General features: G+C 37.4%; 62 protein-coding genes and 5 pseudogenes (1 of these 67 running past the window's edge). 51 read left to right on the top strand and 16 right to left on the bottom strand.

The window, feature by feature from the left end:
• Positions 1-283: AraC family ligand binding domain-containing protein (locus HX13_RS19045; RefSeq protein ID WP_185113623.1), on the bottom strand; the 283-nt coding region annotated here is incomplete at its 3' end.
• Positions 284-599: 316 nt separating this feature from the next.
• Between HX13_RS19045 and HX13_RS22655 the strand changes: the two genes are divergently transcribed.
• The 24 genes and pseudogenes from HX13_RS22655 to HX13_RS18940 all read left to right on the top strand — a co-directional run bounded on the left by HX13_RS22655 (position 600) and on the right by HX13_RS18940 (position 21,482).
• A complete protein-coding gene (locus HX13_RS22655) occupies positions 600-746 on the top strand; it encodes a hypothetical protein (RefSeq protein ID WP_157837473.1) in 147 nt (48 codons plus the stop codon).
• A gap of 13 nt (positions 747-759) precedes the next feature.
• Entirely contained in the window at positions 760-1,875 is a 1,116-nt protein-coding gene (locus HX13_RS19040; RefSeq protein ID WP_128572512.1) for an amidohydrolase family protein, read from the top strand.
• Positions 1,876-1,899: 24 nt separating this feature from the next.
• Positions 1,900-2,184: a putative quinol monooxygenase gene (locus tag HX13_RS19035; RefSeq protein WP_050022359.1), complete on the top strand. Its 285-nt coding sequence runs from the start codon at positions 1,900-1,902 to the stop codon at positions 2,182-2,184.
• Between the two features lie 23 nt (positions 2,185-2,207).
• Positions 2,208-2,795 carry a cupin domain-containing protein gene (locus tag HX13_RS19030; protein ID WP_050022358.1) on the top strand — a complete coding sequence of 196 codons (588 nt, stop codon included), beginning with the start codon at positions 2,208-2,210 and terminating at the stop codon, positions 2,793-2,795.
• A complete protein-coding gene (locus HX13_RS19025; RefSeq protein WP_050022357.1) occupies positions 2,792-3,661 on the top strand; it encodes an L-dopachrome tautomerase-related protein in 870 nt (289 codons plus the stop codon). The genes HX13_RS19030 and HX13_RS19025 overlap by 4 nt, the downstream gene beginning before the upstream one ends.
• Positions 3,662-3,794: 133 nt before the next feature.
• Positions 3,795-3,923, top strand: coding sequence for a hypothetical protein (locus HX13_RS25760; RefSeq protein ID WP_262483580.1), 129 nt, complete (start codon positions 3,795-3,797; stop codon positions 3,921-3,923).
• A gap of 14 nt (positions 3,924-3,937) precedes the next feature.
• On the top strand, positions 3,938-4,399 hold the full coding sequence (locus tag HX13_RS19020; RefSeq protein ID WP_128572511.1) for a VOC family protein: 462 nt from the start codon (positions 3,938-3,940) through the stop codon (positions 4,397-4,399).
• A 259-nt stretch (positions 4,400-4,658) separates the two neighbouring features.
• Entirely contained in the window at positions 4,659-5,123 is a 465-nt protein-coding gene (locus tag HX13_RS19015; RefSeq protein ID WP_050022356.1) for a PPC domain-containing DNA-binding protein, read from the top strand.
• A gap of 108 nt (positions 5,124-5,231) precedes the next feature.
• Positions 5,232-5,756, top strand: coding sequence for a VOC family protein (locus tag HX13_RS19010; protein WP_050022355.1), 525 nt, complete (start codon positions 5,232-5,234; stop codon positions 5,754-5,756).
• A 33-nt stretch (positions 5,757-5,789) separates the two neighbouring features.
• Positions 5,790-6,143: an EthD domain-containing protein gene (locus tag HX13_RS19005; protein ID WP_157837472.1), complete on the top strand. Its 354-nt coding sequence runs from the start codon at positions 5,790-5,792 to the stop codon at positions 6,141-6,143.
• Positions 6,144-6,210: 67 nt separating this feature from the next.
• Positions 6,211-6,531, top strand: a complete 321-nt coding sequence (locus tag HX13_RS19000; RefSeq protein WP_050022353.1) for a putative quinol monooxygenase — start codon at positions 6,211-6,213, stop codon at positions 6,529-6,531.
• Positions 6,531-7,388 carry a shikimate dehydrogenase gene (aroE, locus tag HX13_RS18995; protein WP_050022352.1) on the top strand — a complete coding sequence of 286 codons (858 nt, stop codon included), beginning with the start codon at positions 6,531-6,533 and terminating at the stop codon, positions 7,386-7,388. The genes HX13_RS19000 and aroE overlap by 1 nt, the downstream gene beginning before the upstream one ends.
• 137 nt (positions 7,389-7,525) lie before the next feature.
• Entirely contained in the window at positions 7,526-7,984 is a 459-nt protein-coding gene (locus HX13_RS23020; RefSeq protein WP_202962936.1) for an L-dopachrome tautomerase-related protein, read from the top strand.
• On the top strand, positions 7,920-8,645 hold the full coding sequence (locus HX13_RS23015) for an SMP-30/gluconolactonase/LRE family protein (RefSeq protein ID WP_202962935.1): 726 nt from the start codon (positions 7,920-7,922) through the stop codon (positions 8,643-8,645). Before HX13_RS23020 ends, HX13_RS23015 begins: the two co-directional genes overlap by 65 nt.
• 972 nt (positions 8,646-9,617) lie before the next feature.
• Positions 9,618-9,878 (top strand): hypothetical protein, encoded by a 261-nt coding sequence (locus tag HX13_RS18985; RefSeq protein ID WP_050022351.1) that lies wholly within the window; start codon positions 9,618-9,620, stop codon positions 9,876-9,878.
• Between the two features lie 168 nt (positions 9,879-10,046).
• Positions 10,047-14,392 (top strand): annotated as a pseudogene (locus tag HX13_RS18980) (CusA/CzcA family heavy metal efflux RND transporter).
• Between the two features lie 50 nt (positions 14,393-14,442).
• Positions 14,443-15,550: pseudogene (locus tag HX13_RS18975) on the top strand (efflux RND transporter periplasmic adaptor subunit).
• An 18-nt stretch (positions 15,551-15,568) separates the two neighbouring features.
• Positions 15,569-16,018: a thioredoxin family protein gene (locus tag HX13_RS18970; RefSeq protein ID WP_050022350.1), complete on the top strand. Its 450-nt coding sequence runs from the start codon at positions 15,569-15,571 to the stop codon at positions 16,016-16,018.
• A complete protein-coding gene (locus HX13_RS18965; protein WP_050022349.1) occupies positions 16,019-16,945 on the top strand; it encodes an FAD:protein FMN transferase in 927 nt (308 codons plus the stop codon).
• A complete protein-coding gene (locus HX13_RS18960) occupies positions 16,942-17,172 on the top strand; it encodes a DUF4266 domain-containing protein (protein WP_050022348.1) in 231 nt (76 codons plus the stop codon). The genes HX13_RS18965 and HX13_RS18960 overlap by 4 nt, the downstream gene beginning before the upstream one ends.
• 39 nt (positions 17,173-17,211) lie before the next feature.
• Positions 17,212-18,411, top strand: a complete 1,200-nt coding sequence (locus tag HX13_RS18955; protein ID WP_050022347.1) for a DUF3570 domain-containing protein — start codon at positions 17,212-17,214, stop codon at positions 18,409-18,411.
• Positions 18,412-18,443: 32 nt separating this feature from the next.
• Positions 18,444-18,920: a heme-binding domain-containing protein gene (locus HX13_RS18950; RefSeq protein ID WP_050022346.1), complete on the top strand. Its 477-nt coding sequence runs from the start codon at positions 18,444-18,446 to the stop codon at positions 18,918-18,920.
• Entirely contained in the window at positions 18,917-19,678 is a 762-nt protein-coding gene (locus HX13_RS18945; protein ID WP_050022345.1) for a phosphatase PAP2 family protein, read from the top strand. The genes HX13_RS18950 and HX13_RS18945 overlap by 4 nt, the downstream gene beginning before the upstream one ends.
• Positions 19,679-19,688: 10 nt before the next feature.
• Complete coding sequence (locus HX13_RS18940) at positions 19,689-21,482, top strand: heavy metal translocating P-type ATPase (protein WP_050022344.1); 1,794 nt, start codon at positions 19,689-19,691, stop codon at positions 21,480-21,482.
• A 506-nt stretch (positions 21,483-21,988) separates the two neighbouring features.
• Here HX13_RS18940 and HX13_RS18935 read toward each other — a convergent pair.
• The gene (locus HX13_RS18935; protein ID WP_128572509.1) at positions 21,989-22,540 is read right to left on the bottom strand and encodes a hypothetical protein; all 552 of its coding nucleotides are present in this window, start codon (positions 22,538-22,540) and stop codon (positions 21,989-21,991) included.
• A 463-nt stretch (positions 22,541-23,003) separates the two neighbouring features.
• Between HX13_RS18935 and HX13_RS18930 the strand changes: the two genes are divergently transcribed.
• From HX13_RS18930 to HX13_RS25755, 8 genes are all read left to right on the top strand, one after another.
• A complete protein-coding gene (locus HX13_RS18930) occupies positions 23,004-23,366 on the top strand; it encodes a hypothetical protein (RefSeq protein WP_050022342.1) in 363 nt (120 codons plus the stop codon).
• Between the two features lie 64 nt (positions 23,367-23,430).
• Positions 23,431-23,685 carry a YHS domain-containing protein gene (locus tag HX13_RS18925; RefSeq protein WP_238555511.1) on the top strand — a complete coding sequence of 85 codons (255 nt, stop codon included), beginning with the start codon at positions 23,431-23,433 and terminating at the stop codon, positions 23,683-23,685.
• Positions 23,669-24,193 (top strand): SCO family protein, encoded by a 525-nt coding sequence (locus HX13_RS18920; protein WP_238555510.1) that lies wholly within the window; start codon positions 23,669-23,671, stop codon positions 24,191-24,193. The genes HX13_RS18925 and HX13_RS18920 overlap by 17 nt, the downstream gene beginning before the upstream one ends.
• The gene (locus HX13_RS24905; RefSeq protein ID WP_238555509.1) at positions 24,174-24,359 is read left to right on the top strand and encodes a hypothetical protein; all 186 of its coding nucleotides are present in this window, start codon (positions 24,174-24,176) and stop codon (positions 24,357-24,359) included. The genes HX13_RS18920 and HX13_RS24905 overlap by 20 nt, the downstream gene beginning before the upstream one ends.
• A gap of 636 nt (positions 24,360-24,995) precedes the next feature.
• Complete coding sequence (locus HX13_RS18910; RefSeq protein ID WP_050022339.1) at positions 24,996-25,628, top strand: DJ-1/PfpI family protein; 633 nt, start codon at positions 24,996-24,998, stop codon at positions 25,626-25,628.
• Positions 25,629-25,776: 148 nt separating this feature from the next.
• Positions 25,777-26,340 (top strand): TonB-dependent siderophore receptor, encoded by a 564-nt coding sequence (locus tag HX13_RS18905; protein ID WP_050022338.1) that lies wholly within the window; start codon positions 25,777-25,779, stop codon positions 26,338-26,340.
• Between the two features lie 4 nt (positions 26,341-26,344).
• Positions 26,345-27,817: a TonB-dependent siderophore receptor gene (locus tag HX13_RS18900; RefSeq protein WP_157837471.1), complete on the top strand. Its 1,473-nt coding sequence runs from the start codon at positions 26,345-26,347 to the stop codon at positions 27,815-27,817.
• A 596-nt stretch (positions 27,818-28,413) separates the two neighbouring features.
• Entirely contained in the window at positions 28,414-28,536 is a 123-nt protein-coding gene (locus HX13_RS25755) for a hypothetical protein (RefSeq protein WP_262483579.1), read from the top strand.
• Positions 28,537-28,612: 76 nt separating this feature from the next.
• Here HX13_RS25755 and HX13_RS18895 read toward each other — a convergent pair whose 3' ends face one another.
• The 3 genes from HX13_RS18895 to HX13_RS18885 form a co-directional block, all read right to left on the bottom strand.
• Positions 28,613-28,825: a hypothetical protein gene (locus HX13_RS18895; RefSeq protein ID WP_050022336.1), complete on the bottom strand. Its 213-nt coding sequence runs from the start codon at positions 28,823-28,825 to the stop codon at positions 28,613-28,615.
• Between the two features lie 11 nt (positions 28,826-28,836).
• The gene (locus HX13_RS18890) at positions 28,837-29,613 is read right to left on the bottom strand and encodes a hypothetical protein (protein WP_050022335.1); all 777 of its coding nucleotides are present in this window, start codon (positions 29,611-29,613) and stop codon (positions 28,837-28,839) included.
• A 406-nt stretch (positions 29,614-30,019) separates the two neighbouring features.
• Positions 30,020-30,724 carry a toprim domain-containing protein gene (locus HX13_RS18885; protein WP_050022334.1) on the bottom strand — a complete coding sequence of 235 codons (705 nt, stop codon included), beginning with the start codon at positions 30,722-30,724 and terminating at the stop codon, positions 30,020-30,022.
• A gap of 319 nt (positions 30,725-31,043) precedes the next feature.
• Between HX13_RS18885 and HX13_RS18880 the strand changes: the two genes are divergently transcribed.
• Entirely contained in the window at positions 31,044-31,967 is a 924-nt protein-coding gene (locus tag HX13_RS18880; protein ID WP_202962934.1) for an IS5 family transposase, read from the top strand.
• 7 nt (positions 31,968-31,974) lie between these two features.
• Positions 31,975-32,268 (top strand): hypothetical protein, encoded by a 294-nt coding sequence (locus HX13_RS23010; protein ID WP_202962933.1) that lies wholly within the window; start codon positions 31,975-31,977, stop codon positions 32,266-32,268.
• Between the two features lie 129 nt (positions 32,269-32,397).
• Here the strand turns inward: HX13_RS23010 and HX13_RS18875 are convergent, their stop codons facing one another.
• The 8 genes and pseudogenes from HX13_RS18875 to HX13_RS18850 all read right to left on the bottom strand — a co-directional run bounded on the left by HX13_RS18875 (position 32,398) and on the right by HX13_RS18850 (position 37,419).
• Entirely contained in the window at positions 32,398-32,991 is a 594-nt protein-coding gene (locus HX13_RS18875) for a nucleosidase (RefSeq protein ID WP_050022333.1), read from the bottom strand.
• Between the two features lies 1 nt (position 32,992).
• Entirely contained in the window at positions 32,993-33,586 is a 594-nt protein-coding gene (locus HX13_RS18870; RefSeq protein ID WP_050022332.1) for a lactate utilization protein C, read from the bottom strand.
• A complete protein-coding gene (locus tag HX13_RS18865) occupies positions 33,579-34,964 on the bottom strand; it encodes a lactate utilization protein B (protein ID WP_050022331.1) in 1,386 nt (461 codons plus the stop codon). The genes HX13_RS18870 and HX13_RS18865 overlap by 8 nt, the downstream gene beginning before the upstream one ends.
• A gap of 11 nt (positions 34,965-34,975) precedes the next feature.
• Positions 34,976-35,179, bottom strand: coding sequence for a hypothetical protein (locus HX13_RS26150; protein ID WP_316931361.1), 204 nt, complete (start codon positions 35,177-35,179; stop codon positions 34,976-34,978).
• Entirely contained in the window at positions 35,154-35,726 is a 573-nt protein-coding gene (locus HX13_RS18860; protein ID WP_316931360.1) for a (Fe-S)-binding protein, read from the bottom strand. Before HX13_RS18860 ends, HX13_RS26150 begins: the two co-directional genes overlap by 26 nt.
• Before the next feature lie 180 nt (positions 35,727-35,906).
• A pseudogene (fabG, locus tag HX13_RS18855) lies at positions 35,907-36,649 on the bottom strand (3-oxoacyl-[acyl-carrier-protein] reductase).
• Positions 36,650-36,779: 130 nt separating this feature from the next.
• On the bottom strand, positions 36,780-37,043 hold the full coding sequence (locus tag HX13_RS24895) for a DUF308 domain-containing protein (protein ID WP_238555507.1): 264 nt from the start codon (positions 37,041-37,043) through the stop codon (positions 36,780-36,782).
• Positions 36,967-37,419 (bottom strand): HdeD family acid-resistance protein, encoded by a 453-nt coding sequence (locus HX13_RS18850; protein ID WP_238555506.1) that lies wholly within the window; start codon positions 37,417-37,419, stop codon positions 36,967-36,969. Before HX13_RS18850 ends, HX13_RS24895 begins: the two co-directional genes overlap by 77 nt.
• Positions 37,420-37,554: 135 nt before the next feature.
• Between HX13_RS18850 and HX13_RS18845 the strand changes: the two are divergent.
• From HX13_RS18845 to HX13_RS18795, 14 genes and pseudogenes are all read left to right on the top strand, one after another.
• Positions 37,555-38,407, top strand: a pseudogene (locus HX13_RS18845) (IS982 family transposase).
• Positions 38,408-38,409: 2 nt separating this feature from the next.
• On the top strand, positions 38,410-38,685 hold the full coding sequence (locus HX13_RS18840) for a Crp/Fnr family transcriptional regulator (RefSeq protein ID WP_050022330.1): 276 nt from the start codon (positions 38,410-38,412) through the stop codon (positions 38,683-38,685).
• 70 nt (positions 38,686-38,755) lie between these two features.
• On the top strand, positions 38,756-38,995 hold the full coding sequence (locus HX13_RS26500; protein WP_410493162.1) for a helix-turn-helix domain-containing protein: 240 nt from the start codon (positions 38,756-38,758) through the stop codon (positions 38,993-38,995).
• Positions 38,996-39,087: 92 nt separating this feature from the next.
• Positions 39,088-39,480, top strand: coding sequence for a hypothetical protein (locus HX13_RS24890; RefSeq protein ID WP_238555505.1), 393 nt, complete (start codon positions 39,088-39,090; stop codon positions 39,478-39,480).
• Positions 39,374-39,688 (top strand): cbb3-type cytochrome c oxidase subunit I, encoded by a 315-nt coding sequence (locus tag HX13_RS26145; protein ID WP_316931359.1) that lies wholly within the window; start codon positions 39,374-39,376, stop codon positions 39,686-39,688. The genes HX13_RS24890 and HX13_RS26145 overlap by 107 nt, the downstream gene beginning before the upstream one ends.
• Positions 39,651-40,382 (top strand): cbb3-type cytochrome c oxidase subunit I, encoded by a 732-nt coding sequence (locus HX13_RS25745; protein ID WP_262483577.1) that lies wholly within the window; start codon positions 39,651-39,653, stop codon positions 40,380-40,382. Before HX13_RS26145 ends, HX13_RS25745 begins: the two co-directional genes overlap by 38 nt.
• A gap of 10 nt (positions 40,383-40,392) precedes the next feature.
• Positions 40,393-40,824 carry a cbb3-type cytochrome c oxidase subunit I gene (locus HX13_RS25740; RefSeq protein WP_410493158.1) on the top strand — a complete coding sequence of 144 codons (432 nt, stop codon included), beginning with the start codon at positions 40,393-40,395 and terminating at the stop codon, positions 40,822-40,824.
• The gene (locus HX13_RS18825) at positions 40,824-41,819 is read left to right on the top strand and encodes a cbb3-type cytochrome c oxidase subunit II (protein ID WP_050022328.1); all 996 of its coding nucleotides are present in this window, start codon (positions 40,824-40,826) and stop codon (positions 41,817-41,819) included. Before HX13_RS25740 ends, HX13_RS18825 begins: the two co-directional genes overlap by 1 nt.
• Before the next feature lie 6 nt (positions 41,820-41,825).
• Positions 41,826-42,086, top strand: a complete 261-nt coding sequence (locus HX13_RS18820; protein ID WP_050022327.1) for a hypothetical protein — start codon at positions 41,826-41,828, stop codon at positions 42,084-42,086.
• Positions 42,087-42,096: 10 nt separating this feature from the next.
• Positions 42,097-42,243, top strand: coding sequence for a hypothetical protein (locus HX13_RS24885; RefSeq protein ID WP_238555504.1), 147 nt, complete (start codon positions 42,097-42,099; stop codon positions 42,241-42,243).
• Positions 42,244-42,585: 342 nt separating this feature from the next.
• Positions 42,586-42,957: pseudogene (locus HX13_RS18810) on the top strand (DUF488 domain-containing protein).
• Positions 42,958-43,295: 338 nt separating this feature from the next.
• The gene (locus HX13_RS25735; RefSeq protein WP_316931364.1) at positions 43,296-43,727 is read left to right on the top strand and encodes a chloride channel protein; all 432 of its coding nucleotides are present in this window, start codon (positions 43,296-43,298) and stop codon (positions 43,725-43,727) included.
• On the top strand, positions 43,724-44,098 hold the full coding sequence (locus HX13_RS25730; RefSeq protein WP_316931358.1) for a chloride channel protein: 375 nt from the start codon (positions 43,724-43,726) through the stop codon (positions 44,096-44,098). Before HX13_RS25735 ends, HX13_RS25730 begins: the two co-directional genes overlap by 4 nt.
• A 1,056-nt stretch (positions 44,099-45,154) precedes the next feature.
• A complete protein-coding gene (locus tag HX13_RS18795; RefSeq protein ID WP_128572506.1) occupies positions 45,155-45,406 on the top strand; it encodes a hypothetical protein in 252 nt (83 codons plus the stop codon).
• Between the two features lie 157 nt (positions 45,407-45,563).
• Here the strand turns inward: HX13_RS18795 and HX13_RS18790 are convergent, their stop codons facing one another.
• Positions 45,564-45,791 carry a hypothetical protein gene (locus HX13_RS18790; RefSeq protein ID WP_128572505.1) on the bottom strand — a complete coding sequence of 76 codons (228 nt, stop codon included), beginning with the start codon at positions 45,789-45,791 and terminating at the stop codon, positions 45,564-45,566.
• Positions 45,792-46,548: 757 nt separating this feature from the next.
• On the opposite strand from HX13_RS18790, the gene HX13_RS18785 reads away from it, so the two are divergent.
• From HX13_RS18785 to HX13_RS18775, 3 genes are all read left to right on the top strand, one after another.
• Positions 46,549-49,416 (top strand): SusC/RagA family TonB-linked outer membrane protein, encoded by a 2,868-nt coding sequence (locus tag HX13_RS18785; RefSeq protein WP_050022323.1) that lies wholly within the window; start codon positions 46,549-46,551, stop codon positions 49,414-49,416.
• A gap of 114 nt (positions 49,417-49,530) precedes the next feature.
• Positions 49,531-50,916: a RagB/SusD family nutrient uptake outer membrane protein gene (locus HX13_RS18780; RefSeq protein WP_050022322.1), complete on the top strand. Its 1,386-nt coding sequence runs from the start codon at positions 49,531-49,533 to the stop codon at positions 50,914-50,916.
• Positions 50,903-53,464, top strand: a complete 2,562-nt coding sequence (locus HX13_RS18775; protein WP_050022321.1) for an alpha/beta hydrolase family protein — start codon at positions 50,903-50,905, stop codon at positions 53,462-53,464. The genes HX13_RS18780 and HX13_RS18775 overlap by 14 nt, the downstream gene beginning before the upstream one ends.
• A gap of 38 nt (positions 53,465-53,502) precedes the next feature.
• Here the strand turns inward: HX13_RS18775 and HX13_RS18770 are convergent, their stop codons facing one another.
• Together HX13_RS18770 and HX13_RS18765 are read right to left on the bottom strand one after the other, a co-directional pair.
• Positions 53,503-53,763, bottom strand: a complete 261-nt coding sequence (locus tag HX13_RS18770) for a DUF6520 family protein (RefSeq protein ID WP_128572504.1) — start codon at positions 53,761-53,763, stop codon at positions 53,503-53,505.
• A 32-nt stretch (positions 53,764-53,795) separates the two neighbouring features.
• Positions 53,796-54,155 carry the 3' end of a hypothetical protein gene (locus tag HX13_RS18765; protein WP_050022319.1) on the bottom strand. It continues 825 nt past the right edge of the window, so 360 of the gene's 1,185 nt are visible here — the last part of the coding sequence; its start codon lies off the right edge, out of view — the gene reads right to left on this strand; the stop codon is at positions 53,796-53,798.

Raw genomic sequence — 54,155 nt, 5'->3', positions numbered from 1 at the left:
CATCTGCTTGACAATAGATGTTATTCCCGGCGAAATAATCATCAGTAAATTTTATAAATGTAAAATGGGTATTTCGGGCAATTTCAAAATAATGCTCATCTTCTGGACCAATTATAAATAAGTCTCCTTTTTGGTAGGGTAGACGGCTATTATTCAAAAGATGTATGCCACTTCCGTTACGGATATAAACCAGTTCATAATAGGTATGACCATGCATAGGTAAATGAAAGGTTTTCTCTTTAAAATCATGAATTACAAGCTGTTCGAACTGAACTTTTTTCATTGCCAAATTTCTATTACCATAAATGTACAAAAACAACGGAATATTATACCATACTAAATGCAATTTGTATGACGAGATTTGTAAAACATTTTTACCAAACGCAAATATCAATTATGGGGTAATAAAGGTCTATTGACGGATATGCATCAAAAAAAGGGAAATATCACTTTTGTTGCATCTAAATATATCTCAGGAAAAAAAATAAATCAAAGAATAGAATTATGAATATGAAACAAATTTTTCAACTCTCATTTTTTGGTATATCATTAGCACTGATTGTTTCTTGCAATAATAAAAAAAAAGCAAACAGCATCAGATGCTGTCGTTCTTAAAAAATGTTACACTAATTGATGGCAATGGTGGACAGCCACAGGAAAATACCGATATATTGATACAGGGTGACAGTATTGCCGCTATTGGACAAAACCTCAATGCAAACGATGTAAAAAATACTCGACCTTGAAGGCAAAACCGTTATGCCAGCGCTAATCAGCGACCACGTACATATTGGCTCTTTAAAAGGAACAGCAAATAAAGCTGAATTTTATACCGAAGAGAACATTAAAGCCCAATTGCAGAAATATCAGGACTATGGAGTGCTGAATATTATGGTGATGGGAAGCGACCGGCCCCTTATTTTTGAAAAAGGTATTCGCGACGCTTCTCTGGCGGGCAATTATCCGGGCGCAAGGCTTCATTCTGCTGCTTATGGCTTTGGTGTTCCAAATGGTGCGCCGCCAATTGAATTTGCGATGGATTATGTTTATCGTCCGAATAAAACTGAATTAATTGCTGCCCAGATGGACAGCCTTGTCAAACTAAAACCTGAATTTGTGAAAATATGGGTGGATGACTTCGGTGGAAAATACAAAAAAATGGATCCTGCAATTTATAAGGAAATTATCCAAGAGGCACACAAACGCGGTCTTCGGGTAGCCGCTCATGCCTATTATCTTTCTGATGCACGCCAGCTTTTAAATGACGGTGTGGATGTTATTGGGCACAGCATAAGAGACAGTGTTATTGATAATGCCCTCATACAGCAGATAAAATCTAGGGGTATTGCCTATATACCAACTCTTTCACTGGACGAGTTTGCTTACATCTATGCTCGTAAACCGGAATGGATCAATGATCCTTTTTTCAAAGCATCCCTTGAACCCGGCGTTTATCAGATGATCACTTCCGAAAAATATCAGAATGACCTCAAAAGCTCTCCAGTCTATGCGAAAAACGTACAGGCATTTGATACAGCGTTGAAAAACCTGAAAAAACTATATGATGCGGATGTTTTGATTGCACTCGGTACCGACAGCGGTGCAATGCCTTTGCGTGCACAGGGTTTTAGCGAGCATCTGGAACTGGAACTGATGGTACAGGCTGGCTTGACACCTTTACAGTCTATTACAGTAGGAACTAAAAATGCAGCAAAGTTACTGAAAATTGATAAACGTTACGGAACTATCGAAAAAGGCAAAATTGCAGATCTTCTTATCCTGAAAGGAGATCCTGCGAAAGATATTAAGCAAACCAGAAGTATTTATGCCATTTATAAAGCAGGTAAAGAAGTGAGTAAAGGTCCTTTAAAATAAAAATTACCCCAAAAAAGTATTGTTATGTTAACTGTAATAGCAAAAATAACCGCCAAAAAATCGAAAGTAAAAGAAACAAAAGCATTGTTGCAATCATTGGTAAATCCTACATTGAAAGAAGAAGGCTGTAACCAATATGACCTGTATCAGGGAAAGCCGGAAGAATATATTTTCTTTTTCTATGAAAATTGGGAAAGCCGTGATGCATTGGAAAAGCATCTAGTCAATACCCATCTGGTTGATTTCCGGGAAAAAGCACAAGACCTGTTGGAAAAACCGATGGAAGTCTTCCTCTTGGACAAACTTTGACACACATTTAAAACATTATTGCTATGGAAAGAAGAAAATTTATCAAAAGTGGGACGCTCGCCATCGCAGGATTGTTACTACACACTCGAGTATCCGCTATGACCACAGTAACGCCGCAAATATTTTATTTTAAAGATGACGGCAGTATTCCCAACAGTAAATTTCCGCTGCTGATATACAAAAACGCTTTTTCACAACGTGGCAGCAAGGGCGGTGATTGGCTGGAAGAACGTTTTGCCACTAATGGCTGGACCAATACATGGCGGTGGGGTATTTATCCGTTCCATCATTACCATAGCAACACACATGAAGTATTAGGCGTATTCAGCGGAGGTGCTTTGCTACAAATGGGCGGTGAAAAAGGTGAAAAAATACAGGTAAAGGCCGGGGATATTCTTATAATACCTGCTGGTGTCGGACACAAGTGTATTACCCATAGTGATGACTTTACTGTTTTGGGAGCCTATCCATCTGGCTTAAGCCCCGATTTGATGAAAGGTGAAAAAAGTGAACGTCCGGCTGCCGACCAACGAATTGCAAAAGTAAAGCTTCCGTCAGCAGACCCTTTAACAGGTAAAAATTCCGGTCTTATCAAAATCTGGTCAAAATGAAAATGATAATTTTAAAAATATTAGCAATGGTAATGGTATTGGAAATGCAACATACATTAGCGCAAATGCCAGAGTCTTATCCTGAAGGTATCAGCATACCTGTGAGTCTTCCCGATGTTGAGTCAGCAGGTATTGCGGTTACTGAGAGCGGTAGGATATTTCTGGCATTGCCGCGTGGAGGAGTAAACCATAAATATCCATCCGTGGTAGAAATTATCGATGGCAAGCCGATAGCATTTCCTGATGAAAAAATAAATAAAAATGTGAATAATGATCTGCCCAGCCATTTGGTTTCTGTGCTTGGTATCACACTTTACAAAAATACCCTTTGGATATTGGATCAAGGGAAAAGGGCTGGAATAGAAGGTATTCCGGAAGGCAGTACCAAAATTATGGCTGTGGACATTAATACAAGGAAAGTTATTAAGAGCATTCTCATAACTAAACCTTTTTTTAGAGAGGCAATGCAGCTGAACGATCTTCGTTTTGATCCACTGCATGGTAAAGAAGGTACTGTTTATATTTCAAATAATGGTTTCGCTAAGCCGGATCAGTCCATCATTGTGGCAGATGTTGCCACCGGGAAATTACGGGAACTGTTCCGTGATGCACCTGAAGTTTCACCTCAAAAGGGCTTTATCTATTTTGTGGAAGGTAAACCTCATCTCTTAGATTATGAAAAGCCAACAATGCCACAAGGTGGTGTAAATGGAATTGAACTTAGTCCTGATTTTAAAACACTCTACTGGACAATTCCTACTAATCCGAATTATTATAGTATACCAACAGAAGTGATCGGCAATTTTGCTAAGACAGAAGATGAGCTAAAAAAAAGCTATCCGATGGGAAGGACAGATTGTTTCTAATGGCGGAATAGCCATTGATCAGACTGGTACCCTGTATTTTGGTGATGCATCGCGATATAGTATTATCCAGAGAGATAATGCAGGAGCAGTTTCGCTTACGGCGTATGATTCCCGGTTGATATGGCCGGATGGTATGGCTTTCAGTAATGGATTTATATATGTAACCATCGGTCAATGGCACCGTGCACCGGGACTCAACGGAGGCATAGATCTGCGTAATGGCCCTTATGAAGTATTGAAAATTCCTGTAAAGCAACCCTAAAATAAATAGTCATTATGAATTATCAGAAAACAGAGGTACGCGCTATTGATAATATTGGAATTACAGTTCCTGAAATCGAAACTGCAGCAAAGTTTCTGGAAGAAGCTTTCGGGGCTACGGCTATTTACGATAATGTGATCCCTTCCGATCCGCCACAAAGTGGAGCGGAAGCAGAAGCCACGCTAGGCTTTGCCAAAGGGTCTGCAATTGTGCATATGCGTATGATGCGTATTGGTGATGGCGCCTGCATAGAATTGTTCGAGATGAAAGTACAAGGTAACGTCAAGAAAGATATCATTCCCTCGGACATCGGATTACAGCATTTTGCGGTTTATACGGAAGACATTATGGTAACAAAGGATAAGTTTGAAAAAGCAGGCGGACGGCTGCTTAAAGGTCCCAATGAAATGCTGGGACGTGAGGGAGGCGAGGGCAACCAATTTATGTATGGGTTACTACTTGGGGGACTTTTGTAGAATTGATCACTTATCCTTCAGAACTCGCCATCGAAAAGAAAACGCCCTTGCGACGCTGGAAACTTAAACCGGGAAAGAACGAATAAGTCTATGGTGAGTATCAAAAGCCAAAAAATACCACGGAATTGTTTATGTAGCGGAAGGTGAGAATTATATTCTCCCATCCTGTAAAAGTAAGAAGTTATGTAATCAAATAAAAAATAAAAAGATGAAACGGATATTATTGTTAATATTGATCAGTTCTTTAATTTCTATAAAAATGGATGCACAAAATTTAAAAGGAAAAAACTGGACCGCCCGAAAAGCAGATAGTGTTTACATTGTCAGTATAGCCGATAAGAGCAGTATTGTGGATGCACTAAACGATTTTGTCATATCACAGAAAATTCCTGCCGGACAAATTACCGGTATCGGAGCTACTAATGAGGCTACTCTCCGGTTTTTTGATCCGTCCACAAAAAAGTATGTTGACAAAACCTTCAGGGAGCAGATGGAGATCAGCAGCATCGCGGGGAATATATCTGTAGCGGATGAGAAGCCGCTATTGCATCTGCACATTACATTGGGTAAAAGTGATTACACGGCATTGGCCGGACACCTGCTTGACGCAAAAATACGTGGTGCAGGAGAATTTTTCATTTATCCTGTCAATAGCCAAGTGATAAAGGTGAAAAACGATGAGGTTGGATTGAATTTCTATGATTTTGAAAAAAGTCAACCATAAAAAAAAGAATATGAAAATATCCAAAAGCAATAGTGTTATAGCTTTTATAATATTGGTATTTGTTGTTATTTTCAGTAACAATATAACCCTCAAAAAAAGAAAAATAGTATGAGTAGTACAAACAGTAATTTTCGTGGTATCGACCATATAGGTATAACCGTTCCGGATATAGATGAAGCTTCTGCTTTCCTTGAAAAAGCGCTGGATGCGAAGAATCTGTATGATGTACTGCCAAAAGGAGGTAAGCCCTTTGAAGGCGAAGAGACCGAAAAAGAACTTGGCATCCCTAAGGCTAGTAAAATTGTCCATATGCGGCTTATACAGATTGGTAACGGACCTACTGTTGAGTTGTTTCAATTTGCAGATGCACCTCAGGAAAATGCATCAGGTCTTAACGATTACGGATTACAGCACATCGCTGTATACGTGGACGATATTAATGCTGCATGCAGACAGTTTGAAGCAGCGGGTGGCAAACTGCTTTCGCCACCACATCCTCTGGCGAATGTGGAAGAGGGTACGCGCAATAAAGGCGTGTACGGGAGGGCTCCCTGGGGAACACTGATTGAATTGCTAACCTATCCTGATAGGTTAAAAGATAAATCCCTACACCGCTGGACTCCAAACAGATAATCTTCAGCAATAAAAAATAACATTATGATTAAAATGACAATGTTACTAAAACGCAATGCGCAATTGACACATGAGGAGTTCGTAAAACACCATATTGAAAAACACGGACCATTGTTCAGACAGATCCCGGAAGCGAAAGTACACGTGATCCGGTACCTTCAGACTCATCCTATCAAAGAAAGGTCTTCGGTCATTAAAGTGGACGATTTTGATGGTACTGCAGAACTTTGGTTCGATAGTGTGGAAGGCCTTGACAAAGTGCTTACTTCAGATTTTTATAAGATGCATGTATGGCCCGATGAGCTTACTTTTCTTGACCATGCCAATACAAAAGTGACCTTAGGATATCAGGATGATATTATAGGTAATGAAACTGAGTTGAAATAATATAATTATGACTGTATTAAGGATAATTACAATAACAGCACTACTCATTTTTGGTAAAACCACAATTATGGCACAATCGACAATAAGTGACAGTATTGCAGCCATTACAGAAATCATACCCAAAAAAGGTAAAGAAAAAGATGTGAAAATGGCCGTGAAATTCATTCAGGCAGAAACATCTAAAGAAACCGGATGTCTGTTGTTTTCGCTTTCAAGCAAACAGGATGAGCCGGACACTTTCGTTATGTTCGAAATATTCAAAAGCCAGGAGGCATTAGATGCGCATAAGAAGCAGGCACATACCATTCGCTTCGGAAAATTACTGGAAGGGAAATACGAAAAGAATAATGTGACCTTTTTAAATACCATTAATACTTATTATCACTAATGTCTAAAGCAATTGATTTCCTGCCTGCCATTACAGGCTCCTTTGCGCAGCCTGCTGCGGAAAACCCAACTGTGGCCATGATAGAAGCTGCTTACCAGCATCATGGATTGCATTTGCGTTACCTGAATTGCGAAGTAAGTCACGAAAACTTAAAAGCTGCTATTGAAGGGGCTAAGGCAATGGGCTGGACCGGTTTTAACTGTTCCATTCCACATAAAATTGCTGTTATTCCACATTTGGATGGCTTGGGAGAGTCTGCCCAGCTGATTGGCGCTGTAAATACCGTTGTTAAAAGCGGCGAAAAATGGATAGGCGAAAATACGGACGGGAAGGGATTTTTAAAAGCTTTACGTACAGTTACAGACCCTAAAGGAAAAAAAATCACATTATTCGGTGCTGGTGGTGCAGCCCGAGCTATTGGTGTAGAACTTGCTTTAGCGGGTGCAGGGAATATTACCATTGTAAATATTACCAAAGAAAAAGGCAATGAACTTGTAGATCTTTTAAATCAAAATACAGAAACGAAAGCTGTTTTTCATCATTGGAACCGTACCTATGTTATTGATCCTGCCACAGAAATTGTCATCAATGCAACCAGTGTTGGCCTTTTCCCAAAGGTCGAGGAACACCTTAACATTAATTTCGATAGCCTTGGTCCTGATATGATCATTACTGATGTCATTCCCAATCCTCCGGAAACACACTTCATTAAAATAGCCAGATCAAAGGGATGTCAGTTTATAAATGGTTTACAGATGCTTGTTAACCAGGGCGTCATTGCCATTAAATATTGGACTGGCGAGGATGTAGATCAGGAAGTGATGCTCAGCACATTAAAAGAAGTTTTAAATATTTAAGAAGGATTGATGTCAAATGTCTTGATCATTTATTATTCAACTGTATATCCGAGCATTACGGATCAAAGGTTCACAACAATACTTTTTCAGTGATCCGTTTGGCAACTGTTTTGAATTGATTATAAAAATATGTAATTATGAAGAATTTAATGAAAATAGCAGGCTTAATTCTACTATTGACACAAAATACTATTACAATGGCACAGCAAAGTTATGAAGTGATTGCCCGAATCACACCACCGGATCCAGATATGTCTGGTATTGCTGTGAGTTCTGATAACAGAGTGTTTTTAGGTTTTCCACGGCATGCTGATAACCACAAGGAATTTGCCTTGGCAGAGCTTGTTAATGGTAAGCTCTTTCCTTTTCCAAATAAAGAGATTGTTTATCCTTTAGAAAAACCTTATAATGAATGGTTAGTTTCGCCTCATGGAATGTATATTGATAAAAATGATGTACTATGGATATTGGATGACGGTAAACGTGCCGGGCAAAAAAAAATACCGGAAGGTGCGGCTAAAGTAGTAGCTGTTGATATACATTCTAAAAAAAATACTGCATACTCTTCTTATCTCAAAGTCCGTTCTTTCAGATGAAGCGCATTACAATGATCTGCGGATTGATCTCACGCATGGCAAAAAAGGAACCGTTTACATTGCCAACTCCGGTTTTGGAGAGCGTTATTCACATGTGGTTATCGATGTGGATTCCGGTAGATGTCGCGAAGTTTTGTTAAACCATTATTCTACTGCTCCGGAACCTGGTTTTATGGGGTTTCTTGAGGGTAAGCCACATATTTATGATTTTAAAAATCAAACCTTTCCAAATGGTGGTGTCGATGGCATTGCATTGAGCCCTGACAGCAAAAAAGTTTATTGGACAACCATTACGGGAAGAAGATTATACAGCCTGAATACGGATTTGTTAAGTGATTTCAATGTACCTGACAGGCAACTCGCAGATTCTATAAAATATGAGGGGGAACATCCTGCCTGTGATGGATTGGCTGAAGATGAGAACGGGAATATATTTTTTGGTGCTTTTGAGCATCAGTCCATCATCCAGCGCTCATCAGATGGGAAATATAAATTACTTGCACACGATGCTGAAAATTTTGTCTGGCCCGATGGTTTAGCTTATCGAAACGGTTTTGTATATGTTACCCTTGGACAATGGAACCGTCTTCCAGGATTTAATTATGGAAAGGATTTAAGAAAACCGCCATTTCTGGTCGTAAGGATACCTATTCAGAAGTGATTGTTTGTTCAAACACTTTTATAAGATTTGATCTATTGTAAAACTCACAACTATTTCAGAGATAAAATTTATATAGTTTTTTGCTACATATAATATTTTGATACTCTTTTATGGTTAATTTTTCCCAAAGCCAAATACTTTCATGAACTCAGAATTCTTGCTGTTTTTAATATCACAGTTTTGATTCACAATACGATATCGATGAAAAGAAATATAAAAGTGGTTGGGCGTAGCAATTGGTAGCCGACAAAAAGCTTTTTATCATGTTCTTTGATCAATTATTTTTACGATTGCTTTTGGTTTAAAGGTGAAATTCAAAACTCTGTTTAGGTTGTAGGTGCAGCTATTACTTTTTTCGATGCATTTTTTATGTCCTTTAAATATAAATGGAAGCATTGCTAATCAATATTTCTATAAAGGTAATTTACAGATAATGTTTTCTTTTGGTCTGGTCGGGATATAATACCAAAACTATTGGTCGATTAAATACTTTATTGTACTCTAGCATTACCATTTTGATGTTTTCTCATCCATTAGGAAATTCTGAGTTTCATAATCAGAATGGAATACAAAACTATTACTTTTGGTATTGTTTGTTGGAACAGTTTCTACTGTTTTTTAATATCAGCATAAAAAAATTATGTGTAACTGAATCTAGGACCACCATCAATTTCAAAATGATATTCGGTCTATTTACCTCCATAATCTTCCTCTATGGGAGAACAGTTTATTGGAATGAAATCAGTAATACTTTTAACAATATTTTACTTGTTTGGAAATATTATAAATAAAGAAGGTATTATAAAAAAATACCTGATTATTAATACCTTTGTAAAGTGAAAAAGTTTTTGGCGGTCATATTAATTTCCTTATATCTCTGTGCTACAACAGAGCTTTACCAGTTGCTGAAATTTCCCGTTTTGGTAGAACACTTTTTTTGAACATAAAGCTAAAAATTCCAATATATCTGTTTTGGATTTTCTGAAGCTTCACTATGCAGGGAATCATTTGCAAAATCATCCGCATGATGATGATTACGAACAGGATCAGAAATTGCCTTTTATTAGCCATCATGATTTTTTAACCATTGTTTTTACCCCGGGTTCTGCGGTATGGTTTGAAATTGAAAATCATAATTTACCCGTCGTTAAACGGAAAATTGCTTCATACAATGATGCATATTTGAGCGGGGAGATCATCAATGCCATCTGGCAGCCTCCGAAATTCTGTTAATCTTTTTTGATTTTTTTCAGGTGTGTTCATTCATCTGATATTACTGTTTTTGAAAAAATTCGGAAAGCAGCATCTATACATTTTTTTAGGTGTCGGGTTTTCTGTCAATAATTCATTGGCAGTTATAAAATCACATTCAATTATTTTTTACGATTAACAGAATTAAATATGCTTACAAAAATCATTGAGTTTTCTGTAAAGAACAAACTCATTATAGCATTACTGATTCTTGGTTTGATTGGTGTAGGCTCTTATCAGGTAACAAAGTTGCCGATAGATGCCGTGCCGGATATTACCAACAATCAGGTGCAGGTTATTACCATTGCGCCGTCTTTTGGCGCAACAGATATAGAACGGTTGGTTACGTTTCCCATCGAGCAGGCCAATTCCAATATTGCCGGACTGAAAGAAATTCGTAGTTTTTCCCGATTTGGACTTTCGCTTGTGACCATTGTTTTTGACGATGGCGTAGATGTCTATTGGGCAAGACAACAGGTTGCAGAACGATTGCAGCAGGTACAGTCAGAAATTCCCCAAGGGATCGGAAATCCACAATTGGGACCTATTTCCACAGGTTTGGGTGAAATTTACCAATATGTTGTCCGTCCTAAAAAAGGTTACGAACAAAAATATAACATTACAGAACTCAGAACCATTCAGGACTGGATTGTCCGCAGGCAATTGCTTCAGGTAAAAGGCGTGGCGGAAGTCAGCAGTTTCGGAGGAAAGCTCAAACAATATGAAATTGCTGTAAACCCTGATAAACTTAACGCTTATGGAATTACCATCAACGATGTTTTTGATGCGCTCAATGCCAACAATCAAAATACAGGCGGCGCTTATATCGAAAAAGGACCCACTGTTTTGTATATCCGAAGCGAAGGTTTGGTTGGTAATATAGAAGACATTCAAAATATTTCCATTACCAATAAAAATAATGATGTTCCGCTTTTTATACGGGATGTCGCAGATGTAAAAACAGGTTACGCCACCCGTTACGGTGCGATGACTTATAACGATAATGGTGAAGTTTCCGGAGCGGTGGTGATGATGCTGAAAGGTGCTAACAGCAGCCAGGTGATCAAAGATGTCAAAACTAAGGTAGCGGAAATCCAGAAAACGCTTCCCGAAGGTGTGGTCCTTGAGCCATTCCTAGACCGTACCAAAATGGTAAACAACGCCATCAGCACCGTAGAAAGAAATCTTTTGGAAGGCGCTTTAATTGTTGTTTTTGTGCTGGTTTTATTTCTTGGAAATTTCCGAGCCGGGCTTTTAGTGGCATCAGTTATTCCGTTGGCGATGCTTTTTGCTATTTGTATGATGAATCTTTTCGGCGTAAGTGGAAATCTGATGAGCTTGGGAGCACTGGATTTTGGATTGATTATCGATGGAGCGGTCATCATTGTAGAATCGGTTTTACATCAGTTGATGCTCAATAAAAAATTCAGGAATCTGGCAAAAATTCCCACAGAAGAAATGGATGGTATGGTTACAGAATCTGCCGGAAGAATGATGAACAGTGCCGTTTTCGGACAAATTATCATTTTTATCGTGTACATTCCTATTCTCACATTACAGGGAATCGAAGGGAAAATGTTTCGCCCAATGGCAGAAACCGTCGCTTTTGCTTTGCTTGGAGCGTTCCTGCTTTCGCTTACTTATATTCCGATGATGAGTTCGGTTTTATTGAAAAAACGAAGCTTAAAACCTTCCTTTTCGGACAGGATGATGAAAAAAATTGAAGGGGTTTATGTAAAAACATTGCTGAAAGTCATCAAAATTCCGAAAACGATTTTTGCCGTTATCTCTGTTCTTTTCATTGCGGCCATTATTTTAATGAGCAGAATGGGAGGCGAATTTATCCCGTCCCTGGAAGAAGGTGATTTTGCAGTAGATACAAGGGTTTTACCGGGAAGTAATCTGACGACTACGATTGAAAGCACCCAAAAAGCCGCTCATATCCTGAAAACCCGCTTTCCGGAAGTGGAAAAAGTGGTGACCAAAATCGGAAGTGGAGAAGTCCCTACCGACCCAATGCCGATGGATGCTTCGGATATGATGGTCATTCTGAAAGACAAAAAAGAATGGACTTCTGCCAAAACTTTCCCTGAATTGTCGGAAAAAATGTCCAAAGCCCTGGAAGATGTTCCCGGTATTACGGTTGGTTTCCAATATCCGGTAGCCATGCGGTTTAATGAGCTGATGACAGGAGCCAGACAAGATGTGGTCATCAAAATTTTCGGTGATAACCTGGATTCTTTGGTACAAAATGCCAATAAACTCGGTAAAATCATCGAAACTGTAAAAGGAACGCAAAACCTTTATATAGAGCCGGTTTCCGGGCTTCCACAAGTGGTGGTGGAATACAATCGCCCTGCCATTGCCCAGTATCATCTTTCTGTGGCGGATGTCAATCGTATCATCAATACGGCTTTTGCAGGACAAAGCACAGGTTTGGTTTTTGAAGGTGAAAAAACGTTTTTGATATGGTGGTTCGGCTTAATTCCAATGACCGGAAAAACATCAATGATATTAGAAATCTTCTTGTCCCAACGCCCGCAGGCAATCAGATTCCTTTGAACCAGCTTGCCAAGGTTGATGTTGTACAAGGTCCGAACCAGATTCAGCGGGAAAATGCACAACGCAGAATTGTGGTCGGGTTTAACATCAAAAACCGGGATGTGCAAAGCATTGTGGAAGAATTGCAACAAAAAGTGGACAAACAAATTAAATTACCTGCAGGTTATTCTATGACCTATGGTGGTTCGTTTGAAAATCTCAACAATGCCAAACAACGGCTGATGGTCGCAGTCCCGCTGGCTTTAGCATTGATTTTCGTGCTGCTGTTTCTGGCTTTTAAATCCATCAAAGAAAGCCTGCTGATTTATACCGCTATTCCGCTTTCCATTATTGGCGGCGTTTTTCTGCTGAATGCGAGAGGAATGCCTTTCAGTATCAGTGCAGCAGTCGGATTTATCGCCCTGTTCGGTGTTGCGGTTCTCAATGGGATTGTCCTGATTTCAGAATTTAACCGGCTTCACAAATCAGGAATCAGAAATATCGTAAGAATTGTGGTAGATGGTGGCGAAAGCCGTTTGCGCCCGGTTCTGATGACGGCTTGTGTGGCATCGCTTGGCTTTATCCCGATGGCAGTCAGCAATGGGGCAGGAGCAGAAGTACAAAGGCCTTTGGCAACGGTAGTCATTGGCGGACTAATCCTCGCAACCTTTCTCACACTGTTTGTTTTGCCGCTTTTGTACATCAATATCGAAAATGGATTCAAGATGAAAAAACCAAAAACTAAAACTATCACGCCGATTTTAATATTCATCCTAATGATTGGAAGCGTGAAACTCAATGCGCAAACTACGATTTCTCTGGATGAAGCTATTAATCTTGCGGTTCAGAATAACCGGAATCTGAAAAACGAAAAGCTGCGTTCGGATTTTGCCAAAGCACTGATAAAAACATCCACTGCCGATATTCCGCAAACCTCGGTTAGCGCGGATTACGGACAAATCAACAGTGCCTATAAGGATATGAAATTCGGGGTTTCGCAAAGCATTGCTTTTCCGACGGTCTATAAAAAACAGAAAAATCTGTATACCGAAGAATGGAAAAAAAGCCAGTTAAATGTTTCTCTGAAAGAATTTGAATTGAAAAAATTGGTAAGCCAGACTTATTTTCAATTGGTGTATTGGAAAGAAAAGGAAAAATTGCTGAATGAAGCCTTACAATTATATTCTAATTTTCTGGAGAAGGCAAGCCTTCGTTTAAAAGCCGGAGAAAGCAACGTTCTGGAAAAAGCAACAGCGTCCAACCAGAAATCGGCGATTGATATTCAGTTAAAACAAATTCAGCAGGAAGTCAAAACGCTTCAATTGCAGTTGCAGTGGTTGCTTAATTCTGATGTTGAATATCTTCCTTTGGAAACATCCAAAACTAATCTTTCAAATCCAGAAATTTCTTCACATCCTTTACTGAAAATGTTGGAACAGCAGAAAACGGTTGCTGAAAAACAAACGGAAGTCGAAAAGTCCAGATTGCTTCCCGGGCTTCAATTGGCGTACAATCTTAATTCATTCAAAGGAACCGGAGCAGACGATAAACTCTACAATGCGACACCACAATTTCATTCGGTTATGTTAGGTATTTCTGTTCCGATTTTTTCGGGCGGGCAAAAAGCCAGAATTGAAGCTTCTAAAATGGCGGAAAATATTGCCGAAAATGATAGGATAAATACCGAATTTTCTTTGAATAAAAAAGTAGCGCAACTCCGGCAAATTTATCAAACCAACCTGGAAATTGTAAACCGTTACGAGTCTTCGGAGCTGAAAAATGCAGAAATCATTACCGAAACAGCTCAGAAACAATTCTTGAATGGGGAAATCAATTATCTGGAATTTGTCATGCTCATCAACCAAACGCTTGCCCTCAAAAGCAATTACACGGATGCTCTTTTGAAACTGAACGAAAGCGCAATCGAGCTTCAATACCTCACTTTAAATCAATAAAAATGAAGACTTTAAAAATAAAATATCAATGGATTTTGGTTTTGTTGTCGATGTTTTCGGCAATCCAATGCCAGCAGAAAGAGGAAACAGCTACAAAAACCGGAACACCGAAAGACGAAAATACCGTTAGCTTAACCGATGCCCAACTCCGGAATGCGCCGATAGAAACCACAGAACTTTCGATGCAATCCATCTCGACCGTTCTTAAATTAAACGGAAAAATTGACGTTCCGCCACAAAATCTCGTTTCCGTAAGCATACCTTTGGGCGGTTACCTGAAAAGTACCGGACTACTCCCGGGAATGAAAGTTTCCAAGGGACAAGTGATTGCCGTGATTGAAAACCCCCAGTTTGTACAGCTGCAGCAGGATTACCTGATGGCAAAATCCAAATATCATTTTGCACAGCTGGATTATAACCGCCAAAAAAAGCTCAACCAAAGCCAGGCAAGCAGCGATAAGGTGATGCAGATGGCACAATCGGAGATGAACAGCCAGCAAATTATTATGAATGCCATTGCGCAGCAACTGCAGCTGGTGAACATCAATGCAGGAAGCGTAACAGCCGGAAATATCCGTAAAAGTGTGCCAGTTTACAGCAGCATCAATGGTTTTGTAAGCAAAGTGAATGTGAATATTGGGAAATACGTCAATCCTTCCGATGTTTTGTTTGAACTCATCAATCCTGCGGATATTCATCTCAATCTCAAAGTCTATGAAAAAGACCTTGCGATGCTGAAAACAGGACAGCGGATTGTGGCTTACAGCAATATCAATCCGGACAAAAAATATGATGGCGAAATTCTCCTCACAGGCAAAGATCTGGACGGAAACGGAATTGCTGATGTCCATTGTCATTTTGAAAAATACCATCCCGAACTGATTCCGGGAATGTATATGAATGCGGAAGTCGAGACCGAAACCTCTTTTTCGAATGCTGTCCCAGAGGAAAGTGTGGTAGATTTTGAAGGTAAAAGCTATGTTTTTGTTGAAGAGAAAAAACAAACCTACAAAATGGTTCCGGTTACCACCAACGAATCCGAAAACGGTTTTATACAGATTCTGAATTTTCAGGATTTTAAAGGGAAGAAAATCGTGACCAAAAAACGCGTACACGCTTCTGATGAAGCTGAAAAATACCAGTGAGGATGAAGAATAACAATTAAAATCAAATCGTATGAAAACAATATTTGCCACACTGCTGATCGCTTTATTTTCGCTCACAGCAAACGCACAAACCCGATTGGAAACGGCTCAACAACAAGCCAAAGAAAACCATCAACTCATTATCCTGAATTTTTCAGGTTCGGATTGGTGTATTCCGTGTATCAAACTGCACAAAAATATCATCGAGACGGAAACTTTTCAAAAATTAATTACGGAGCACGTTGTGGTCTATCTGAATGCGGATTTCCCGAGAAATAAGAAAAATCAGCCCACTGCTGCCATTAAAAAAGAGAATGCTGCTTTGGCTGACAAGTATAATCCAAACGGCGCATTTCCGTACACCCTTTTATTGGATGAAAACGGAAAGATATTGAAAACTTGGGATGGGCTTCCTTCAGAAAATGCAGCTTCTTTTACGAGTGAAATTCGGACGGAATATCAAAAAATATTTAAGAATTAAATGATGAAAGAGTTCCGAAAAACTCAAAGACTGATGGGCAACCAATTTGAAATTACGGTGGTAGATACCAATGAAACTGTGGCCAAAGAACATCTGGAGGCTGCCGTTTTGGAGATCCAACGTATCGAAAATTTGCTCACCACGTTTCGGGAAGAAAGCCAGACCAACCAAATCAACCAAAATGCAGGAATGAAACCTGTAAAAGTAGATCCGGAAGTTTTTAATCTTATTGAACGCAGCTTGCGCATCAGTAAAATTACCGATGGTTATTTTGATATTTCCTACGGAAGTATTGACAGGAAGTTTTGGAATTTCGACCGCGAAATGAAGGAACTTCCTGATCCGGAAATGATAAAGGAACATTTAAAACTCGTCAATTACCACAATATTTTGCTGAATCGGGAAGATTCTACGGTTTTTCTGAAAGAAAAAGGAATGCGTATTGGTTTTGGCGGCATTGGGAAAGGATATGCTGCAGAAATGGGGAAACGATTGTTGCTAAATAGAGGTGTAAAATCTGGCGTCGTGAATGCTTCGGGAGATTTAACAACCTGGGGAAATCAGGCCGACGGGAAACCCTGGACGATAGGGATTGCCAATCCTGATAATGCCAGATTACCGTTTTCTTATATGAACATTGCAGATATGGCGGTAGCAACTTCGGGGAATTACGAAAAATTTGTAAGTATTGGCGGGAAAAAATATTCGCACACCATCAATCCCAAAACAGGAATGCCGGTTACCGGGATTAAAAGCGTGACCATTATTTGTCCGAATGCAGAAATTGCCGATGCTTTGGCAACGCCCGTTACCATTATGGGGATTGAAAAAGGAATCGGAATGATTAACCAAATTCAGCAGGTGGAATGCATCATTATTGATGACGAAAACCACATTTATTCATCTAAAAACATCAACTTCAAATGAAACATCAATTTCAAAAAATATACCTCGGAATAGCAACGATTGTTTTGCTTTCCAGCATTTTTTCTTGTACAACGGTAAAAGAATACGAAAAGAATAAACTGAACGACGCCGAAATGGTTTTAGGAAACCGACCGATTGAAAAAACAGAACTCAACTTCCAGTCTTACCGCGAAGGTTCTTCCGGTGCCAATGCCGGAAAAGTAGGTGGTGGTTGTGGTTGCAATTGATTTTATAAAATCTTTTAGTATCATCTATTCTTTTAAAACATGAAAAAAGTATTAATAAGCATCGCCGCATTATTCGGATTGTGGTATGCCAAAGCACAAGATAAAGCAATTAATGAAAAATCCAGAACATTAAGTTTTGAAGAAGCCAATCTGGTCTCGAGCTATTACAACCAAAACGGGAATAATTCAGCGGTAACAGGCGGGATCGGGACAGAAAAGCTTTCTGATATTTCCAATTCCATCGATGTGGTTTTGGTAAAATACGACAAAAAAGGACGCAAAAATAAGTTCAGCTTAGATGTCGGTATCGACCATTATACATCCGCTTCTTCGGATATGATCGACCTGAAAGCCAATTCTTCCGCTTCCCACGCCGATACAAGAGTTTATCCTTCCATCGGCTGGAGCCGGGAAAATGAAGAAAAAGGGAGTACACTTTTGGGTGGGATTTCTTATTCCGCAGAATTTGATTACCAATCCATTGGAGCTAATATAGGATTTGCCCAGAAAACCAAAAATAAGATGGGAGAATTTACGGCAAGATTTCAGGCGTATCTGGATCAGGTAAAGCTGATTGCCCCAATCGAATTGCGAACCAATTATAATCCTGCCAATACTGGCAAAGAACACGACAATTACGGTTCAAGCGGAAGAAATACCTATGCACTTTCTCTGGCGTATTCTCAGATCATCAATCCGAATTTTCAGATTGAATTTTTGGCAGATGCAGTGCAGCAGACAGGCTATTTGAGTTTGCCATTCCATCGGGTTTATTTGTCGGATGGCTCTGTTCATCAGGAAAATTTGCCGGATAAAAGATTTAAGCTTCCTTTAGGATTTCGGGCCAATTATTTTTTTGGGGATAAAGTTATTCTCAGATCGTATTACCGATATTATACGGATGATTGGGGACTGAAATCACATACTATTAATGTAGAAACGCCGGTGAAAATTTCACCCTTTGTTTCCGTAAGTCCGTTTTACCGCTATTATACGCAAACAGGAACGAAATATTTTGCACCTTATGAAAAACATACTGCGTTTGACGATTTCTATACGAGCAATTATGATTTATCCACCTTCCATAGTAATTTTTATGGTGCTGGAGTCCGGTTTAACCTTCCCAACGGTCTTTTCGGTATCGAATGGTTCAATATGCTGGAACTGAGGTATGGTCATTACACCAAATCGGTCGGAATGAAATCAGATATTATATCACTCAACATCCGTTTCAAATAAAAAAAATTAGAAATTAATTAAAATCAAAAATTATGAAATCCATAAAAAAAATAAGCATTCCAATCATATTGATCATCTTTATTGCGATACAGTTTTTTGACGTAAATCCCAATAAGACAGCTGAAACTTCTGAAAATTCCATAGAAAAAAAATATTCTGTGCCTCAAAATGTGCGGCAGATTTTAAAAACCAGTTGCTATGACTGCCATTCCAACAATACCGTTTATCCTTGGTACAGTAAGGTTCAGCCGGTAAAATGGTGGCTGGCCAATCATATCAATGACGGGAAAAGACATTTGAATTTTGATGAATTTGGTACGTATCCGAATGATAAAAAACTGAAGAAATTAGATGAAGTTGCAGAAACGGTAAATGCTGATGAAATGCCGTTAAGCAGTTATACCGTCATTCACACCAACGCGAAATTGTCCGCAGAGCAAAAGTCTATCATCCAAGTCTGGGTAAAATCGATGAAAGGTCAGGTCAATAAAGAAATTTCGTTACAATGAAAAGAATCATTTTATTGACAATGCTTTGCTTTTTCCAATGGAGTGAAGCACAAAAATCCGTTTTTCAGGAGGATAAGAAGCCCATTGCAGATTCATTATCGGTCTATCAATTTGGATATAAAAAACTGATTGTTCCTTCGGTTTTTATCGGTTACGGAATTTTAAGCTTAACTTCTGATGATTTGAAGCAACTGAATAAATCGACACAATATGAGATCAGTGAGCATAAACCCGACCATATAAAGCTGGACAATTATACCCAGTTTGTGCCGGCTGTTTTGGTGTACGGACTTAATTTTTCCGGAATCAAGGGGAAGCATAACCTGAAAGACCGGAGCATCATTCTGGGAACCTCGCTTCTGATCTCCAGTGCGGTTGTGCTCCCCACCAAACATCTGGTAAAAGAAGAACGGCCGGATGGTTCTAACAGTCTTTCCTTTCCTTCCGGGCATACCGCTTTTGCTTTTGCAACTGCGCAGTTTATGTTTCGGGAATATCAGGAAGATCATTTTTGGTTGAGTTTAATCGGTTATCCTTTTGCTTTGTTTACCGGCGTTTACAGAACTCTGAACGACAAACATTGGGTAGGTGATGTGGTTGCCGGAGCCGGCATAGGTATTCTCTCCACCGAAGCCGCTTATTGGTTGTTTCCGAAGGTAAGCAAAATATTTTCAAAAAATGAATCTGGAAATACCGTTCTTGTTTATCCTTATTATCAAAGTAAAACACTGGGTGTAGGTCTTTCTTTAAACTTTTAAAAAAAAATCAATGAAAAGCATTAATAAATTTATTATCGTTCTCAGTATCGCATTGGTGGCTCTTTTTCTCGAATTTATCCTGAAGGAGTCCTATTGTGCAAAAACTCTAATTACTGCTACCGGAATTATTATGTCTGTCATCCTTCTGAAAGGGATGATTGACGTGCTTCGTTCCGGGAATTTCGGGGTTGATATTTTGGCTATTTCTGCTATTGCCGCAACATTGGCTGTCGGAAATTACTGGGCAGCACTTATCATTCTCATTATGATTACCGGCGGTGATTCTCTGGAAGATTATGCCCAGAAAAAAGCCAGGAAAGATTTAAAATCACTGCTTGATAACACACCGAGAATTGCCCATAAAAAAATTGGAGATGATCTGACTGATATTTCTGTGGATGATATAAAAATCGGTGATATCATCATCGTAAAACCAAAGGAAATTGTGCCGGTTGATGGTATTCTTCTCAGCGATAATGTGCTGTTGGATGAGTCTTCACTTACGGGGGAATCAAAACCCGCTGCCAAATTGAAAGGGGAAGGTCTATGGTCAGGTTCGGTAAACGGCTCAGGGGCGGTCCTTATTCAGGTATCAAAACTCGCCAAAGACAGCCAGTATCAGCAGCTTGTGCTGTTGGTTCATAATTCTGAAAAAGAGCCCGCACATTTTGTGAGAATGGCAGACCGCTATGCCCTTCCATTTACCATTGTAGCGTTTCTTATAGCCGGAATTTCCTATATGATTACCAAGGATCCCAATCGTATAGCCGAAGTTTTAGTGGTGGCTTCGCCCTGTCCGCTCATTCTCGCTGCACCTATCGCCCTGATTTCAGGAATGAGCAGGTCCAGCAGGAATGGTGTTGTGATTAAGTCCGGAACAGTCATCGAAAAGTTGGACAAGATGAGAGCCATTGCGTTTGATAAAACAGGTACTTTAACCAAAGGAGATCTCGCCGTTGATGAAATAATACCTGAAAATCTTTATTGCAAAGAAGAACTGATAGATTTGGTAGCCAGCGTGGAACAGCAATCCTCTCACGTTCTGGCAGTGTCTGTAATGAAACATATTGGCTCCAAAAATATTCCTCTGGCAACAGATTTAAAAGAAGTTGAAGGAAAAGGCATTGAGGGAAAGGTAAACGACCAATGGGTAAAAGTAGGGAAACTGGATTTTGTTACAGATCAGCAGATTCAGCTAAAATCAGAACAGACCTCTTTGTTTGTTTCGGTTGAAGGCAGATATGCCGGAGAAATAACGTTTTCCGATGAAGTCCGTCCGGAAGCCCGGCAGACCATTGCTCAATTAATGAAAATGGGTATTCGTAAAATCATGATGATTACCGGTGATAAACAAAATATTTCTGAAACAATAGCTAAAGAAATAGGCATTCCGGAAGTGCATTTCGGATGTTTGCCGGAAGATAAACTGAAAATCCTAAAAAATGCAAGTGATGAATTTCGCCCGATTGTAATGGTAGGAGATGGCGTTAATGATGCGCCATCTTTAACTGTTGCTGATGTGGGAATTGCAATGGGAGCCAAAGGATCCAGCGCTGCCAGTGATTCTGCGGATGTGGTGATTTTGAAAGACAATCTGGAAAAAGTAAGTGACACTGTCATCATATCTAGGGAAACAATGAAGATTGCCCGCCAGTCCGTGTTTATTGGTATTGCAGTTTGCACCGTATTGATGCTGATTGCCGCTTTCGGTGTTTTACCGGCATTGATTGGAGCCGGATTACAGGAAGTGGTGGATGTGATTTCCATTACTTCGGCATTAAGGGCTTTGAAGGACAGGACTTAGTTTTTGATAAATATTATAAAGAAATATCTGAAATTTTTTCAGGAGATCAATTGTATAATTTTAAAGGAGTAAAATTTTTGAATTAGGAATCAGAAGTACATTGTGTATAAAAATCCACTTGGGTGAGGGATGCTGTTCTCTGGTCAAACGAAGGACTTCTTAGATTCCTCATATTGATAACTATCTCCATATATTTAATTGCAATTTTCATGAAACAACCTATAAATCCCATTGCAATATAAGCGTGAAATTTGTAGTATTCCAGCGAATACTCGGTAAACCGCGGATAAATAGTCGCCTCTGCCCGATAAGATCCTCTTCAAAATGAGAAATCATATTTAGGACGTTATTACTACCTGAATACGCAATTTCGAAAAGTTGTTTGTATAGCTCGTTTGTACCATTGTTAATTAAATACATTATTTATGTTAGGTGTTTTCTGCTCTAATTTAGTAATCTCTTTTTTCTCAAGCTCAACTACAGCTTTACTGCTGGTAGTTTGATTATTATGCTGTTCTTATAAGTGAGATCTGGTACCAGTAAAAGAAGGCTTCCGGATTCCCCTTTTTCAGTTTATTGAGCTTGGAATCAAACTCCTGATCGATTACCAGTTCTTTTATACTTTCCAAACCTTGATATTTTTCAAGTTTCTCTACTTTATACTTCAGCACAGTTGCTAAATAGGCGGCTTTTGCCGCATCGGTAATGGCTCTGTCAATATGATAACTTTCAGAAAATATAAATCTTTTCACCTGCTTGATACCTGCTGAAAGTGCTTTAAAATCTCCCTTCCCTTTTTCCCCACGTGAGCAAATATGAAGTGCCGTATCGTAAATATCGTCAAGGACCCCATTTGCATCGGTTTCACATTTTCTGTAACCAATCTCTGTTTTAGCAAAAACATCGAAAGTCTTGCCAATAATGCTTATATCATTAACAGGTTCCAAAAGACTTCCAATATCGAAAAGCTGCTTCATGATCTCCATCGTTCTGGAATCCCCGCTTTTCTCATATGGTATTCCCGTCGTATTTGGTGCGAAGGCTGTGAGCTTATACACGCTTGCATTTTTTAATTTCAAAAAATAGATAATATATACACTATTACTAGTTACAATAAAAAAAATCACACCTAATAATCTTATGGGACAAGCTGAAATAATCACAGACGATATAAGATTATTACAAAGATTTATATACACGTTAGTACGAAACTTTAAAGAAAGATAATTATAGATTTTTATAAAAATTTTGACAGTTGCCAGGGAAGTGTTATTGATTCTCTGAAAATGCTTCTTTATCAAAGACATGAAAATATTTTTGAAAGAATTGATTTTGAAGATGACAGAATATCTCTGCAAAAACCACTGTAAGTGATTCATTTACAGTGGTTTATATTTATAAGTACTAATATAGGTGCTAATATTTTTTAATTGAACAAAGCACTCTACTGTAAAATTATTGTCCAACATATTAAATAAAATTTTTCAATTATTTTTTTTAAATTTGTTACTTCAAAATTAAATGAGACATTTCTTAAGTATATTTTTTGTATTCTTTATGGTACTAAAACCTTTAGTGCCAATGATTGATTATGCAATTAGGTATGATTATATTTCTAAAGAATTATGTGAAAATAAAAGCAAACCTGAATTATTATGTAACGGGAAATGTTATCTCACAAAAGAAATAGCTAAAAACACGGATAACACATCCAAATCAGAAACTCCAAAATCAACAATTCATATAGACACTTTTTTAATAAAAGATGTTTTGGTAATTGTAAATTCACAAGTGAAATCAACAAGACAGGTTGTAAAACATTACATTCCTTCTTTTTATTTCTTTGATTTAAATTCTTCTATTTTTCACCCACCTTTAGTCTAATTAATAATACAGATTTTTCACTTCATTATTAATTAAATTATCTCATAAAATGAAAAAACATTTTATGTTGGTGCTACTTGCATCAACAATTTCGTGCGCACAAGAAACACCAAAAGTAAAACAGGTAAAACAGATGACTCCTAAAACAGATCTGAAAGGTATAAAAGTCGTAAATGCTTTGGACCCGATTTGTCAGATGAAAACAGCAGAATATCTTAAAGACACAGCTGTTTTCAAAGGAAAAACATACGGATTCTGTAGTGATCATTGTAAAAAAGAATTTAAAAAAAATCCTGCAAAATATGCCCAAAATAAATAAGAAGAAGCAGAATTATTCGAAAAACAAAATCATTGTTCCTATCGTCATTTTCGCATTACTTTTTGTATCAATCGGTTTTGGATTTTCTTATTTTAAGAAGAGTTTATTCACAGTAATGAAAGTTCCCGATTTTGAACTTACCGACCAAAATGATATAAAAATATCCAATAAAGATATGTTAGGAAAAGTGTATCTCGTTGAGTTTTTCTATAGCCGTTGTCCAACGATTTGCCCGATAATGAATCAGAATATGAAATACATTCAGGACGAAATCAACAACCCTAATTTTGGAATTATTTCTATTTCTATTGATCCGGAAAACGACACCTCACAAGTATTAAAACAACATGCAAAACTTGTTGGAGCAACTTCTCCCAATTGGCATTTTCTTACAGGAAACAGAGACTATATTGGAAAAATTGCAGATAAGTTCAATATTTATGTCGGCGATAAAAAAAGACGAAGCAGAAAGTCTCAATCACAGCGGAATGATTGCTTTGGTAGATAAAGAAGGTAATATTCGTTGCAGGTATAACGAGAACAATGCTCCGATACTCTACTATTCTGGACTTAATTATTCTGATTCCAAAGGTAAAAATACAGACCTAAGAGGAAAATACCATCCTGATAGAGAAAAACTGATGAAAGATATACAAAAACTTCTGAAAAAGTAGTGTGAAACATATCCTCAACATATTTCTCGCTTTATATGTGGTGCTAAAACCTTTAGTGCCCTTGATGGATTATGCTGTAAATTATGAATACATTTCAACCACTCTTTGTATTAACAAAACCAAACCTGAATTGCATTGTAACGGGAAGTGTTATTTGAGTAAAGAACTTGCAAAATCTTCACAGGAAGATTCCTCTCCTTTATCGAAAACAAAAAATCAAACACAAAAAGTTCTCGATTTTTATCTTCCTTCCATAGTTTCGGAAGTGAAAATGATAACAAAAGAATTTACAGGCAATTCATTATACATTTACACAAGAGAATACTCTTATCTCTTTCTGAAACACATTTTCAGACCACCAATTATTTAAGTTTTTTATACGGTTATTATGTATTTCTGTTGAGCACAATGCTCTGCAGAAACTACACGTATTAATTCATCATTTAAACAAAAACTTAAATATTAAAAAAATGAAAATATATAAATTCTTATCGCTACTATTTGCAGCAATCCTTTTATTCTCCGTTTCATCTTGTCGTAACATTGGACTGATGAATTATGCTCAAGTTTCAAAATCAAATCATCAGCAAAAAATGAACACTCTTTCCCAAACGGTACAACAAGATACAGTATCGATTGCGGTTCTTTTTATATGATAACATTGTTCTTGAAGATTTTGCAGGCCCCATGGAAGTGTTTTCCAAAGCGCAAAGCTTAACCAAGGGGAAATACAAAACTTTCACAGTTAGTTTGAAGTCCAAGGACATTCTTACCGAAAACGATCTGTTGAAAATCACTACAGATTATTCATTGAATAATTTCCCGAAAGCTGATTATATTCTTATTCCTGGAGCAAGCATGCCTGTTATCAAAAACTTGATGAAGGATAACACACTTAAAACTTTCCTTCAACAGGAAAATGCAGATCCGAAAACCAAGATCGTTTCCGTATGTACAGCCTCCTATCTTTTGGCAAATGCAGAAATACTCAACGGGAAAAAGGCCACCACTCATTTTTTTGTGGCGGACGATTTTGAGGAGCAATATCCAAAAATTCAACTGATACGGAATGTAAGGTATGTGGATCAAGGAAAAGTCATCACCTCTTCCGGTGTTACTTCCGGTATCGATGCTGCATTGTATATTGTAGGACTGCACAGCGGAAAAATGATTCAGGGAATGATTAACCGTGCCTTGCAATACAACTACTCAGAAAATGAAAAATGGCCTGTTGCTCCTAACGGAATGCGGTACAAAAGCGAAAAATAAATTTTTAATTTTTAAACAACCAAAATGAATAAAATCATATTATCCATAGCAGCGCTTGCTGTTACTACTCATATAAAACGCCCAACACAAAGATTCTATTAACACTCAAAATCTGCAGGAAGTTGTCATTACTGCCGAAAGAAAAGCATTGGACACGTCCAGCGAAACCGCATCCAAACTCCCTTTAAAGAATATTGAAAATCCTCAGGTTATCAACACTGTCAACCATTTGGTAATCGAGCAGCAAGGGATTACCAACTTTCCGGATATTCTGAGAAATATTCCGGGAATTGCAAGAAACTGGGCTTCGGTTTCGCCTTATTATACTTCAAGAGGATTTACGGTAAGAAATTACATTAGAAACGGTATGGTAAGTTATGCCGCTTCGGATATGGATCCCGTAAACATAGAACAGGTGGATGTAGTGAAAGGACCTGTAGGAACACTTTTCGGCTCAACTTCTGTTTCATTTGGCGGAATGATTAACCGTGTTACCAAAAAACCGTTTGCTGAAAGACAGATTACTGTCGGCTATCAATTCGGAAGTTATGATTTGAGCCGTTTTACGGCAGATGTCAATCTTCCTTTAAACAAAGAGAAAACAGCACTTTTCAGATTGAACGCTTCTCATACCAACGATGGCTCTTTCCAGGATGCTGGTTTTTTTAAAAAGCACTTTTATTGCTCCAGGCTTTCAGTATCAAGTAAATGATAGAATGACGATTTCTTTAGAAGCAGAAATTTATGAAAGAGAAGGAACTTCACAATCTCAGTTTTCACCAGTAGGCCCAATACAAAGCGGAACATCTGGCTGGGCCTCAACTCCGGAAGAATTGAATATAGATTATAAAAAATCATATTCCAACAATTCCATCAAGCTCAAAGATCCGGCAAGGAATTTCTATGGGAAAATCAATTATCAACTTTCTGACAAGTGGAAAATGGAAACCAACGTTGTAAATGGTTATACTTCCAACACAGGAAATTATCTAACTTTTGGAATTAAATCAGGGGATGCCGTTATTCAGCGGAAGGTATTCAATTATCCGACATCGAAAACTAACACTATTCAGATTCAGCAAAATTTCATCGGCGATTTTAAAATAGGTTCGGTTAGAAACCGTTTGGTTACAGGAATCGACTATTACAGAATTGTCAATAATTCAGAAAGCAATACATTGAGCGGACGTGGCGGAAGACCTGTATTTGACGAACTGAATATTTTGGGAACGAACACAAACTACAATACCATCAATCCTTTTTTAATTGACCAGATGCTTTCCGGATATCGTTCAACATCCACAAAATCTGTTCAGAATACCGTCGGCATATATGTTTCGGATGTTATCAATCCTATTGAACGACTTTCTGTAATGTTAAGTGCAAGATTGGAGCGTTACTTCAATGATGGTTCTACAAATATTGCGACTGGTGTAACCAGCGGAAATTATAATCAAAATTCTTTTTCTCCAAAATTAGGTGTAGTGTACGAAATTTCACCTAAACAATTGTCGGTATTTGCCAACTATAACAATGGCTTTCAAAATGTAGCACCGGTTACACAACCGGATGGCTCCGTTTCGGTTTTCAAACCACAATATGCCAATCAGTCTGAGTTTGGAATCAAAACAGATTTGTTTAAAAATAAACTTACCGCCACTTTGAGCTATTATGACATTCGTGTAAAAAACACACTTCGTGCAGATGTCGATCAGCCAACATACACTGTACAGGAAGGCAACCAGTACAGCAAAGGAGTGGAACTTGATTTGGTTTCCAGCCCGATAGGCGGACTTTTTCTGAAAGCAGGATGGGCATACAACGACAGCAAATATACCGATGCAGCGGAAACGGTTAATGGACGTCGTCCAGTCAATTCGGGAGCTAAAAATGCAGTAAACTGGTATACTTCCTACACCTTTGTAACAACAATACTGAAAGGACTGGGAATTGGTTTTGGCGGAAATTTCAACGGTAAAAATTATCTGATTAACAACACAACTAACGGACAATTTTATACCAACGAATATACGCTGTTCAATGCCAATATTTTTTACGACCAGCCTCATTATCGCTTCAGCGTTAATGCTGAAAACCTCGGAAATAAAAAATACTATTACGGCGGTTACGGTACGTTTACACCTGGAATATTGAGAAGAGTGATGGCGAGTATTACTGTGAAAATATAAATTAATTATAGGTTTTGTATTAAATAATAAATAGAATAAAATGATTGTCCTTTTAATAGCCTAAAGCTTACTTATAGCTAAAAATTGCAAAACTAAATTCTGAAATGACAATGGTAATAATTTAGTTTGGGTAATTTCAACACAACATAAAATTTTCTTGAATGACTTTAGGTCTTTAAACGGACAATCATATATATTAACATAAATTAAAAAATGTCAGAATTCAAATTTGCAAACTAGCCTTTTATACAAAATTAATGTTAAGTAAAAATGTTTTTCTTAATCTACAAACCAGATTAAAATATTTTGAAATACAACTGAATATACTAAAAAATGATTTTCATTGTCACTATTAATTGAAATTAGATACGAATACCTCTTACTTATAACAGTTTATCAATGACACTAAAAAGATGAATTTTAATAAGTATATTTCTACATTGCGTACTAATTACATTATAAAACAGCTGTTTGTAAATCCTGATTATCTTCAATGAAATTACAGAGATTAGCAGATGGATCTGGTATAGATTATCGTCAGAATTTCTCAGACCTTTTCAAGAAATCAACAGCATCCACCCAACAGATTTTATAAAGTGAAGAAAAAAAAGTTGGAAGAGATTATCGCCTTAACCTATTTCGGTTGTTTTCTTCCTTATCAATATCTTCAGATAGGCTTTTTAAATTTTGTCGCTGTTCTTCAAACCTCATTAATGTAAAAAAGCGAGCCGTATTATTCGCATCCTTAAAAACCTCTTCAAAAGCAGAAAAAGGAATATTATTTTCTTTTGATACTTATTCACAAATATTTCCAATTTCATCAGTAATTTTAAAATCTTTAGATTTTAATCGATCATAAAAAGACACTTTCAAACGTTCATTCCTAATGGTTTTCTCAATGACATTGATTACAGAATCCAGATATTTTTTCTTTTCAACAGCAAAAACGTTCAGATTGGTCAGTAGTGTGGCGTTTTTGATTCCGGCTGTTTGGATTTCCTTTCTCAAACCTTCATTCTTCAGTATGAGTTCTGAAATTTGTTTTGCCTGAGATTCCAGCTCTGTTTTGTTTTTAAGAAGTTTAATGCTGTTGGCTTTGAGTGCTTTTTGAAGTTTTCAATGGTTTTATCCGTTTTGATTCTATGAATGCCTAAGAAATCAGACTCTTTTACAAGAAGCTTTTCAGACTCGTTGGATTCAATGGCTGCTATTATTTCAGTTCCTCTTTCTTCCAGAATTCTTAGATCTTCTTTTTTCATTTTAATTTTATATTCAATAGCTTCTAGCCTCGCCTGAGATCCTGATCTCCCTCTTTCCATTTCCAAAGATTCAGCTGCCAAATCCTGCATTTTGGAATAATGAAAAGATTGATGTTTTAAGGTTTTCCCTGTTTTCAAATCCTGCCAGTCTGCTACCAAGTGGGCGTGATGATTGGGTTTCCATTCTTTGGTATCTTTGTCATAATGTCCTTCATCTTTGTGAATGGCAATCTGGAAAATTCTTATTTTCAATTCTTCTTCCAACCGCTTTGATAAATTATGCAAATCCTGCATTGTTGTATTTTCTTTAATCACCACAACAGCTTCTCTTACTGGCATTGCATTCTTTTGAAGTTTACGCCCGGATTTTTCCTTGCAGTAGGCTTCAATCTTTTGAAGACGATCTGCTATCTTTTGCTCCTGCCAATATTCATTGTTAGGTGTTAAATCCTTACGGATATAATCAAAAGATTTCTTCCTGAAGTTATGGATTTCAGAATCGGATTTTGCTGCCTTGAAATTAATAGAAGTCTTCATATCAATATGGATTTGTGCTTTTGAATTTTTATGTTTTTACATCCATGTATTTTTGTAGAATTATATAATGCGCTACTTATTGAAACCTGTAGTTTATTTACTCACCTCTGTGAGCAACCTGTATCACGTTGATACAGGTTTTGGAAGAACCTGTATTAAAGACATACATGTTTTTGATTTAGTTGTAGTATTCCAATACATGTCAAAGAATTAACTGAGTGTAGAAATTGGTTTTAGAAATATTGATGTAATTTCAATCGGATTTTATTTCCATCTGTATCAATTTTACTCAGTTTAAAGCCTCGCAGAGCGAAGAAGCAACTTTGTTGGGTGAGCATCGACCTTCAAAGTTGCGAATGAGCTCCTAACTTCTGCGGGTAGTTGGTAAAAATATGAGCACGCACCATCAGCGTTTCCTTTGGTAAATCGGATTGGGTTTCCGTTCTTCTTCCTGAATAATTTTTTGTTCCCGTTGATGGTTTTGTTCCTCTTTTTCTGTTTGAATTCCATGTTGTAGATACTCATTCAAATCTTTGTGTTTCGCATAAATACTGGAAAGATCTCTCGCAGCCGGAAAACTTTTAAGAATTATATCTCGGCATTTTTCACCAGCTTTATCATTATCCAAAAACAAATTGATTTCTGAGTAATTTTTCAACTTTTCTTTTGTAGTATTTAATAAGGCAATGGAATTCATTATTAAAATATCTCCCGTATAAAATCGCTTCATTTCAACAAAAGACAGATCATCCATGAATCCTTCAAAAACCACAACATTTCTCTTTTTCAATGAGGGATTGTCATTGCTAAGATTGATGACTGAAATATCCTTTTTCAGAAGAGAACCTTTATAAAACGAATTTCGCAGTTCCCAACCTCGAGAAAGGTTTTCAAATCCGATGGCATAAAGCTTTTTTTCTCCCAGTCTGAAATACACTTCCTTAACCAACGGATAAATAATTTGCGAAAGCCCTCTGCTATGCAGATACTCTTTCAGATTTTCATTTTCGAGTTCCCTGATTTCTTCGATTTCATAATTATGCTGAGCTTTCTTTTCTAATTTGTTTTGCGGTTGAAAAGAAGAAAAATTCTGCTTTTCTGCCCATTCCAAAACTTTTTTTTACGGAAGCATTCAGATATTTTTGCATAAAATCGGTATTGTTACCTCCAACTCCACAAAAAACCCTGCAAGTTATTAATTTACAGGGTTTTGTTTTTATGGGTGCTGATTTAGGTGCTTTTTTGTTTATATATTCTAACTTTTTTTATTAATAATTTTAAAATTTTAGTTTTTTTGTTATCTGTTAACTTAAAGACAGCAATTTTGTAACCTTTATTTATTAGACTATCTAGTCTCTCCTTAAACCACCTATAATTTACTGATTATTAGTATTTTGGGTTTAAAATAGCTTGTTTTTTATTTCAAGAATTTGTATCTTAGAGCTTTAAAACCTTGCAAATATGTTGGGGAAAAATCCAGAAAAGAAGCCAGAATTATTCCGCCCAATGTTGGTGGATTTTTTGACCACGAGCATGAACTTGTTCTACTTTCAGAAAAAATAGATTGGAATTATTTTGAGAAAGAATTTTCGCCCTTGTATTCCAAAGTGGGCAATCCGAGCCATCCGATTCGGTTTATGGTGGGTTGTTTGCTACTGAAACATTTGTATAATTTGGGTGATGAGACGTTGGAAAAAGCCTGGATCATGAATCCTTATATGCAGTATTTTTGTGGCAGGGTTTTCTTTGAACACGAATTTCCTTGTGACCCGAGTAATTTTGTTCATTTCCGAAAAAGAATTGGCGAAAAAGGTATCGAAAAAATCTTTGCCTACAGCGTAAGAATGCACGATGCCAAGACGAACACCTCAAATTTTGTTTTGTCCGATACTACCGTTCAGGAGAATAATACCTCTTTTCCTACCGATGCAAAATTGTGCAAAAAAGTGATCGATTATTGCAACAAAATAGCCGGAAATGAAGGCATAAAACAAAGACAACGCTACACAAAAGTCAGCGAACAAATGGTGCGCAACACCTACAACGGAAAACATCCCAAGCGGGCAAAAGCGGCAAGGAAATTTCAAAGACAGCTCAAAACCATCGCCATGAGACTGATTCGTGAATTGCAACGGAATTTTAATGCAGAACAGCAAGAATTTTATAAAGATTTAATGACATTGTACACCAAGGTTGTCACACAAAAAAGAAACGATGCCGATAAAATTTACAGCATTCACAAGCCTTTTACCCGATGTATTGCCAAAGGAAAAGCGCATAGCCAGTATGAATTTGGGAATAAGGTAGGTTTGATAACCACCGCCAACAAAGGCAAGAAAATCATTCGGGATTAAAGCATTTTTGCAAACTCCTTACGATGGTCACACCATAGAACCACTTTTGGAACAGATGGAAACCGGTGGTCAAAAGCTCCCAAAAGAACTCGTTTACGATAGAGGTGGCAGAGGAAAATCAGAAATAAAGGGCGTGAAAATCTCCATCCCAAGCACTCCAAGAAAAAAAGACACTGCTTATCAAAAGCAGACAAAGCGCAAAAAATTTAGAACCAGAGCGGCAATAGAACCTATCATCGGACATTTAAAAACCGATTTTAGGCTGGCAAAAAATTACTTCATCGGAGAAACGGGACCATAAATCAATGCATTACTAGCTGCAACCGCTTGGAACATGAAGAAAATGATGGAACTACTGAAACAGAAAATTATTTTCTTATTTTGTAAGATACAAATTATGCTGTTTTCTAATCCTGTTTTTAAAAATAAATTAAATAGTGGGTTTTGTTAAGGAACGACTATCTAGTTCTCTTTTTAATGCGATTGAAGCTTTTTTGACTTCTTGTGTCCAATCATCAGCAGCATTTCCGTCTGCTCCATCAGAAATATATTTCAAACATAGAAAATCGATTTGTTCCTGCTCGGCGACTTTCGCAAGTGCAAAGGCTTCCATATCAATAACGTTGTATTCGGGGTTATTATGTTCCATTTCGAATTGGTCGCCGGAACCGCAGATCCCGTTCGGGAGATGCCTTGTTTTAATTCCATATTCCAAAAGAATTGGTTCATCAGAAAATGGCGTCTCAAATTTCTTAAAACCCAATGCTCTCACATCCATATCTCTCTGAATAAAACGACTGCAATTAACAACACTTCCTCGGTCAAAAGTTGTACTTCTAGCTGTTCCTAGATTGATAATCAAATCCGGATTCACTTTTTGAATTGCTTTCGTCAAATTATAAGTTGCTTTAATCTTTCCAATTCCAACAAAGACTTTATTGTAATTTTCAAATTCTTTTCCGGCTTCTGATTCCAGAGCAAAAACCAAAAGGATGTTGCTGTAAAGCTTTCCGTTAATTGTCATTTTAGGGCACAGGTTTTTTCAGAAAGAACAAAGTCAATGTCCGTGCGCCCTGTGCACCGTGTACCAAAACGGCGCTGATGTCCGCTGTTGCAGATGGCCCCATCACAAAACAGCCATAATGTGCGTGTGGAAAATCTACTCTTTTGTAGGCGGTATGCATATTTTCGGTCAAATCTTCAGGATCCAGCAAAACAGCGAGGTGTTGAGATAAATAACCTAATGAATTGGTAACCAGAGATTTTTCGGTGACCCAGACCATTCCCATCTCCGCCACACCAAACTCTGCACGGAAAATACCCAAATCCACATCATTAAGATCCGCGGGCTTTTGCACGTGTATATCTTTATTCCCTCTCCATTCAGGCGTTGCAGAGCAAGTGACCTTAGCATCAGGAAGCTTTTTTCGCATAATTTCCTGCGCTTCTTCTACCGATGCGACATCATAAAAATCGACGGCAGCAATTTTGGCGTTAATTTCAAAAACAGCTTTAAGATCTGTCCCTGGCTTTTTATAATCCGGGATGGCGGGATAATCCACTTTTTCGCGGTTAGCAAGATTGGTTCTTACCGAACTCAGTAATTCTTCTTTAGTCATTGTTTTTTCGGTTTTTTTTGTACCAGTCTCTGAAGGTTTCTTTTTTCACGTCAGGCAATTCACGGTCTTCTACCCAAGGATCCAACGTGCTGTTTTCCAATAGAGATTTTGGGAGAATATTCAGCATATTGTAAGTGGTCTTTTCAATCATTTTAAAAGCAGTTGCACTGCCCAGCATTCTGTCAGCAGCAGCAAATGCCAGCCTTCTGCCAAAAGGTGTTTTCTTTTTCTCCATCATCACTTTTCGCCACTCGATAATCTGGTCCGAAATATTAATATGAACGGGGCAGATCTCTGTACAGGAGCCGCAAAGCGATGAATGGAAAGGTAATTCTGAATAGGTGTCTTCATCAAAAGTAGGATCCAGAATAATCCCAATCGGGCCGGAATAAGTAGCACCATAAGACAATCCGCCACTCCTTCTGTACACCGGGCAGGTATTCATACAGGCACCACAACGGATACATTTGAGAGAATGCCAGAACTTGTCCATAGACAATCTTTTGCTCCTGCCATTATCTGTGAGTACGATATGCATCTCAGATCCTTCTCTTGGACCTGAAAAATGAGAAGTATACTGCGTTGCCGGCGTTCCTAAAGCACTGCGGGAAAGTAGTCTGATAAAAACACCCAGATCTTCTACCTTCGGCAGGATCTTTTCTATACCAATACTGGCAATATGAAGTGGCGGAATGCTTGCAGTAAGATCAGCATTACCTTCATTAGTACAGACTACAAAAGTACCGGTTTCGGCAACGGCAAAATTGGCGCCTGTCATCCCGGCATCTGCCACCAAAAATTTGGGCCGGGCATTGTTCCTCATTGCTTCTGCGAGAGAATGCGGATCATCATCGTTGGGATCCGTACCAATTTTATCTGCAAATAGTTTGGCAATATCTTCTGTCGTTTTTTGGATGGCAGGCATTACAATATGACTTGGGCGCTCATCCGATAGCTGCTGGATTCGCTCACCCAGATCGGTCTCCAGGACATCAATTCCTCTTTCTTCAAGAAAAGGCGTCATCCCGCATTCTTCCTGCAGCATCGATTTGCTTTTGATGATGCGCTTTGCGCCGTGAGAATTCAAAATATCAAAAACAATAGCATTATGTTCATCGGCATCTTTTGCAAAATGGACTGTAATACCGTTTTCCTCGGCTTTTGTTGCAAACTGGTCAATGTAGTGATCCAAATGCGTCAGTGTATGTTCTTTGATTTGCGAAGCCAGATTTCTAAGCTCTTCCCATTCCGGAATCTCAGAGGATACTTTACTGCGCTTAATGATAGTATTATAAAGATTTTTATCGTGTTGCGCCTCGTGAATATCATCCTGTTTCATGAATTTTCTCGCATTATCTTCTACGTTTACTTTTCCCATTGTTTGTCTTTTTAAAATGGTCCGTTGTTCAAAACCTGAGCAATATGTACAAATTTGAGGTCTGATTTTTCTCTTTTGGCAATGCCTTCCTGATGCATCAGGCAAGACATATCCGGCGAAACTACATACTCGACCTGATGTCTTGTATAATCAGCAACTTTGTCCTGCCCCATCTTGGCACTCACCGCTTCATCGGTTACACAAAAACGTCCCACCAAAGCCACAGCATTCTTGTGGCCTGTCAATCGTTTCTACTTTAACTCCTGACACCTTCTTTAACAGATCTTCGGTTTTATTAAAGTAAGGTTCCTGCCACTCAAAACGGGATGCAATGTGTAAGCCGCGGATAGAACTGCAGGAATTATGGATAGCCACCGTATGCTGGAAATGTGCCCAAGGGAATTCTTCTATCTTGAGAACATCGTGTAAAAACTCTACTAATTCTATGGTTTTATGACGGATTTCTGTAACAGTTTCGGTTTGAGGAATTGCATCCATATGGAGCTTGACGTGCTTGACACAACTCCCTGCCGGCCCAACGATATAATCAAAATTCAAATCCTTAAAATTTTCACAAAACTGAGTTTCTGTCCTTATAGAATGTTTCTGATCGCCCTCATTGGCCATAGGCTGTCCACAACAAGTCTGCTGCAAAGGTACTGTGACCTCTACGCCCAATCGCTCCAAAAGCTCAAGTGTGGCAATACCGACTTTGGGGTAAATCAGATCTATATAACAGGGGATAAAGAGTGCTACTTTCATTACAAAATTTTATAGAAACTCTAAATTAGCACTATTTCTTCTTTTCCTGATTAGGCTTAGGATGAAAAAAGCCTATACGAGAGGTTATTTATATTGAGTAAAAATAATTTACCTGGCATTAAGACAATAAAAAAAGACTTTTGAAATCAAAAGTCTTTTTTCACTGAATATTAAATTCTATTATGTCAGCATTCCGCCGTCAACATTCAGAACCTGGCCGGTGATGTAGGAAGACATATTACTTGCTAAGAAAATGCAGGCATTAGCCACGTCTTCCGGCTGTCCACCCCGTTTCAACGGGATACCATCTCTCCATCCCTGTACAGTTTTCTCATCAAGTGCGGCCGTCATTTCGGTTTCTATAAAACCTGGTGCCACGGCATTGCAACGGATATTTCTGGATCCTAATTCTAATGCAATCGACTTAGAAAAACCAATAACACCAGCTTTAGAAGGCGCATAATTGGCCTGCCCGGCATTCCCTTTAACGCCTACTACAGAAGTCATATTGATAATTGAGCCCGATTTGGCCTTCATCATTGGCTTGATAACCGCTTTGGTCAGGTTAAAAACAGAATCCAAATTAACTTTGATAATCGTATCCCAATCTTCTTTGGACATTCTTAACATCAGATTATCTCTGGTAATCCCGGCATTGTTTACCAGAATATCAATCGTCCCAAACTCTGCCAATACATCTTCTACCAGCTTTTGGGCAGCATCATAATCCGACGCATCGGACTGATAGCCTTTGATTTCTGTAATATTACTTAATTCTGATTCTAATGCTTTTGCTTTGTCTACAGAACCGGCGTAGGTGAATGCTATTTTGCGCCTTCTTTGGCAAAAACTTCTGCAATACCTTGCCCGATACCTCTTGTTGCGCCAGTAATGATGGCAACTTTACCTTGTAATAATCCCATTTGAAATGTTAGATAAATTAATCTTTAAAAGACAAATATATGAAATCGCCATGATTTGGAAACCAATCACCCATGAAGAGGCGATTGTGCATGACTTTAGAAAAAATATAAATATGCCTATGAAAAAGTTTTATTTATTAAGTTCATTATGATATTCATTTTTAAGTGATTCAATTTTGTCTTTCAACTCTTTGCTGATTTTGTTTGGATAGTTTTTCAGTTTTTTGAGATTGAATGCAAGAATTATTGCAGAGATACCTGAAAAAATAAATGCCACAGCTGTTATAACAACCAGAGAAATTCCGGCTAAAACAGGATTAAGAATAAGAATAACAGAACCGATAAGGCCAAGAAAACTGATCAGCGCCAGATTCCCCCACTGCAAAAACGCCATAGCTTTTGAGATCAAAGGCAAAACCAATCCCCTGTACAGAACGGAACATCAATGAAAATCCAACAAAATAGGGCAAAGCAACAAATGCCACCTGCGGCTGAAAAAATAATATAATCCCTACAAAAAGATCCAGCAAAGCACCTACCAGATACCAGCCCCAATTGTCCAGATTATCCTTGTTTTGTATTGCAAACACAAGTTCCATAATCCCGAAAACCAAAAATGACGCACTGAAAAACAGCACCAGAGACAGATAAGTGGCTTGTGGAATGCTAAACATGTACAATCCCATAATCACCAGTAAAATACCTACAATTAAAGGTAAATACCAATGCTTAACTGTGTTTTTGATAGTTTTAAAAAATGTTGTTCCCATAATAATATGTTTTTGAAATTAAATTAACTCGTAGTGCATTATAAAAGGTTATTCATAATATGAAAAAAAAATCGTATATTGTATTGACTACCAATCGAACACACTAAGAATAACCTAGGTGCAATTTAAGATTTTATTTTAAATGAATTAAGAAGATTAACCTTAAATGAAAATTTTTATTTTAAACCTATTAAACCAAAATTGAGTGATTTAGAACTTATTGCCATAAATATTTCTGCAGAATATTTATCATTAGATTCAGAATATCAGTTATTTAGATATCTTTCAAATTCAAAACTAAAAGGAATGATAGAAAGAAGTGTTTATAATCGCAGGAAAAGAAAACTCTTCTTGCATATGGAAAATACCAGAAAGATGATGGTTGATAGATTTCATGATCTTGAAAGGATTTTTATTGTAGATTCAATGCCTTTAGAAATTTGCAAAAACGCAAGAGCAAACCGCTCTAAAATCTGTAAAGAAGATGAATTTTCATTTCCAAGCAAAGGATATTGTGCTTCTCAATCGAGTTATTATTATGGTTACAAATTACACGCTATATGTTCTGTTTCAGGAATATTTCAAAGTTTTGATATTTCTACTGCAAGCATTCATGATATCCATTTTTTGCAAGACATAAAGCATCAAATAAACAATTGCACATTAATCGGAGATAGAGGTTATGTATCAACTCAAGTACAAACAGATTTGTTCAATTATGCAAATATAAAATTAGATACACCTATGAGAAGCAACCAAAAAAATTATCACAAGCAGAAATATATTTTTAGAAAATCAAGAAAGAGAATCGAAACGCTATTTTCTCAACTTTGTGACCAATTTAAAATCAGAAACAATTATGCGAAATCATTTAATGGTTTTAAAACCAGAATCTTAAGTAAAATTACGGCTCTAACTTTTATTCAATTTGTAAATGTTTTTGTATTTAATAGAAAAAATGAACAAAATTAAAGTATCTTTAATTTAATAATGCACTACGAGTATAGTTATAATATCGCACAGTATAATAGTGGGGATTTTATCTATGAGGAAAACTCGACTTGTAACAGTTATTTTCAAATTATATCAGGAATAGTTAAACTTAATAATTACAGTGAAGATGGAAAAGAATTCATTCAGAATATTATTAATGCACCACAAGGATTTGACGAAGTCTTATTATTTATTAATGAAAAGTATCCAACTAATGCTGTAGCCTTAACAGACTGTAAGATTATACAGATTTCTTCTAAAGAATTTTTTTAATCTGTTGGCCGAACATCCTGAATATGCGATAGAAATTAACAAAAGTCTTTCACGCAGACTATATTATAAAATGATTATGTCGCAACATATATTTTCTAATGATCCTAGTATGAGACTTAAAACGTTAATGAATTATTTTAAGAATATCTATTGCATAGAGAATGATCTAGATTCGGAATATATTATTCCATTAACACGCCAACAAATGGCTAATCTAACCGGATTGCGGGTAGAAACTGTTATACGAGTAATTAAATTAATGGAAAAAAACAATTTACTTAGGATAAAAAAAGGATTAATTTACTATTAAATAAATTAAACAGTTGTGATTGAAATCATAATTAAAATATAAATATTCGGGATAATTTTAAGTAGATAAAAGTTATTTTTAAAACTTATACTATGGACGAACTTCTTAATGAGCCTGGTTTACAAATTACAATTGTTCTTTTTTTACTTCCTATCATTTTTGCACTTATTCTTATTTTAATAAGAGTAAATCGGATGATTTCTGATACGTTGAAAAAAAAAGAACTTAAAAGAATTTATGAATACGTCAATCATCTTCAACCTGGAGAGATTTCTACATTGGAAGAACGTAAAAAAGAACTCGAATTTCAACTTTCAGGGAATGAACTATCATCTAATAAAATAGTAAAAGACCCACGAGGCTTAGTAAATCAAGCAAATGAAATACATGATATTCGTTTTCTACAAACTAAAAGAGAAGAGGGACGAAATATTAAAATTCTTGATGATGAAAAAAAAATTAATCCTTTGGTTTCTTGGCTGTAGTGTATTTTGGCTTTTTATGGGGACCACTGTGGGAGAATATCTTGGAGTTAAGTTTGTTGCTCCAGATGCAGACCACGTTAGCTGGCTCAGTTTTGGAAGACTTAGACCTGTACATACCAATATGGTTTTTTGGGGGTGGGCATCTATGGCAATGATAGGTTTCTCATATTATGTCATTCCAAGAGTGGGTAATACAAAGATTTTTTAATCTTAAGATTGGATATGCTACTTTAGTATTAATGAATTCTGCTGTATTTCTTGGTAGTATTTTTTTAATGGCGGGGATTAATAATAGTGGTGGAGAATATAGAGAATATATTTGGCCCATTATGCTCCTTTTTGCCACAGGAATTATTATTAGTATTTATAATCATATCAATACTATTGCGTTCCGAAAAACAGAAGAAATTTATGTTTCCAATTGGTACATAGTTTCGGCGATGATGTTCGTGGTAGTTATATTATTGGTTGCTTATTTTCCATTTTGGCAAGATGGTTTAGGCGAAACTATTACACAGGGATATTTTATGCATCAAGGTGTAGGGATGTGGTTTATGTTTTTTAATTTGGGGTTGATGTATTATTTTCTTCCACAAGAACTAAATAGTCCAGTGTATTCTTATAGTTTAAGCATACTTGCGTTTTGGACACAAATTTTATTTTATACTCTTATTGGAACTCATCACTTTATTTTTAGCGCTATCCCTTGGTGGATGCAGACTATTGCTATTGTTGCGAGTGTGGGAATGGTGATTCCCGTAGCGGCAGGAAGCATTAATTTTATGATGACTATTAGAGGATCTTGGCATCGTTTGAAATTGAGTTATGTGTTACCTTTTTATGTAGTTTCTATTATTTTTTATTTTACAGGTTCACTACAAGGTACAGCAGAGGCGTTTTAGAGCTACCAACTTGTTATGGCATTTTACGGATTTTACAGTAGCTCATTCGCATTTAACAATGTATGGGATTATTACATTCATGCTATGGTCTTTCACTTATACCTTAGTGCCGAGACTTACTTCTTATGAACCACCAAGTATTACCGTAGGATTACATTTTTGGTTAGCTTTAGTTGGGGTTTTAGTATATACCGTTTCATTAATGGTAGGTTCTACAGAAAAAGGAATGATGTGGATGGAGAAAAAACCATTTATTGAAGGAGTTGTACATATGATGCCTTTCTGGCTGTGGAGAGCAATCGGAGGAACAATGATGTGGTTGTCACATATCATCTTCGCCTATAATTTTTACAGAATGATAAAGCCCAAAAAAGAAATAAAACTTCCTCAGACACCAGACGAGATTTTAGAAATCATTCACAATAAACAAGTAAAAGCATAATGGATTTTTTTAGTGACCATAAGAAACTTTTTTCTTCAGCATTGGCATTTTTCCTTTTTCTGACCCTGTTTATATGCATATTTCCTGCATTGAACAACCAAAAAGTATATCAACCTTTACAGGGAAGTAAACCACTTACAGAAGAAGAAAGTCGGGGAAAATCAATTTATATTCGTGAAGGCTGTGTAGCATGTCATACCCAGCAGGTTCGTAATGTAGATATGGATCAGGTGTTTGGTAATCGTCCAAGCTTGGCTGTAGATTATGCCAGAAACAAGAGGCTCAATCTTTTCCAGAATACTGCTACTCTCATGGGAACGGAAAGAACAGGTCCTGATCTTACCAATATTGGAGCTCGACAATCTAGTAAAGACTGGCAATATTCTCACCTATTCAATCCTAGATCTGTAGTTCCCCAATCTATTATGCCTTCTTATAAATGGCTATTTTTAGTTAAAGACCAGCTTGATCCCGGAGATAAGGAAATCAGTCTTCCTGACGCATTCAGAAAAGGAATTAAAGGAAAAATTGTGCCGTCAAAAGATGCCAGTGATCTCGTTGCATATCTACTCAGCCTTAAACAGACTGAACTTCCGAAGAGTATTCCGGCAAGAGAATTTCTGTATAAAAAAGAAGAGAAAAAAGCAGAAGGAAATGCTGGAGGAGATAACCTTCCTGATGGAGAGGCTTTATTCATAGCCAATTGCGCTACCTGTCATCAAGCAACTGGAGAAGGAGTTCCAGGAGCATTCCCACCATTGAAAGGCGACAAAGTGGTATTAGGAGATAATCTGGAACTGTATGTTACTATTATTATGAAAGGATATAATGGTCTGGCTCCTCAATTTGGAGAAATGCCAGCGGTAGGAACCAATGCTAATTTCAAACCTGAAGATGTGGCTGCCCTCATTAATCATGAAAGAACAAGCTGGGGAAATAATGGCAAGAAAGTAACAGTTGAGGAAGTAAAAATAATCATGGATAAAATAAAATAAAATGAAATGAAAAAATTAAAGTTTATAATTCCTGTTTTTGTCTTTTGGACTGGATATGTTCAGGCTTGCGATGCGTGTAAGCTTCAGCAACCCAAAATAACACAGGATTTTACGCATGGTACTGGCCCGGAATCAAACTGGGATTGGGCTATTGTGGCAATTATTGCAATAATTACCCTTGGAACATTGTTTTATTCTTTCAAATTTTTAATCAAACCAAACGAGAATAACAAAAAGCATATCAAAAATAATATATTGGATTTTTAAATCTTAGAAAATGTCAAAACATAATGCCATAGTCTTTTTATATATTGATGGGGAATCGAATCCTATTGCAGAACTTCAGACTCCTGTTGTTTTCAATCTCGACACTACGAAGTTGGCGGACGGAGAACATACTTTAAAAAATTGTCAGCAAATTTGATAATAAAGAAGGTCTGAAAATCATACGTTTTAATGTGCGCAATGGACCGATTATTCATATGGAGGGGTTATCTGACAATGAAACTGTCAACGGGACATTGCCATTAATGCTCAATGCATATGATACAGGTAGGAATCAAAGTTTCATTATAAAAGGAAGTGAAAATCCACGAACGATTCCAGTTTGGGTTTGGGTTATTGCTTTAGTATTTATAGCTTGGGCAGCTTTTTATATTGTTACGAATTTTAGTCTTTAGATTATATATGTTCAATTTTATTAGCCTTCTCAAGAAAGAAATTTGATGATATTTTTAGAATCTATCTAACATTAATAATACAATGAATGAAAATAAAACTTAAAAGAATCTATGAAGCTTATTCTCCCACAGATGGATACCGCGTATTAGTTGATAGGTTATGGCCTCGAGGAATTTCTAGAGAAAATGCCCATATAGAAGAATGGAATAAAGAGCTTGCTCCTTCTTCTGAACTTCGAAAGTGGTTTCATCACGATCCAAAACTTTGGAAGAGCTTTTCAGAAAAATACGAAATCGAGCTCAAAAGAAAAAAGATCCTGGAAAAGAATTTCTAGATCGAAATAAAAAAACAAGATCTCATCACATTGGTCTATGGTGCAAAAGATGAACAACATTGTCATCCATTGATACTAAAAAAATATTTAGAAAATTTGATTTTAGATGATAAAATATCATAAAGCTTTTTTTTGAATCTATTTATTCAATACTTAATTTTGTGAAAATTTGAATTTATATTGGTAATGAAAAGAAAAAGTATACAAAGACATCATTATTTCAGATTAGTGTTAATTTCTATGTTAATAAGTATCTGCGCCTCTTTTTTAGGGTATTCATTAAAGTTAATTACTGAATATTTTCAAAAACTCATATTTCATTTTGCGGAAAGAGAAAATACCTTAAGTTTTGTATTTTTGCCGACGATTGGAATTACAGCAATCTATTTTTTAAGAAAATACCTTTTCTTGAATAGAAAAAATAAAGGAATCACCGAAATTTTAATGGATTTCTTACTGTAATCTTCGGAGGCTCCACAGGAATTGAAGTATCGACTGTCGTTGCAACAGCAACTTTAGGAAACTCAGTATATGAAAAACATTTTACTGCCAATATTTACAAATTGGAACTTATTAGCGCAGGAGTTGTTGCCGGAGTAAGTATATTATGTGGAAGTCCAATTGCAGGATGGCTTTTTGCTATGGAAGTAATTGCAAGAAAGTTTAATAAAACCCTTTTTATAAGCTGTACTGCGTCAGCTATTATTTCCGCTATTTTTCTTTATTTTATAAAGAGTGAACCATTACTCTCTTTTGAAATTATTGGATGGAAATGGTCTGCACTTCCTTTTTTTGTAATCTTAAGTTTATTTGGAGGTGTTTTATCCGTTTATTTTACAACTTTAGTTATTAAGATTAAGGATTTTTTTCAGGAATTTCCAATAATTTTTTGAGGGTAAATTTGGGAGCTTTAATTGTAGGGGGACTAATATTTTGTTTTCCGTTTTTGTATGGAGATAGTTATCATTCTTTATCGGAAATTCTAAACCATCCCAAAAGTTATTCTTTTCTTTTTCTTCTTTTTCTAATCTTACTAAAACCATTGGCTTCTTCTCTAACTCTTGGAGCTGGAGGAGATGGTGGTGTCTTTGCACCTAGTATTGTGGCAGGCGCATTTTTAGGATTTACCTTTGCGCTTTTTTGCAATACTTTTTTTTGGAACCTCTTTAATTTATGTAAATTTTGTGTTAGTTGGAGCTGCTGCTACTTTATCGGCATCTATTTATGCTCCTTTAACTGCACTTTTTTCTGGTGTGTAATCTAGTGCCTAATGGATACGTGTTGTTCTTTCCAATATTATTAGGATGTTTGATTTCGAAAAACTTAGCTAAGAGAATTATACCTTACAATGTATATACATATAATATTAAAAGTTAACAATAATACCAGTGAGTATATTCCATTCTAAAAAGTGTTTAAACTAAGTCACTAAGGTCAACCTTTCAAAATTTTATAAAGTTAAAAAATGGTTTCGAAAACTATAAAAATCAAAATTGATTAACTAAATTTTGGTTGTTAATAAAAATAAAAAGCCCCAAAAGTATGAGGCTTCACACCAAATCACGTAATAATTCTTGTTAATTATTATTACTCAAGTTTACGATTAATTTTCTTAAATAGTAAAACTTTTGTATTTTAAAATAGAAACTTAGACTTTTATCGGATAACATTAAGAGAAAATTAACAAAAAATCCCCCAAAATTTATTATTCAGGGAATTTATTTTGAGGTTTTTGACAGCCTCATAGCATTTTAAGCTTAAATTTAGATAAAGTTATGGATGGAAATAAAATTATTCTCTTGCAATTTACGTATTTTTTTTAATTTTGGAGAGATTTGAACCGTCTTTTTAAATCTCTTTTTCTATAAAGTTGAAGTTTAGGCTACCCACTAAATTACTCACTTTGAAAATGTAGAATTTTGATTATCTCAGAAAATAGATGTAAATTCGTACCATTATGTTTTTAGAAAATAGAGTAGTCACTTTTGGAGAAAAATTTAACTATGAAAATTTTTTTTTAGAATATGTAATGAACAATAGAGATTACTTGGAATAATAACTGAATATTTGTTAAATTCCCTCATATCTGAATTATTTGAATTGAACACATTAATAGCTTTAAGTAAAAGCTTTAATTTTAATGTTCAAATAAACGGGTTAAGACATCCTCGAACAGAAACTTTAAATGGTAGGTATATGCGATCGGGAGAAGATTTTAATGCTTCTTTCGTAATACCATATTTAGAGTTTCCCACAGGAAATCATTTTTTGATAGATAATAAGGGTTATGGCATTTGGCCTGATGAAAATTAAATATATAATGACTGAATATTATGTTATTTTTGAAGTTCTAAAAATTGAACAGGAATTAGAACAAGGCTCTAAAATACGAATAGGAGAAAGATTCGTAGGGCTTTATTATCCTGATAATAAAGAAATTTATTTTACCGATGATAACGGTCAGGAGTGGATTTTTATGATGGCGATACATGCAGTATTATCAGCAAGATTTAGCCGACCTTTAAGAAAGGGCATTGAAAGAGACGATTTATATTCATCAAAAACCAACTGAACACGGGTCAATTTTAACAGATTGTACAATTTATATTTTAGAAGAACTAGAGAGCAATTTGCTCTCTAATTCTTTTATCATTATTCCCATAAATTACTCGCAGTCTATTTATCTATTAACAAATAACAGAATGGTTGAAATATAATTATGGAATTTACTAACTTTTTTTAAGCATTTCTTCTCTGAATTTACTAACATCTCTTTCCGAAAGCTTATCATAAATTTCAGCAAAATCAATCATTGTATAACCCATTGACTCAACAATAAGAACAATAGTTGCCATAGTTGACCTTTTCTTTCCGCTAAAAGCACCGTTTACTGTAGCTTTGGTCAGTTCTGAATTAGAGTTTGCAGCTATTTTATCATAACTATTGACTATGTCCATACTACCATCCGATTTTGCTGAGTAACTCTTATTGTTACTTAGCATTTTACGCAAAGTAATCGCAGTTTTTTATAATTATAATTTTTTCACTTTCTTTAATCATACATGCAATTAAGCACATAATGAAAAAATATTTTGGTATAGTTTTGTATACCGAAATATTTTTTTCTTATCTTTGTAAAAGAAGTTACTTAATTGTAATTTTGCGAAACTTCAAAAAATATTAGAAGCTATTCGCTTAGAATCTTGTATCAGAAAACTGGCACTTTTCATTTTACCACAAGACAATAAGCAGATTGCTCACGTTCTAAGCGTGGGCTCTCTTATTCGTGGTAAAGGGTATGCCAGTACCTCTGATACGGTAGGTAGAGTTCCACGCTGTTTTTTCAATGATGTCCGCCTTCTCTACATTTCTCTAAGCTGCTTTTACTATAAAGATTAGATAGGATACAATGGCAGCGCATCCATTGGAGCTTTACAGTTCACACTCGAGGTTAATTTCATTCATATTAATTCTTTATGATGTGTTTAGGTTGGAGGTTTTGTAATCTCCCAAAACTTCCTCCTAGACAATATTTAAAAACACAATGTAACCATAAAAGACCATCAAATGAAAATAAGCAACACCTATTATAATGATACTTAGTTATCTTTTTGTTACAGAACAATAAGAAATAAAAAAGCCCTTTCCGCAAAAGTTGACAGCTGAGGCAGGAAAGAGCATTAATAGTTATTAACCATTAACTTTTACAAAAGTATGAAAAAATCCTATACCAGCATTGGGGGCATCTCTTGTGTCCTTATGCTGACTGTAGCAGGAAGCTCTTTTCCGGCGCAGGTACAGAACAATTCGGATATGATCTCCCGAAAGAATACCTCTGAAGCTTCCATACTCAGGACAAAATCCGATACCTTATCACCTTCAAACAAGCTGGCTTTAGAAAAAGTAAGCCATATTGAAGAAGTGGTACTGAATGCAGGGTATTATAAAGTCAAAGATAAGGAGCGCACTGGAAGCATAGCAAAAGTATCGGCAAAAGATATCGAAAACCAGCCTGTATCTAATGTACTGTCTGCTGCCCAGGGAAGGATGTCGGGGGTAAGCATTACCCAGAATACCGGAACTCCGGGAGGTGGATTTGAGATCCAGATCAGGGGAAAGAACAGTATCCGACGTGAGGGTAATGAACCCTTATATATTATAGACGGGGTTCCACAGGCTTCCGAGACCCCTTCGCTATATTCTAATAAAATCCTTCCGTGGTCCTCGATAAATCCCCTGAACGCTATCAACCCAAACGTTATTGAAAGCTTTGAGATATTAAAAGATGCAGATGCCACAGCTATTTACGGATCAAGAGGAGCCAACGGAGTGATCATTGTAACCACTAAAAGAGGAAAGAAAGGACGATCTGAGCTCAAGCTTAATACCTCGTATTCCTTAAGCAGGATTACTAGGCCTATGGAAATGATGAACACGGAGCAGTACATCAGTATGCGTCGCCATGCATTCCAGAATGATAATGTAGCCTATCCCGCTACCATGTATGACATCAACGGAACCTGGGACCAATCCCGATACACCGACTGGCAGAAAGAACTGATCGGAAACATGGCAGATGCCTACGGCGTTCAACTGTCGATGAGTGGCGGCTCTGAAAACTTTTCTTACCAGATCAGCTACGGCCATAATGAGCAGACCACTGTTTTGCCGGCTGACTTCAAATATAAAACCAATAACATCAATGCCAATTTCAGCTATTTCACCCCTGACAGAAAACTGGAATTTAACCTGGTAAATACCTTCTCTTTTCAGCAGAACAATGTGCAGAATGATGACCTTACGCTAAAGAGTATTATGCTGAGCCCCAATGCGCCGGCACTTTATACTGCAGACGGGAGCATCAACTGGGAGAACGGAACATTTAACAATCCGGTGGCTTCGCTTCTGAGCGAGTACTCCAATAAGACCGCCTTTTTTAATAACGGCCTTAATGTGTCCTATAAGCTGTTTCCTTTCCTTTCATTAAAAATGAATGCCGGAATCAGCTATCAGAATTTCGAAGAACGCTCGATAAAGCCCCATACAATAAATAATCCTTCTTTTGGACAGACCAGTATGAATTCCACCTCTTCCCGGAATAACCAGGTGAACTTTTCCTATATCCTCGAACCCCAACTGGTGGGCGCTTACAAAACCGGAAATCACCAGTTTGAATTTTTACTCGGAGCAACCCTGCAGAAAACACAATCGGAGCAGGGAGCTATTCAGGGAAAAGGCTTTGAGAGCAATGCTTTGATTGATAATATTGGAGCCGCTAGCGTAAAGACCATTTCTGATCAGGTTCGGAGCCAGTATAACTATACGGCAGTTTTTGCCCGTTTTAATTATCAACTGAAGAAAAGATATATTGTGAACCTTACCGGAAGGCGTGACGGTTCTAGCCGATTTGGTGCCAATAACCGTTTCGGGAACTTTGGAGCAATAGGCGCGGCATGGCTTTTCTCGGAAGAGCCCTTTCTGAAAGAGGTAAAATGGCTGAGCATGGGTAAACTCAGAGGAAGCATGGGAACTACAGGAAACGATAAGATAGGAGATTACCAATATCTCAATACCTATATTATTTCATCGGGTATATATAACGGGCAGACCGGTTTAAATCCGGCGCGGCTGTATAACCCTAATTTCAGCTGGGAGAAGACTCTGAAAAAAGAATTGGCCCTGGAAGTAGGACTCTGGAACGGACGCTTTAATTTTTCAGGTGCCTACTATGAAAACACCTCTTCCAATCAGCTGGTAGGAATTCCCCTTCCATCCACCACGGGCTTTCCTTCCGTACAATCCAATCTTCCGGCAAAGATCAGGAATATAGGCTGGGAATTTGATACCTCGGTTCAGGTTTTAAGAAAAGGAAAATTCAGGTACGAAACCTCTTTTAACCTGAGCATTCCCAAGAATACGCTTGTAGAATTTCCGAACCTCGAAGGTTCTACCTATTCCAATCAGTATATGATCGGATACCCTACGACTATTGCTAAGGTGTACCAGTATGAAGGCATAGACCCTGCCACCGGATTGTATAAGTTTACAGATTTCAATGGTGACGGTAAAATTACCTCCCCTGACGATAATAAGGCAGTAGAAAAACTGGGCGTCCGATTTTTTGGCGGATGGTCAACTCAATTCAGGTGGGGAAACTGGTCAGCATCTTTCCTGTGGCAGTTTGTAAAACAGAGAAACTGGAATTACAACCGCCAGATGCTTCTGCCCGGAGCACTCAGCAATCAGCCTGTAGAAGTATTGGACGCATGGTCTCCATCTAACCCAGGAGGCAGCTATATGGAATATTCAGCAGGGTACAACCCCCAGAAGCTTTCCCTGCACGGGTTCTTTCAGAACTCAACAGCGGCAATAAGTGATGCTTCCTATATCAGGCTGAAGAATGTACAGCTTAACTACCGCATTCCCATGCAAAAGCTGGGCATCAAAGAAGCTATGATTTATGTGCAGGGACAAAACCTTCTGACCATCACCAATTACTTTGGAATGGACCCGGAGTTTTATCTCGTAGGCTACCTTCCACCCCTAAAAACCTATTCCCTGGGATTCCAGGTGACTTTTTAACGATTAAGATTGATGATTAGTGATTAGTGATTAAAAATTAAAGATAAAGATTTGGGATCATTAACGATTGAGATAATTGATGATTTTATATGTAATAACTTTTAGCAACTAACAATGAAAAATATTATAAACGCTATAATAGCGCTTCTTTTGATGCTTTATGCTGCTTTAAGCGCAGTATCGTGTGAGAAATTTATAGAAACAGATTTTCCGAACAACCAGCTGGCCACAGAACAGGTATTTGAAGATGAGAAAACCGCAGATGCCGCGCTCGCGGGACTGTACTCAGGACTATGGACCGGTTCAGTGATCAGCGGAACGACAGACGGTTCCGGCGCTTTACTGGGAAATTATACCGATGATATAACTTGTGTTTTTACCAGTGCTGGAAACGGAATCCTGGATATCTACCATAACCAGCCACTGGCGACCAATGCTACCGTGAGCCAGGTTTGGACAACGGCTTATCAAGAGGTATATATGGCCAACAGTATCATTGAAGGCGTGGAAAAATCCAAAAGCCTTTCGGCATCAGCAAAAAGCAGGATAAAGGGAGAAGCAATGCTCATCCGCTCCCTTATCTACTATTACCTGTACCAGATGTACGGTGAGATTCCCTACACTACTACAACAGATTATGTCTATAACTCGACCTTAAGCAGAATGCCTAAGACTGAATTTCTGCCAAGGCTGGATGCTGATATTTCGGAAGCGGTGAACCTTTTGCCTCTAGCATACCGGAATGCCGAGAGAATCTACATTAACAAAGCAGCAGGCTTGGTTTTACAGGCTAAAATGAAAATGATGCTGGGAAAATGGCAGGAAACAGAAGCTTTATGCCAAACGGTCATTCAGAATGCTGACTATATTTTTCAAAATGATCTTTCCAAAGTATTTCGGAAAACAGGAAAGCATATTATCTGGCAGCTAAAACCAAAGAACAATACCGATCCGACAAGCGAAGCCGTACTTTATAATTTTGTGGGCGCACCTACCTCATTTATTTTGAATCCGGATCTAATCGCTTCCTTTTCTTCGGCTGACCTCAGAAGACAAAACTATTTCACACCAGTGATATTTGGTTCCCAGATCAATTACAAACAGACCAAATATAAGGTGACCACCGCTACTAATACGACAGAATATTCCGTCATCTACAGACTGGAGGATGTTTACCTGATGCTGGCAGAAGCTTTAACCATGCAGAACAAAACAGCCCAGGCAGTTCCTTTGATCAATCAGACAAGACAAAGGGCAGGGTTAACACCTCTTGGTACCTCTATTTCACAGGCTCAGGCTATGGAAGAGATTAAAAATGAAAGAAGAAAAGAATTTTTTGCAGAACATGGAAGCCGGTTTATTGACCTGAAACGATGGGGGCAGCTGGATCTTTTACAATCGGTAAAGCCTAACTGGAAAACGACCAATCAGTATTTACCACTCCCGCAGAAAGAAATGCTTTTAAACAGTCACTTAACGCCACAAAATGATGGATATTAATAGGTCATATACGGATAATATGAAGCTGTATGAACCAAGAAAATATTGCATGAAGAAAGGAATCCAAAAGTGGAGTTCCTATTTTGTGGTCATAATTCTTCTTTTTATAATCAATATAACAGGAAACCTTTCAGCCCAGCGGTATGATCATCTCGAGAAGCTGATTAAGGATACCGAAGAAATGAAATTTCCCGAAGCTTCTGATAACGGTAAATGGCTGGCATGGTATATTTTCTCTTCTGAAGGGACAAAGAATATGATGCTGCAAAGCACAGGAGGTAAAGACCTCAGGACGGAAAGAAAAAATATCGATTTTATCATGTTTGTGGGGAATCACCTTGTGATACAGGCAAAAGATACCCTGGAATATCTTAATCCCGAAACAGGAAAAGCCCGTATTTTTTGTCATTTAAAAAAATTCAATTATAATAAACAGCAGAATAGCTTTATGGTGCTGTATACCGGAAAAGAAGGGAACAGGCTGGAAGTTTATGATCAAAATATGAATCTTAGGCAAACCATTTCCGATATTCAGCATATCTATTCTGATGGTGACGAGACCATCGCTAAAAGGAAGACAGGTGATCTGAATGAAGCCTTAATTTTAAATCAAGGGGTCTTCAAGACCCTCTTTTCGACCCATGATGAGCTGAGCAATATTTTGCCTTCCGGCATGAAACAGAAAGGCTTTGTTATTCAGACCAGAGAGAAAGGCAAAAACAGACTGTACTATATTTCTCAGGATAAAAAACAATATATTTTTGATGGAAGCGGGTATGATGGCTATAATCAAATGACCTTAAATCCTTCCCGCTCTGATAGTAGTATTGTCCTTAAGTTAGGAAAGAGAGTTCCGCCTGCGAAAGGAATGGTTGATATCTGGTACGGAACGGACTTCGACCTTAAAAAGCATGCAAAGGCGGTAACCGAATTTATCCAGGTGGACTGGGAGCCGGTGAGCGGAAAGCAGGCTCTAATGACCCGCCCCGGGTATTTCGTGGAGACTGCTATCGGGAATTCACTCTACCTGATGTATGAAACCGATAAACAGCAGGTGGATAAAATGGATAAAGCAGGAGGAAATAGCTTTGACAGGCTGTATCTCTGGAATGCGGTAACCGATACCTATACCCTGATTACGGATTTGCGGAAACAGATGGTCATCTCACCTTTCGGTCAGTACCTGTTAATTCAGAAGGAAAACAACTGGCAGCTGTATAATACGGTAACTTTGAGGATGGAAGATGTAAAGATTCCCGCTGCCATGATTCCTTACTTTACTTCGGAGAAAGAAGTTCTATGGGTAGGAGGAAACAGGATCTCTGAATATAATCTGGCCACTAAGAAAATGAAAAAAGTGTTTACTGCCAGTGATGATTCAGAAATTGAGCTGGTGGATTTTACAAGAATCAGTACGGAATTAGGATACGGTAGAGACTTCAGGACAGCAGATATCAAAAAGAGCTTGCTGTTAAAAATCACTGATCCGAAGACCAGTCATATCATTTATGCCGGTTTAAGAAACAGGAAGCTAAATATCATTCAACAACCGACCCCTGATGAGATCACGGCATTTAAAAGGCTGAATCAGGGTGAAAATTATTACTGGATTGAGGAAAACTATAATAAACGGCCAAGGCTTGTAGTAAAGAAAGAGAAGGAAAATCCAAAAGTTCTTTATGTTTCAGATCAGAAGAATCAGAAATTTGAACAGGCAGAGCTTATTAAAATTTGCTACAAAGGTTCGGACGGTGAAACCATAAACGGAGCTTTGTATATGCCGCTGAATTATGACCGCTCAAAAAAATATCCCGTTGTTATCCATGTGTATGAGAAGCAGGATTATATGACCAAAAGATTCCTGCGACCTTCCTTCTCGAATCCCACAGGGCTGAATATCCCGCTGTTGATGGAGGAGGGCTTCGCCGTACTGCTTGCTGATATCTCGCAATCTGACAAAGGAGCAGGAATTTCAGCACTGGAAAGCATTAATAATGCCTTAGACGAATTACAGAAAATCAGGAATGTGGATATGACAAAGATCGGACTCTTGGGACAGTCTTTTGGCGGGTATGAAACCAACTTTATTGCGGGTCATTCAAACCGTTTTGCAGCCTATGTCTCAGGATCAGCAGTTTCTGATGTGGTACGGACTTATTATGCGTACAATTATCATTTTAATGCTCCCGACTATTACAGGTATGAAGGGCGCCAGTACTGGTTTAAGGCTACGATGGCAGAAAATCCTGAAAAATATATCAAAAATAATCCGATAATGTTTGTTCAGAATGTCAGTGCACCCATGCTGTTGTGGACGGGGACTGATGATGGCAATGTAAGCCCGGAAGGAACCAAATCGATGTTTATTGCATTAAGAAAATACCGAAAGCCTGTTATTGCCCTGTTTTATGATAAGGAAGGCCACAGTTTAAGTAGGGCTGAAGCTCAGAAAGACCTTACCCTGAAAATTCTGGATTGGTTTAATTATCATTTAAAGGATGAAAGAAATATCCCCTGGATACAGAAATACATAAAGGGTGCCCAATAAAGTGCACCCTTCTTTTAGTAGTTAGTAATAGCTAACAGTTAAGGAATTCTGAATAATTCTGTTTCGCAACTGGATTCATACAGGTCATGGACACCAGAAGCGTCACTTACTGTACAGACAATACCAGTATTATCTGTCGTACAAAGCTGACTTGTCATGACACAAGGCTGTTCCGGATTTTCAAGATCAATTTTCCATCCAGGAATATCAGCTTTTTTAGTCTCTGATGCTACATTGGTAGCATACGCGCTGCCTGCTCCGATTAACAGGATAGCCAATGGCAATGCGATTTTTCTCATTTTTTTCATTGTTATAAATTTATTATTGGTGCCTACTCTTTGTACAGGTTTTCGGCTTCCCCTGAAATGAAATGTTGAGTGATGTTTTGCGCAAAACGATATCTGATCAGTTCATTTTCTATCATTACATACAATTGGTTTCCCTGTATGGTAAATTGTACACGTTGCTCCTTATTTCTGTTGGGAATACTGATACTGCCAAGGTATTTCTGCTCTTGAATAGAATAAAGATCAAGTATAATTGCTTTATTACCCCTGTCTTTTTCCAGCTTTCCTTTGCGGTCCGACTCCACAAATAGAACCCCTTTATAGGCAATTGACCTTTTGTTAACCACCAAAGGATTGTTAAGTTTTCTGCTGCCATCGGCTAAGTGGGAAAGACCGAGCCGTGG

Origin of the sequence: Chryseobacterium sp. P1-3, from assembly GCF_000738495.1 — a bacterium.
Lineage (GTDB): Bacteria > Bacteroidota > Bacteroidia > Flavobacteriales > Weeksellaceae > Chryseobacterium > Chryseobacterium gallinarum.
Note: the sequence above shows the minus strand (reverse complement) of the source record. Positions and strands in the feature narration are given on the sequence as shown.

Bases quoted from the DNA above. Each gene is read 5' to 3' on its own strand.
- HX13_RS22655 (WP_157837473.1), top strand. From the start codon at position 600: ATGCTGTCGTTCTTAAAAAATGTTACACTAATTGATGGCAATGGTGGA.
- HX13_RS19040 (WP_128572512.1), top strand. From the start codon at position 760: ATGCCAGCGCTAATCAGCGACCACGTACATATTGGCTCTTTAAAAGGA.
- HX13_RS19035 (WP_050022359.1), top strand. From the start codon at position 1,900: ATGTTAACTGTAATAGCAAAAATAACCGCCAAAAAATCGAAAGTAAAA.
- HX13_RS19030 (WP_050022358.1), top strand. From the start codon at position 2,208: ATGGAAAGAAGAAAATTTATCAAAAGTGGGACGCTCGCCATCGCAGGA.
- HX13_RS19025 (WP_050022357.1), top strand. From the start codon at position 2,792: ATGAAAATGATAATTTTAAAAATATTAGCAATGGTAATGGTATTGGAA.
- HX13_RS25760 (WP_262483580.1), top strand. From the start codon at position 3,795: ATGGCTTTCAGTAATGGATTTATATATGTAACCATCGGTCAATGGCAC.
- HX13_RS19020 (WP_128572511.1), top strand. From the start codon at position 3,938: ATGAATTATCAGAAAACAGAGGTACGCGCTATTGATAATATTGGAATT.
- HX13_RS19015 (WP_050022356.1), top strand. From the start codon at position 4,659: ATGGATGCACAAAATTTAAAAGGAAAAAACTGGACCGCCCGAAAAGCA.
- HX13_RS19010 (WP_050022355.1), top strand. From the start codon at position 5,232: ATGAGTAGTACAAACAGTAATTTTCGTGGTATCGACCATATAGGTATA.
- HX13_RS19005 (WP_157837472.1), top strand. From the start codon at position 5,790: ATGACAATGTTACTAAAACGCAATGCGCAATTGACACATGAGGAGTTC.
- HX13_RS19000 (WP_050022353.1), top strand. From the start codon at position 6,211: ATGGCACAATCGACAATAAGTGACAGTATTGCAGCCATTACAGAAATC.
- aroE (WP_050022352.1), top strand. From the start codon at position 6,531: ATGTCTAAAGCAATTGATTTCCTGCCTGCCATTACAGGCTCCTTTGCG.
- HX13_RS23020 (WP_202962936.1), top strand. From the start codon at position 7,526: ATGAAGAATTTAATGAAAATAGCAGGCTTAATTCTACTATTGACACAA.
- HX13_RS18970 (WP_050022350.1), top strand. From the start codon at position 15,569: ATGAAAACAATATTTGCCACACTGCTGATCGCTTTATTTTCGCTCACA.
- HX13_RS18965 (WP_050022349.1), top strand. From the start codon at position 16,019: ATGATGAAAGAGTTCCGAAAAACTCAAAGACTGATGGGCAACCAATTT.
- HX13_RS18960 (WP_050022348.1), top strand. From the start codon at position 16,942: ATGAAACATCAATTTCAAAAAATATACCTCGGAATAGCAACGATTGTT.
- HX13_RS18955 (WP_050022347.1), top strand. From the start codon at position 17,212: ATGAAAAAAGTATTAATAAGCATCGCCGCATTATTCGGATTGTGGTAT.
- HX13_RS18950 (WP_050022346.1), top strand. From the start codon at position 18,444: ATGAAATCCATAAAAAAAATAAGCATTCCAATCATATTGATCATCTTT.
- HX13_RS18945 (WP_050022345.1), top strand. From the start codon at position 18,917: ATGAAAAGAATCATTTTATTGACAATGCTTTGCTTTTTCCAATGGAGT.
- HX13_RS18940 (WP_050022344.1), top strand. From the start codon at position 19,689: ATGAAAAGCATTAATAAATTTATTATCGTTCTCAGTATCGCATTGGTG.
- HX13_RS18930 (WP_050022342.1), top strand. From the start codon at position 23,004: ATGAGACATTTCTTAAGTATATTTTTTGTATTCTTTATGGTACTAAAA.
- HX13_RS18925 (WP_238555511.1), top strand. From the start codon at position 23,431: ATGTTGGTGCTACTTGCATCAACAATTTCGTGCGCACAAGAAACACCA.
- HX13_RS18920 (WP_238555510.1), top strand. From the start codon at position 23,669: ATGCCCAAAATAAATAAGAAGAAGCAGAATTATTCGAAAAACAAAATC.
- HX13_RS24905 (WP_238555509.1), top strand. From the start codon at position 24,174: ATGATTGCTTTGGTAGATAAAGAAGGTAATATTCGTTGCAGGTATAAC.
- HX13_RS18900 (WP_157837471.1), top strand. From the start codon at position 26,345: ATGACGATTTCTTTAGAAGCAGAAATTTATGAAAGAGAAGGAACTTCA.
- HX13_RS18890 (WP_050022335.1), bottom strand. From the start codon at position 29,613: ATGAAGACTTCTATTAATTTCAAGGCAGCAAAATCCGATTCTGAAATC.
- HX13_RS18875 (WP_050022333.1), bottom strand. From the start codon at position 32,991: ATGACAATTAACGGAAAGCTTTACAGCAACATCCTTTTGGTTTTTGCT.
- HX13_RS18870 (WP_050022332.1), bottom strand. From the start codon at position 33,586: ATGACTAAAGAAGAATTACTGAGTTCGGTAAGAACCAATCTTGCTAAC.
- HX13_RS18865 (WP_050022331.1), bottom strand. From the start codon at position 34,964: ATGGGAAAAGTAAACGTAGAAGATAATGCGAGAAAATTCATGAAACAG.
- HX13_RS18860 (WP_316931360.1), bottom strand. From the start codon at position 35,726: ATGAAAGTAGCACTCTTTATCCCCTGTTATATAGATCTGATTTACCCC.
- HX13_RS24895 (WP_238555507.1), bottom strand. From the start codon at position 37,043: ATGGCGTTTTTGCAGTGGGGGAATCTGGCGCTGATCAGTTTTCTTGGC.
- HX13_RS18850 (WP_238555506.1), bottom strand. From the start codon at position 37,419: ATGGGAACAACATTTTTTAAAACTATCAAAAACACAGTTAAGCATTGG.
- HX13_RS18840 (WP_050022330.1), top strand. From the start codon at position 38,410: ATGCACTACGAGTATAGTTATAATATCGCACAGTATAATAGTGGGGAT.
- HX13_RS26500 (WP_410493162.1), top strand. From the start codon at position 38,756: ATGATTATGTCGCAACATATATTTTCTAATGATCCTAGTATGAGACTT.
- HX13_RS24890 (WP_238555505.1), top strand. From the start codon at position 39,088: ATGGACGAACTTCTTAATGAGCCTGGTTTACAAATTACAATTGTTCTT.
- HX13_RS26145 (WP_316931359.1), top strand. From the start codon at position 39,374: ATGAAATACATGATATTCGTTTTCTACAAACTAAAAGAGAAGAGGGAC.
- HX13_RS25745 (WP_262483577.1), top strand. From the start codon at position 39,651: ATGTCATTCCAAGAGTGGGTAATACAAAGATTTTTTAATCTTAAGATT.
- HX13_RS18825 (WP_050022328.1), top strand. From the start codon at position 40,824: ATGGATTTTTTTAGTGACCATAAGAAACTTTTTTCTTCAGCATTGGCA.
- HX13_RS18820 (WP_050022327.1), top strand. From the start codon at position 41,826: ATGAAAAAATTAAAGTTTATAATTCCTGTTTTTGTCTTTTGGACTGGA.
- HX13_RS24885 (WP_238555504.1), top strand. From the start codon at position 42,097: ATGTCAAAACATAATGCCATAGTCTTTTTATATATTGATGGGGAATCG.
- HX13_RS18795 (WP_128572506.1), top strand. From the start codon at position 45,155: ATGACTGAATATTATGTTATTTTTGAAGTTCTAAAAATTGAACAGGAA.
- HX13_RS18790 (WP_128572505.1), bottom strand. From the start codon at position 45,791: ATGGACATAGTCAATAGTTATGATAAAATAGCTGCAAACTCTAATTCA.
- HX13_RS18785 (WP_050022323.1), top strand. From the start codon at position 46,549: ATGAAAAAATCCTATACCAGCATTGGGGGCATCTCTTGTGTCCTTATG.
- HX13_RS18780 (WP_050022322.1), top strand. From the start codon at position 49,531: ATGAAAAATATTATAAACGCTATAATAGCGCTTCTTTTGATGCTTTAT.
- HX13_RS18775 (WP_050022321.1), top strand. From the start codon at position 50,903: ATGATGGATATTAATAGGTCATATACGGATAATATGAAGCTGTATGAA.
- HX13_RS18770 (WP_128572504.1), bottom strand. From the start codon at position 53,763: ATGAGAAAAATCGCATTGCCATTGGCTATCCTGTTAATCGGAGCAGGC.